A 57,671-nucleotide genomic window follows, 5' to 3' on the forward strand; every position below is an offset into this window, starting at 1 on the left:
ACCGAGGGTTCACCCGAACCATACCGAGGGTTCACCCGAACCATACCGAGGGTTCACCCGAACCATACCGAGGGTTAGCTCGAACCCTACGTTTTACCTACTGACGGCATAAAAGCCTATAGGATGAGGTTAAATAGGTACCCCGAGATTATAATGAAAAGACCAACTAGTCCAAAAAAGATTCCTATAAGCTTTAGCGTCATTACCTTCTTAAGCATGGTAGCTTCGGGCAGCGAGAGTCCAACGGTGGCCATCATAAAGGCAAGCGCAGTACCAATAGGAACACCTTTAGCCACGAGCACCTGCATTACAGGCACGATTCCGGTAGCCCCGGCGTATAGCGGAATGCCCACCAACACGGCAACAGGAACGGCAAATGGGTTATCGGGCGAGAGGTAGCTCTCGAAGAAGCCCTCAGGAACATAGCCATGCATGCCTGCACCAACGGCAATACCTACCAGCACGTAAATCCAAACCCCTTTTACAATTCCCCAAGCATCCTTGGCAATGGTAGGGAAACGCTTGGCAAAGGTGGTATGCTCGGCCTGCCACACCAAAGCCTCCTGCTGCGAGGTAGCTTGTACCTTACGCACCCACTCGCTTAGCATCGGCTCTAGCTTCAGCTTACCGAGAATAAAACCGCCAACCACACCCAGTATGATTCCGCTTAAGGCGTAAATAAGCGTCACCTTTAAACCAAAGGTTCCTAAAAACATGGCTACAGCCACCTCATTTACCAACGGCGAGGTTATCAGAAACGAGAAGGTTACCCCCAACGGAATACCTCCCTTTACAAAACCAATGAAAAGCGGAATGGAGGAGCAGGAGCAAAATGGGGTGATGGCGCCAAAAAAGGAGGCCAGCACGTACTGAAATCCGTACAGTTTACGAGTTGCCAAAAAGGTTCGTAGCCTATCTATAGGAAAGTAGGCATTTACCACCCCCATTACCAAGCTGATGGAGAATAGCAGCAGCATGATCTTGATGGTGTCGTACACAAAGAAGTTGAGCGCAGCCCCAAAATGGGTGTCGGCGGCTATTCCGAATATGCCGTAAACCAGCCAGTCGGCAAAATTTTGTATCATCAATCTAATTTAATTGTTGTGGAACAACGTCTATAAATAATATAAATCAATTTTTTATACTTTCAGGAAACCAAGAGCGCGTTCTGTTGGCAACCCGAACAAGCAGCAGCATAACGGGTACCTCTACCAGCACGCCAACCACGGTAGCTAAGGCAGCACCCGACTGCATACCAAAAAGCGATATAGCCACAGCCACAGCGAGCTCAAAAAAGTTACTTGCACCAATCATGCCGGCGGGAGCAGCAACATCGTGCGGCAGCTTCCATACCTTGGCCCAACCGTAGGCTACAAAGAAGATAAGCACCGTTTGGATAACCAGCGGGATGGCAATTAGCAGAATATGTAGCGGATTATTCAGAATCGTTTCGCCCTGAAAGGAGAAAAGTATGATAAGCGTAAGCAGCAATCCGAGTATGGTGTAGCTATCGAACTTCTTTACAAAAACGTTATTAAAGTATTCGATACCATGATGCTTAACCACATACCAGCGGGTTAATACTCCCGCTCCAAGAGGAATAACCACAAACAGAATAACCGAGAGCACAAGGGTATCCCAAGGAATGGCTACCCCACTAACCCCAAGCAGAAAGGCAACTATAGGAGCAAATGCTACCAGAATGATAAGATCGTTTACAGCAACCTGAACCAAGGTATAGGCGGCATCGCCTTTGGTAAGGTAGCTCCACACAAAAACCATTGCAGTACATGGCGCAGCGCCCAAAAGTACGGCACCTGCAAGGTACTCGTTGGCCAAGTTTTCTGGTATAAAAGCTTTAAACAATACGTAAAAGAAAAGCGACGCAATACCAAACATGGTAAATGGTTTAATCAGCCAGTTGGTAACGCAGGTAATTACGATACCTCGGGGTCGCTTTCCCACATTCACGATGCTATGAAAATCAACCTTCAGCATCATCGGGTATATCATCAGCCATATTAGTATGGCTACCGGAATCGAAACGTTGGCATACTCGAACTTACCTAAAAACTGTGGAACACTCGGTGCCAGCTGCCCAATACCAATACCAGCCAAAATGCAGAGGGCCACCCAAACTGTCAGATACTTCTCAAAGAAACCAATACCTTTTGTCTCCTCCATATGCGAGATTTTTAAGTTACGAATAGATTGGGGGATAGAAGCAGCCCCCTAACAGCAGCAGCTTCTACCCTACTATTACCTTTTGTCCACCCTGCTACTTACCCTTGCAGCTGCATTTAGGTATAGGACGAAAACCTTTAATCACCTTGGTGTAGAAGTCGTGGAACCTCTCCTTAATCTCGTCGCGCACTCGGATGTACTCTCCCCACACAAAATCGGGTTCGCCTGTAGCCTCCGAAGGATCGTCGAAACCGATATGAACACGATTTTTTACGTTACCCACAAATGCTGGGCAGCTCTCGTTGGCGCCACCGCAAACGGTAATCACGTAGTCCCACTCCTGATCGAGGTATAGTTCTACGCTTTTAGGAGTATGGGTGCTGATGTTGATACCAGCCTCGGCCATTGCCTTTACTGCGTTGGGATTTACCTGTGGTGCGGGAGCCGTACCTGCCGAGTAAACCTCCAGCGATGCATCAAACGACTGTAGCCATCCGTGAGCCATCTGGCTGCGGCAGCTATTTCCGGTACAAAGAATTAGAACCTTCATATAATCAGCTTAAAAAATAAACATGTAACCATAGTAGACGCCAACAAGGATAAAGAGTACGGCAACCACCTTACGAAACCACCTCTCGAATGTTTGCATCGTATTGTAAAACCGACCAATCCCCGAAATGCTATAGGCAACTATCCAGGCAACCACCATCACTGGTAGTCCGGTAGCAATAGCAAACACAACGGGTAGCCAGTAGCCTCCGCTTTCGGCGGCCGACATTGGTATCAGCATCCCAAAGTAGAACACTCCGCTGGTAGGACAAAAGGCCATTGAGAAGAGAATCCCCAACAAAAGAGCCCCCGTGAAACCTTTACTTTTCTCCTTTAGCTTATCGCCACCAACACTAAAAGCGGGTAGCTTCAGCTTTATCAGATCGAGCATAAAAATACCCACGAGAATTAGTAGCGGCGCAATAAACATCTCGCCATACTTGCTTATAGCCTTTTGTATGGCAAACATGCTGGCTCCCTGCCTTAGTATCGGAATAAGAATAAACCCCAACGCGGTATAGGTAACTACACGTCCTAAGGTGTAAACTATACCGTTCCAAAATATCCGGTGCCTACTCTCTATGTCTTTGCTTATATACCCAATGGCGGTGATGTTGGTAGCCAACGGACAGGGACTAACAGCTGTAAGCAGTCCCAGCAGGAAAGCCGTAACCACGGGTGTGGTGCTATTATCCAGTAACGTTTGTAGGTATTCCATCTACTTTAGCTGCTCCTTTAGTGCCTTAACTAAGCCTGCCTTAAATACATCGGGCGAATTTTTTGCGTACGAAAAGGCGTACTCCGTCATATTCTTACGCGACTCCTTACCTCCTCGCCAGCTGTTTACGAACAACGAAGACCACGTTACCTCGTAGCTATCAGCTAGCTTTTCATTTTCGGGCTTAGATATATCTACCACCTTAAAAACCAACGTTCCCTTCTTAACCTCATTGGCAAAGCTGGTTTGGACCACCTCGCGGGAGAGCTTCTCTATAGCATTACAGGTCATACAACGCTGCTTACCATGAAAGTACAACACTTCTACCCTGTTACTTTGGGCCGATTTTCCCTTAGGTTGCGCCCATAGGCTGGTATTCATCCCTGCAACCATCACAACCACTACCATCAAAATTCCCCTAAACGTACTCATAGCTTTTTATTTAGATAGAATTTCTTTTACCTCTGCTACGGTAAGGCGCTTGCCTGTTGTAACCACCTTTTCGTCTACAACCAACGCCGGAAGGCTCATCACGTTGTAGTCCATAATCTTCATGATATCCTCCTCCTTAACAAGGGTGATGTCAGCACCCAGCTCGGCAATAGCCTGCTTGGCATTTTCGTAAAGCGCCTTACATCCAGCGCAACCTGTACCTAGTACTTTTACAACCATAAGTGATAGTATTTATTAATACGTAATTCGCAAAACAACGAACATCAATCTCAAAAAAATGTACGCTAGTCACAGCATACATTACACTGCTCGCGCTGTCCAAAAAACTTGTCGAACAGGCGCTGAGCCTCAGCCCAATTAGGCTTATTAATGCAGTAGCGAACCTTGGGAGCCTCAATTTCTCCCTGTATCAGGCCCGCCTCCTTAAGCTCCTTAAGGTGCTGCGACACCGTAGCCTTTGCAATGGGGAGTACCTCAAAGATATCTCCAAAGAAGCAGCTATCCTGCGCAGCAAGAAATTGGAGGATGGCCATGCGGGTAGGATGCCCCATCGCCTTAGCATATCGAGCTACCGCTTCCAGCTCATTCACCTCAATTTTTGTACAACTATTACCCATACTGTATGTATTGTTCGCAAACCTACGAACAATATTTGAATTATGCATAGCTTCGCCTGAGATTTATACTTTATTCAGAATAAAAGCTAGAATGTGTTTTAATAGAAAGCTGATGGCAATACCTGAGCGGTCGCATTCCCCCAGAAATTCTATCTTTGAGCTAACAACCAACAAAGCCATGATAAAACGAATCTACTTTGCTCGCCACGGCGAGACCGATTGCAACAAGCAAAACCTAATACAGGGCAAGGGTATTGATGCTCCCTTAAACCAGCTGGGGCACCGTCAGGCACAAGCTTTCTACGATCACTACCACCATATTCCCTTCGATAGGGTTTACACAACCTCCCTACAGCGCACCCGTCAATCCATGGCTCCCCTAATTGCAAGTGGGGTTCCACATGAAACAAACCCAGGATTCGATGAGATGAACTTCGGAATTATGGAGGGGCAACCCATGTTTGATGAGCAGGGACAGTTTGCCCTAGAGTGGCTACTGACCCAATGGCGTAACGGCGACGGCGACGCGAAGGTAGAAAAGGGCGAAAGTCCTAACGAGGTAATGGATCGTATCGCCAAAGCGCTAGATCAGGTGATAGCCCGTACCGATGAAACCAACGTGGTGGTATGCATGCATGGTAGAGCCATACGTGTGCTGCTCTGCTACCTGCTGGACGAACCGATATCGCAGATGGAGCATCACCCCCACAATAACCTAGGCGTTTCGCTCTTCGAGTACAGCTACGATACGGAAAAATATACTCCCATCTTTCTGGCAAGCTACGAACACCTCGAAAAGTTGTCGATGTAGCTGCTACCGTAAGGTGTAAGTAGGGTTAAGCTAAAAGCGTGGAACAGCTCGCGAAAAAACAGATAACTTTTACACCAACAGGTTGGGAAAACCAACAAAAAGTTATATTTGAAAGTAAATACACTCAAAAGTAGATGCCAATTATCAACTCAATAGTAAGCCTGCTCAGTTCGAAGCGACTGAAAAGCATTGACGATTTCCGAAAGCGACCTTTCGAAACCCAAGAGTGCATACTCAAACGGCTTATCGAAACCGCCAAATCGACAGAATGGGGTAAAATGCATGACTTTGCATCGATAGGCAGCATCGAAACTTTTCAGCAACGCACACCTATACAGGACTACAACCAGGTTAAGCCATTCATCGAGCGGATACGCTCGGGCGAGCAGAATGTGCTATGGCCAACAGAAATTCGTTGGTTTGCCAAATCGTCGGGAACTACCGAAGATAAGAGCAAGTTTATTCCTGTAAGCAACGAATCGCTGGAAGAGATACACTTCCAGGGTGGTAAGGATACGCTTACGGTGTATACCAACAACTATCCCGAAACTGGCATCTACAGCGGTAAAGGGTTAACCTTAGGTGGCAGCCACCAAATCGACAAGCTAAACGACAAGGCCTTTACGGGCGACCTATCGGCCATTCTAATAGAAAATATACCTTTTTGGGCCGACCTAATGCGTACGCCCAGCCAAAAGGTAGCGCTTATCCCCGATTTCGAGGAAAAGATGCGCCGCATTGCCGAGGAGGCCATCCCACTAAACGTTACATACTTTGCAGGGGTACCATCGTGGAACCTTGTGCTTATGAAGTATATACTGGAGCACACCGGAAAGAAAAATCTGTTTGAGGTATGGCCCAACATGGAGCTCTTTATACATGGAGGGGTTAGCTTTACTCCCTACCGCGAGCAGTACCGAAAGCTACTTCCATCGGACTACATGAACTACATGGAAACCTACAACGCTTCGGAAGGATTCTTTGCGCTGCAGGACGACCCATCGTCGAGCGACATGCTACTAATGCTGGACTATAGCATCTTCTACGAGTTTATCCCAATGGACCGCTTCTTCGACGACAATGTAACCCCACTTACCATTGCCGACGTGCAAACAGGCGTTAACTACGCCATAGTGATAACCACCAACGGAGGCCTATGGCGGTATGTGATTGGTGATACGGTGGAGTTCACCTCGCTATATCCCCATAAAATTAAAATTACCGGAAGAACTAAGCACTACATAAACACCTTTGGAGAAGAGGTGATTATAGATAACGCCGAACAGGCCGTAAAGGCTGCCTGCAATGCAACAGGTGCCATCATCAACGAGTATACCGCAGCCCCTATATACATGGGGAACAATGGAACGGGTGGTCACGAGTGGCTTTTCGAGTTCCAAAAGATGCCGGCAAACATGGATGCTTTTATCGACACACTCGATCAGAAGCTTATCTCCATCAACTCCGACTACGAAGCTAAGCGATACAAAAACATAACGCTACAGCGTCCGGTGGTTCATGCGCTAAAGCAGGGAGTGTTCTACCAGTGGCTCAAAGAGTCGGGTAAGCTAGGTGGGCAAAATAAGGTTCCACGACTTTTCAATGCAAGAGACTACGTCGAGAAGCTTTTGACGATAAACGAAAAACTATAGAGTAGCATCAGCGACCTCAAAATTCAAAAAAAACGCAGTCAGCAAAATCAAATAACCATATTTTGATATCTTGCTGCCTCGTTATCACATAAAAAAACAAGGCCTCAAATTAAGGTTAGAAATGATTCAAATTGCAGTAGCAGGTAACATTGGAAGCGGTAAAACAACACTCACCAAAATGCTTTCTAAGAGTCTAGGTTGGGATGCTATGTACGAAGATCTAGAACAAAATCCCTACATCAACGACTTCTATGGGGATATGCCCCGGTGGTCGTTTAACCTACAAATCTACTTTTTGCACTCGCGACTAAAGCAAATAGTAGACGTAAGAAGGAAGGAACGAAACGTAATACAAGACCGAACCGTTTATGAGGATGCCTACATCTTTGCCCCCAACCTTCACCAAATGGGATTAATGACCGAAAGAGACTTCAACACCTACACCAAGCTTTTCAATCTTACCACCTCGCTAGTTCATCCTCCAGAGCTGCTAATCTACATCAAATCATCTTCCAAAACCTTAGTACGCCAAATTGCTAGTCGTGGTCGCGATTACGAAAAGAACATAAGCCCTGAATATCTTGATAACCTTAACGAGCTTTACAACAAGTGGATCCAAAGCTACAATCAAGGTAAGCTTCTAATCATCGACATTGATGAGCATAACTTCTTAGATCACAAGGAGGAATACGTAAAGGTACTGGAAATGGTTAGAGAAAAGATAGCTTCCGAATCGTAAACCCAAATAAATGGCACGTAAGATAAAGGGTTTAGATCAACTGTATCTAAACTTTTTTAGATTTGCCAAGCTTAAATCATAACATAAAACGCCTTATGAAAAAATTAGCATTAGGACTTACCCTTGTGTTAGCCGCAGGGAGTCTGTTTGCCCAGAATCGTAGCGTAGACTTCCAGCACGCTACCTTTGCAGAAGTAAAAGCAAAAGCAAAAGCCGCCAACAAACCCATCTTTTTTGATGGTTTCACCACTTGGTGTGGCCCCTGCAAGTACATGGCCAATACCGTATTTACCCAAGATAAGGTAGCCGACTTCTTTAACGATAAGTTCATCAACACCAAGTTTGATATGGAAAAAGGCGAAGGTGTTGAGCTTGCCAAGAAGTTTGAGGTAAAAGCATTCCCAACTTTTCTTATACTAGATACTGCCGGCAATGTCATTCACCGAATTGTAGGTGGCGCCGAGGCCGATGAGTTTATGGAAAAAGTAAAGGTTGGATTAAATCCGGAGACCTCTTTAGCTGGACAAAAGGCAAAATATGATAATGGTAACCGCGATGCTAAATTCATACTAGGCTACCTAAAGACTCTACAAGATGCCTACATGCAGCAGGAGTCGGAAACCATTGCTCAAGGTTACCTCAAATCGCTAAAAGAAAACGAAAGAGTAACCAAGGATAATTGGGAAGTTTATAACGACTTTGTAAATGATCTTTTCAGCAAAGACTTCATTTTTATCCTAACCAACCGTCTTAAGTTTACCGAGGTTGCAGGAGATTCTGCCGTAACCGCCAAAATAGGCTCTGTTTTCTCATCAAAAGCAATGTCCCTACTAGTTAACCGTCGTGGAACGGTTTATAGCAAGGAAGAGTCTAAAAAGGTGCGCGATTTCATCGGAACATGCGGAGTTAAGGATAGCCAAACCTACCTCGCTCTTCTAGACATGGCAGACGCTAAGGCAGCCAAGAATGGTACAGCAATTGCCGCCTTGGCCGAAAAAGCAGTTAAAAACACCAACATTTCGGATAGAGATAGCTACAACATCCTTTCGCAAGCAGTTCCTGTTGTAACCGACTACGGAACAAAAAACGATTTCCAGGTGCTGTCAAACGCTATTGATGCTAGAATTTCAACCTTAAAGGAGGAAAAGGCAAAGCCTTACTTTGAGCAGTTTAAAAAGCAGCTTACCGATAAAATGAACGAAGTAAAGAAGTAAGCTTCAATCATAAAAGAAAAGGGCAACCGTAATGGTTGCCCTTTTTTATTTTGCGACAAGCTACTTCCTTGCCAATATCTCCATGCTTTTTTGTGTATTCTCAGCAGCCTTTAGTGCTTCCTTAACCTGAGGGTCTGTCATTAACGATCGCTCAATCTTGCCTCTTTGATAGTGATATCTACCAATAAGCTCATCTTCCAAGTAGGACTTCAGCTCATCTTTAAAGAGCATCAAATCTTTTTGTTTGTCGTGTGTTAGCTGCTTCTTTAGGGCAGCGAGCTCCTTTTGCGAATGATCGTAGTACTTGTCCTTCTTTACCGCCTCTTCGAGCTGCTTTACCAACACCTCGGTTTGGGTCGTATAATCGTAATTTTTATTGGACAAGAAGCTAACAAAATCGCTATAGTCCCTATCCGAAAAGCTGAACTTACGAACATCTGGCACCTCCGAATGCTTAACGTAGTACTCGTTAATGTAGTCGGATATTAACCCCTTACTCAAAAGGCTGATAGCGATCTTGCTCATATTCTCCGCATCAACCTTAATATCGGGCATAATGCCACCACCATCAAAAACGATTCTACCATTCTTGGTCTTAAACTTCGATATCAACGAGTCTGGCACAGTACCCACGCTTCCATCCGGATTTCTATGCGAATAATCCAACGCTTGGATACATCTACCGGAAGGTATGTAGTATTTCGCCGTCGTAATTTTAAGCTGAGAGTTATAACCTAATGGTCGGGTGGTTTGCACCAACCCCTTACCAAATGTTCGATTACCAACCACTACAGCCCTATCCAAATCTTGTAAAGCTCCCGAAACAATTTCTGAAGCAGAAGCAGAACCGCTATTTACCAGAACAACCAAAGGTATTTTGGTGTCAACTGGCTCTGTTTCGGTTTTGTAGGTAGCATCAAATTCCTTAACCTTACCTTTGGTGCTCACCACAAGTTGTCCGCGTGGAACAAAAAGGCCTACAACCTTCACCGCCTCATTAAGCAAACCACCTGGGTTCCCTCTCAGATCAAGCACAATAGAAGATGCCCCCTGCTTCTTTAGGTTGATCACGGCATCTTTAACCTCCTTGCTACAATCGGTAGTAAAGTTGGTAAAACGGATATACCCAACCTTATCCTTTACAATTCCGTAGTAAGGAACTGATGGTATTTTAATGATCTCGCGGGTTACAACAACATCCGCTGTATCTTTACCCTTAAGTTTCAAAACCTTCAAGTACATCTTAGAGCCAGCCTTACCCTTAAGCATTGCGCTAACAGCAGAAACATCTAACCCTTTTATCGACTTATTGTCAATGCTCAAAAGCAAATCTCCAGCAACAAGTCCAGCTTTTGCGGCGGGAAATGCTTCGTAAGGTTCTGATATCTCAATGTAATCGCCCTGCTTACGAATCAACGCCCCCATACCTCCATACTGCCCGGTTGTCATAAATTCAAAATCCTCCATCTCATCAGCGGGAATGTAGGTGGTGTATGGATCCAGAGTTGACAGCATTTCGGTAATGGCCTTGTTTACCAAATCTTCAGTCTTTACCTCGTCAACATAAAAAATATTCAACTCTCGAAGTACGTTGAAGAAAAGATCTAAGCTCTTTGCAAAATTGTAGTTTGGACTAGTAAACGAAAACATCACAAAAAGAGCCATCCCTGATAACCCAATTGCAATATACCTCTTCGTTCCTTTCAGTTTTTCTTTTAAGCTATTCATAAACAACCATTGATATGGTAAAACGTTAATTATATTCTTAGGGAACAGGATCGTACCCGCTCCCACCCCAAGGGTTACAGCGCAATATACGCCAAATAGCCAACCATAAACCCTTTATAGGTCCGTGCTTTCTCAGCGCCTGCACTGCATAAGCAGAGCAAGTTGGAGTGAACCTACATGAGGGAGGCTTTAGCGGAGATATAGCGTGCTGATAAAATCTAATCGGGACTATCAGCAGCCACACCAGCAGGTTTCGACAATATTTTAGCAACCTTTTCAAGTACTATCCTAATTTTTGGTTCAATATCACTAAACTCCATCGTTTCTTTCGACACATAAACTAACATCAAATGCAAGCCAATGTTGTGCTCTCTCAAAACATCCTTCAAAGGTTGCTTATTTAGCCTAAAACCTTCGCGTATTCGCCGCTTAATGTAGTTTCGCTTAACTGCTCGCTTAAAGTTACGTTTAGATACGCTTATACCCAACTTTAAGCCCTCCTTTTCAGAAAAAGCAGTAGTTCTAAAGACAACCTTGAAGGGATACACAAAAATAGATTCAGAGTCGCTAAAAAGCAGCTCAAAATCCTTTTTACTACATAATCGCTCGGTTTTATAAAACCTATTTTCCTTCATGGATTGCTATTTCTCAAATTTATTAATTAAAAAGCTAAGCTACACAAAAGTAGAGAACAGACTCCGTTAATCAACCTTTATAAATCTACAACAGGTTGTTAAGACGTAAATATAAAACCAACACGTCTTCCTCTCAACAAGGTTCAAATAAAAATCGCCTTAAACAATTCCTAGCGAAATTAATTTAAGGCGATGTATTTTGATAGTCTTAAGACTACTTATTTTCTTTATGGTTCTTCTTTATAAACAACTCTAGCGCTTTAGCCATAGAGGGAGCCTCTGGTGTTGGGGCTTCTAAATCTAATCGTAAGCTATTATCTTTTACGGCTTTTGCTGTCGCAGGACCAAATGCTCCAATCTTTTTATCCCCCTGAACGTAATTAGGGAAATTTTCGGATAAAGATGCAATTCCAGTAGGACTGTAGAAAATTACAAGATCGTAATTATCTATTTTCATATCGCTAAGGTCGCTGCTAACAGTCTTAAAAAGAATAGACTTAGTATAGTTAATCTTAGCTTTATCTAGAGCCTTAGGGATTTCTGGCTTATGTACATCAGAAAGCGGAAGAAGGAACTTTTCATCCTTATGCTTAACAATGGAATCCATTAGATCTTCGAACTTTCCGTTACCAAAAAAGATTTTACGCTTGCGGTATACGATATATTTTTGCAGGTATAGTGCAATCGACTCCGAAATACAAAAGTACTTCATCGTTTCAGGAACCGTAATGCGAAGCTCCTCACAAATACGGAAAAAATGATCAATTGCAGTTCGTGCAGTAAAAATCACAGCCGTATGTGCAAGAATATCAACTTTTTGTTGTCTGAACTCTTTCGAATTTACGCCCTCTACTTTGATAAAAGGACGAAAATCAATCTTGAGCCCGTACTTTTCCGCGGTTTCTTGGTACGGCGATTTTTCGGTACCTGGATCGGGTTGCGAAATTAGAACTCTCTTGACTTTCAAGGCTGTAAGTTTTAAAATTGTGACTAAATGCTCTTTGCCACCTACTGCAGCAGATACAATGCAACAGCTATAGGTAGCATTTCAAGGGTGCAAAAGTATAAAAACCAAAAGAAAAATGAAACTCTATAGCTAAGAAATAGTCTTAACGACCTAATAATATACTGTACTAATAAAATGATAACTAAATAAATGGATAGGTATATAAATACTTTAGAAACTACCGCATCTGCATAAGAGGCAACAACGAGTAAAGGAAAAATTGCCAAAGCAAAAGATGTATAAAAAATAAGGTGATTATACTTCAACTCACTAAACAGCTCGCTATTTCTAGAAATATTTCCGAGCACATTCCAAGAGAAAACTTTGGCAAAAAACAGGGAAAGAATAGCCAGAAAGAAAACAAAGTAGCTAAGTAAAATACCAAACTCTCTCACAAAATTTCCAGCAAATCGCTGCGCAATAAGGATCGAAAAGACGGTAAATGTAAGAACGTAAAAAATAGTAGAAAACAGAGCAAATCGCTTAAAAGATAGAGATCTGCTTTGATAGCTTTTACGAGCCTCCCTAATGCTTATAAAACTCTGAATTATAGACAGCGCATTCTTAAACTGGAATTTAAGGCTTGTAATAAAAAGTATTATGCCGATAGTAAGCACAACAAAACTAACAAATCCTAAGTTTTGAGTTTCTCTAGGCTTCGCCTCCCCTACCCGTGCAGGATTAACAAGCTGAACCTTCGCACTAAATCTCCCATAAACCAACTCGGGGTGACTTTCGAGCAAAACGTACGAATCACGTGAAACATACTCCTGCAATCCAAAACGATCAAGTAACGACGAATCTATATCACCAAAATTAAAGTCGGCCGAAGCAAAATTAATTTTAGGGAGAGAGTCTATTGCAGGCCGCAAAGCTAAACTATCAATCTTGGCAGCAGGCAAAGAATCGGAAGATTGAACTTTTACCGAATCGGCAGCTGTAAGAGGGGGTAAATTTACAGTTAACTGCTCAGAAGGTAGAACAATTCCTTGATGCTCGTAAAAACGGAAATTAGCCACATTTTTGTTGTTCTCAAACGCTGCTTTCCGCATGATATTAGATGGCAAAATACTTTGGCATGCTTCCATGGTAATGTCGTAAGAACCATGGTCGACATTAGTCGCCAACAACGTTGGATAGAAAGTTGATCCGTAAGTTTTCGTATTTACAAGTTGATTAAAAACTTTTGTATCAGTCTTTTGCTGTTGAACCTTTAAACTATCCTTGCGTACTTTTAGTGAATCACCAGATTTCATATCATCCTTTTACTCCGACAAATATAGCTCTTAATGTTTTGAATGCTGCAACATTTCAATTATCAACCGAACCCTTTTAAGGTGTTGAAATAAAATAATCGGTAATAATTTTAGCCCGACGTTGACCAACTACGGCACTCAACTCCTCAATAGTGGCCTCTCTCATTTTTTTTACCGTTTTAAATTTCGAGTACAAATCCATAGCCGTTTTTTCACCAATCCCTGGTATCGATTTTATTTCTGATTTAATAAAACTATCAGAACGCTTATTGCGGTGAAATGTAATACCAAAACGGTGAGCCTCATCCCTAATATGCATCAACACCTTCAAACTTTCCGAATTTTTATCCAAGTATAATGGCACAGAATCATTCGGAAAATAGATTTCTTCCATCCTCTTAGCCAAGCCAACCACAGGTATTTTATCCAAAAGATTCAGTTCCTTTAAAGAACTTACAGCTGCGGAAAGCTGCCCTTTACCACCATCTATAACGATTAAATTAGGAAGACCCGCACCCTCGTCCAAAAGCCGCTTGTAACGCCTAAAGACGATCTCCCTCATCGAAGCAAAGTCATCGGGTCCAACAACCGTTTTAACATTAAAATGCCGATAATCCTTTTTTGATGGCTTTGCATTTTTAAAAACGACACAAGCAGCAACCGGATTAGTTCCTTGGATATTTGAGTTATCAAAGCACTCGATATGTACTGGCAAATCATCCAAGTAAAGATCCTTCTTTAGCGTCGTTAGAATTCGTTCTGTATGCCTTTCAGGATCGACCTTTTCTAGCTGCTTCATTTTTTCCAAACGAAACATTTTGGCATTTTTCTCAGACAACTCCAAAAGTTTCAGTTTATCGCCTCGCTGAGGAATTGTATACGTAGCATTAGGAAGTTCTTGATCAGGAAGAAAAGGGACAACCACCTCACGCGAAATAAAGCCAAGTCGCTGATACATCTCAGCAATAACAAAAGACAGAATGCTCTCCTGCTCTTCTTCTATTTGTAGCTTAATTTCAAAGTTGTGCGATTGAACTATCATACCTTTATTTACCCGCATAAAATTTGCAAATGCGACATTCGAATCGAAAACTAAAGAAAAAACATCCAGGTTAGAAATGCTAGTGCTAACAATGACTGACTTGCTTTGATACGTTTGCAAGAGTTCAATTTTTTGCTTTAAAGATTGAGCGTCTTCAAAACGATACTCCTCCGAAGCTTTTAGCATACTTTCCTTCAAAAGCGCAACAACTTCCACTAAATTCCCTCTAAGTATCTCTATAATTTCTTTAATTGAACTATCGTAATAATCTATTAAACTATAATTTACACATGGAGCTTTACAGTTTCCTATGTGATATTCAAGACAAGGCTTATACTTCCCCTTAGATATGCTAACCTCATCAAGCAATAAATTACATGTTCGAAGAGGATATATTTGCTTTATGAGATCCAACAAAATCCGAAGCAATGTTACCGAAGTATAGGGTCCAAAATATTTTGTACCATCTTTAACATACCTTCGAGTCGAAAAGACTCTAGGAAAAAATTCATTTTTAATTGCAATCCAAGGATAGGTTTTATCATCCTTCAAATTTATATTATATCGGGGTTGCAGTTTCTTTATCAAATTATTTTCCAGCAGCAATGCATCAGATTCTGTTGGGACAACAATATGCTTTATATCTCTAATTTTCTTAACCAAGACTAACAGTTTCTTGCTTTCGAAACGGCGCGATGTAAAGTATGAAGCGACCCTTTTTTTGAGATCTTTTGCTTTACCAACATAAATAACAACTCCTTCCTCATTCAAATACTGGTAAACACCAGGCTGATTGGGAAGGAGATTTACAAGACTCTTTAAATATTCAGAATGCTTACTTTCGCTCATTTTCAAAAAGAGAAGTTGGTTTAAATGCAACAACATCAAACAAACCCTGATCTGATATTTTTAATTCAGGTATTACCACCAAAGACATAAAAGCCATCGTCATAAATGGTGCTTTCATTTTAGACCCGCTCCTTTGTGCCACCTCCAACAAATGCCGGTATTTCGATGCAACAACTTCAGCGCTACTATCAGACATAATCCCAGCAACAGGCAATTCCAAAATTTCAAAAATATCATCATCTGCATACGCCAAACCTCCCTTCGCGTTTACCACGCCATTTACAACCTTTACAATAGACTCGTCATCAACACCTACAGCTACAATATTATGAGAATCATGAGAAACACTACTACAAATAGCCCCCTTCTTTAATCCAAAACCTTTAATAAAACCAACACTTGGTTTTGCTTTCATATACCTATTTAAAACAACAATCTTCAAAACATCCTTATCAGGTGACGCCAAAACAGTATTACCAACAACATCTAAAGAACAAATATCCTTTTTCGTATAAAGTTCACCTTCAATAGTTGAGATAACTTTTACATCAACAGATGAATGGCCTTCATAAAAAACTGAGATATCGTTCAAATCTATATAATTCTCACAAAAATTATTCACCACTTCAACAGCAACATCATTACATTTAGACGTCCCTTTTTCATAAACGACAATCCCATTAATGACGGTTTTCAGAACATTCAAATCCGTCAAATTATCCACAACAATAAAATCAGCAGGATCACCCTTTTGCAACAACCCAACAGGTAAGCCATAATGCTTAACCGCATTATAGTTTGATATCTTCATCGTATCAAAAAAATCGACACCCGCAAGAATCGCGCGCTTAACCTGTTTCAAAAAATACTCATCCAGCAAATCATCTGGATGACAATCGTCAGAACAAAGCATCACCATATCGGGATACTTTTTGGCAACACCAATCAAAGAATCAAAATTTTTCGCAGCGCTACCTTCACGAATTTGAATTTTCATCCCCAATTTCACCTTCAATTCTGCCTCATCAACAGACATACATTCATGATCAGATGTAATTCCAGACTTAACATACTTCAAAAGATCATCACCAATCAAACCGGGAGCATGACCATCCACCTTCAACCCTCTTCCCAAAGCAGATTCTATTTTCGTCAGCACATCTTCATCTCCACTTACCACTCCAGGGAAATTCATCATTTCCGCCAAGTAATAATAATTCCCAGAAGCAAGCAATTCATCTACAATTTTCGAATCCAAAACAAACCCAGACCTATCAAAACTAACAGCAGGAACACAAGAAGGAACACCAAAGAAAAACTTAAAACCAGAATCCAAACCATTTTTCCTCATATATTCCATCCCAGAAACACCCAACACATTCGCAATCTCATGAGGATCACTCACAGTTGCAACCACACCAAACTGAACAGAAACCTTTGCAAACTCAGACGGAACAAGCATTGAACTCTCTATATGAACATGAGAATCAACAAAACCTGGCATAACAAACAACTCACCTTCAACCTTAGAGGATATTTCCAAAACAGAAACAACACCTTTTAAATCATAACATATCTCGCCAAAATAAACCCTTTGCTGTTCTAAATCAACTATATTACCTCTCTGTACCAACATAATAAATATTTTTTTTACAGTTCCACGTGAAACATATTTTTAAATCAAAATACAAAAAAGTTCCACGTGAAACATTATCGACCAAGAAAAACCAAAAGCACATTTATATCAGAAGGAGAAACTCCAGGAATTCTAGAAGCTTGTCCTATTGTCTTGGGCTTGATTTTATTTAATTTTTGTCTTGCTTCTGTTGATAGAGATTGAAGTTTGCTATATTCAAAATCATCAGAGATACGAACATTTTCTAAACGTTCAATTTTATCTACCACTAATCTTTCTCTATCTATATAACCTTTGTATTTTATCTTGATATCTGCTTGGGAAAATATCTCCTCTTTTGAAAATTCAAGAGAATTATAAAAATTATCAATAACTCCAAATTTAGAAAAATCAAAAAGACTAATCTGTGGTCTAAGTAATAAATCACCCAATTTTCTAGTTTGATTAATTACCGCAGTCTGCTTTGAAATTAAAATATCGTTAGCATCTTCTTGTTTGATGCTAGTTTTTTCAATCAAATTAATTAATTCATCTACCTTTTCTTTTTTATACTTATAAGCAAACTCTCTTTCTTTTGATACTAAACCCAGTTTAATTCCAATTGGAGTTAATCGTTCGTCAGCATTATCCTGCCTTAAAAGCACTCTATACTCGGCTCTTGATGTAAACATACGGTAAGGCTCATCGACTCCTTTAGTTACCAAATCATCAATAAGTACTCCAATATAGGAACTATCTCTCGTTAATACGAATTCAGGTTGATTAGCAACTTTTAAAGATGCATTTATTCCGGCAACTAACCCTTGTCCTGCAGCCTCTTCGTAACCTGTTGTTCCGTTTATTTGTCCTGCACAGAATAAATTACCAACAAATTTTGATTCTAAAGAATGTTTAAGCTGTGTTGGCTGAAAAAAATCATATTCAATTGCATAACCAGGTCGAAAAATCTTTACATTTTCAAACCCTGGGATTTTTAGCAATGCTTTTACTTGTACATCTAAAGGTAGCGAGGATGAAAAACCATTCAAATAATACTCATTAGTATTCCATCCCTCTGGTTCTAAAAAAAGTTGATGCTGATTTTTATCAGCAAAAGTTCTTACTTTATCTTCAATACTTGGACAATACCTAGGTCCTATTGATTTTATGGTACCGTTAAATAGAGGAGATTCTAAAAAGCCATCCTTTAGTATATCGTGTACCGTGCTATTGGTATAAGTTATAAAGCAAGGAAGTTGCTTTACTACGGCAGGAGAAGAATTCAAAAAAGAAAATTTCTGTGGATTTTCATCACCATGCTGAACTCCCATGACGCTAAAATCAACACTTCTCCCGTCAATTCGAGCTGGTGTACCTGTTTTCATTCTTCCAACTTCCATACCCAACTCACGAAGTTGCTCTGTGATCCCATACGAGGCCATATCACCTGAACGGCCACCAACCTGCTGGTGTCGCCCAACATGCATCAGCCCATTCATAAAAGTTCCTGTAGTTAAAACAACAGATTTCGCATTAAACTCCACTCCTAATGCAGTTCTAACTCCTGTAACTAAGCCGTTTTTCAACAATAAACTAACAACAGAATCTTGCCAAAAAGAGATATTGGCCGTATTTTCTAGCATTTCTCTCCATTTTAAGGAGAACAAAACACGATCACATTGTGCTCTAGGGCTCCACATAGCAGGACCCTTACTTTTATTTAGCATTCTAAACTGAATAGTACTATAGTCAGTTACAATCCCAGAATATCCTCCAAGAGCATCAATTTCGCGAACAATCTGTCCTTTAGCAATACCTCCCATTGCAGGATTACAGGACATTTGCCCCATTTTAGTCATATCCAGCGTTATCAACAGCACGGTAGAACCAAGATTTGCTGCTGCTGCTGCTGCTTCACAACCAGCATGTCCTGCTCCAACCACAATAACGTCGTAATCAAACATCATAGTTAGACAATCGTAAAATTAAACTTTAATAGATGATGATCTTCCAATGCTCTCATCTGTTTCTCTTCCTCTTCTGTTTTGTCCTTATATCCGCACAAATGAAGTACTCCATGTATAATTACACGGCATAGTTCATTATTAAAATCAACGCCTATTTTTTCGGCATTAGAGCGAACAGTATCCAGACTAACTACCAAATCACCTGATATTTTATCCTTTTCGGTATAATCGAACGTAATAATGTCGGTATAATAATCGTGCTGCAAATACTGTCGGTTAGTTTCTATAATATAGTCATCATCGCAAAAAACGTAATTAAGGGTACCAACCTGATACCCTTCCTCGCTTGCGACACTTTTTATCCAAGTTTTTAGTTTAAGAGACTGCTTTGGTTTAAAAGCGATTTTCTCTGAAAAAAAATTTACTGCCAAAACTTATATATTAAAAAAAAGTTCAACTTTATTTCCACTTTCATTAAATTTAATGTCGTCAGACAACATTCTCATCAAAAAAACGCCTCTACCATCGGTTTTCAGAATATTATCAGGAAGGGTGGGATAGGGTAATCGCTCATAATCAAAACCGATACCTTCATCTTCAACAACAATTACAATTTTTCCAGACCTTACTTCTAAAGTAAAATTTACTTTTTTAGCAACATCCCTCCCATTACCATGGTTGATGGAGTTAGAAATAGCCTCCAATGAGGATACAATTATCCGCTCACGAAGAGGTTGTTTTACTTCATACTTATGAGTAAACGACAATACTAACTCTTCGACATTACGTAAAACTTCTGGATCGGACAAAAAACAGTATGATGCCATATAAGTTTATACGATATAGAGATAAAATGTTTCCTATCTAGCAAGCCAATTTTCGGGATTTTGAGGTGTTGTTTCCTTCCAAACCTGAAATTTCAACGTTGGCTTCTCTCCACCTGTATCGCTATTAGCCAAAATTCCTATAGACTGTTTTGCTCTTATCGATTGCCCCTCCTTTACACTAACCCTAGAAAGATTAGAATAAACGGTAATGTAATAGCCATGACGTACCAAAACAGATATATTAGCCCCAGGAAGTGTAAATATTTTACTCACCTCACCATCAAAAACAGCAGTTACATCTGAACCAGCGACTGAAGCAATATCAACACCGTCATTTTTGACCTTTACACCCTTTAAAAGGGGATGCTGATGCTCTCCAAAGGTTTCAACAATCTGACCTTGACGAACAGGCCATGGAAGCCTTCCTCTATTAGCCTCAAATTTACCTGCAATTGTTCTATCTTCAGGTGTAAATGGCAAATCTTTAGGTACCGTAACAGCAGGCTGCTTAGCTACCACATTCTTTTTCTCAGCGGCAGCCTTACGTCTTGCCGCTTCTTCAGCGGCCGCTTTACGTCGTGCAGCCTCTGCTGCCTTTCTGGCTTCCTCTGCTATCAAAAAGTTAATTTCACGAGCAAGTCTTTCTCTCAACAGTCGCTTCTTTTGTACCTCTGCTAGCAAATCCTTTTCTTTACTTTTAAGCTGATCCAACATTGCCTGATAAGTTTTCTCATCATCAGCCAACTTCTTTACTTCGTTTGTTTTATTTGCTAACAATACCTCCAAATTCCGTTTCTTAGCATTTAGATCAACAATTTCAGCATTCAATTTTCGCTGCTTTAGTTCTATGGTATTGGCTTGCTCCATCCTGTAATCGCTATAAGATCGCAAATACTTCATTCTCTTTATAGCCTGCTGCAGATCGGTGGATGCCAAAACTAGAGCAATCGCAGATGTTGAATTTCTCAACTTATACGCCTGCTGCAATGTCTTTGCATACTGCTTTTTTAAAACGAATATATCATTTTTCAGTTTTAGAATGGTATCTGTCTTAATACCTATATTTTTTACAACAAGTATAACCTGGCGATCTATATTTTCTATAATTTTCTTACGTTTCTCAATCATAGAATGCACCAAAGCAACCTGCTTCATTGTTGAATTTTTCTCCTTCTTGGTAGAATTCAGCTGATCATTTATCTGAATTAACTCTCTATCAGCCGCCTTCTTTTGCTCCTGCAGATCTTTCAATGATTGTCCAGCAGCAACACCAACAGTAAACAATAAAAAAATTAGTATAACCAGTCGCTGCATTCTATTCTAAGTTAAGTTTTTTAAGCAATTCTTTTGATCTATTTCCTTTATCGTAAGCCATTCTCCAGTACATACTAGCAGAATCTTTATCATTCAACTTATCCAAAATATCTCCGTAATGCTCAAGAATGGTAGAGCTATCATTTCCTCCATATATCAGCGCCTTTCGCATCACCTCTTTAGCCTCCTCATACTTCTCTTGCTTATACAAAATCCAAGCTTTCGTATCCAAATAAGTACCGTTATTAGGATCCTTTTCCAATACAACATTAATCATTTTTAATGCCTTAGAAAGATTTTTGTCTGTCAAGGAAAGATAGTAACTATAGTTATTCAAAACTTGAATATTCTTAGGATTGATTTTTAGAGCTTGATCGTAGTACTCAAAAGCAGTCTCCAACTTTCCCATTGAATGGTAAGAATCGCCAATCATGGATAGCATATCTACCTTCATTGAATCCGTTTTTGCGTAAGGCAAAGCTGTTTTTAGTACAGCAATTGTAGAATCGTACTCCTTTAACTGAAAATGAGAATAGGAGTTATACAAATACATTTTCACCAAATTCGGATAAATAGCAATTGCCCGCTTCGAGTAAACCTTGGTGGTATCGAATCTCTTAAAATAAAAATTGAGTTCTATAAAACGATAATATAGTGTTGTATCCTTTGAACCAGAATCAATTTTAACATGTAAAAAATTATTCAACTCATTCAATTTGCCCATCTTAGTTAAATGCTCGGCATAAATAGGATAAATAGAAGTATCCTTCGGATAGGTAGATATGAAATTGTTTATCAGCGTATCAATATTGGGATAAAAAACTTGATAGAACTGCTTATTTTCCAAAAACTGATTGAAATAGTTAACCTTATCTTTGTTCAAAACATCATCGTTCCTGAAAATAGCATTCAAAACTCTAAAATAATCTGGATACTTTGCCTCTCGCCTATAAGCATCAGACAATCCAATTTGTGCCAACGGAAAATTTGGAACCAGCTCCAATGCTTTCTTATTATAGAGTATTGCCAAAGAATCGTTCCCCATGGAACCATAGATTTCTCCTAAAATAGTGAAATGCCGCGGATCATCAGGATATAACTCGACCAAACGCTGACCAATACTTAACGCAGAATCAACCTGATTAAGCTGCAGGTAAAGCTTTTGCTTGTTAGCCAAAATCAGCTCACTATTACCAAACTTCGCAGAAAATTCGTCAAAAAGTTGAATACTTTTTTTCAAATTGCCCTTATAGCCATATATCAAAGACATATTAAGCAACAAGTCGGTGTCGGTAGAATCGAGTTCAACTAACTTTGAATAAATGGCCAAAGCAGAATCTAACTTATTGGATCGTTGCAGTATCTGCGCATAATTCAACCCGTAATACTTATTGGTAGAATCGTGCTTAAATGCCAACTCTGCATTCTTCAATGCCAAATCTCTCTTATTCTGTGCTGCATATACCTGAGATAACATATAATATGCCGCATCGTTCTCCTTATTTAGGCTTATAGACTTGGTAAATAAGACCACAGCATTACCTGTTGCACCCCCATAGTACTGCTTTAGTCCTTCATAGTAGTTTAAATCAGACATCAACTTGCCGTTATTCCTAATCGATCTGTAGGAATTTTTCGTTGATGTACATGCTGCTATGCTTACAATTATAGCCGCTATAAAGAGAGTATACCTCATTTACTTATTTTTTACCTGTACTACCAAAACCACCTTCTCCCCTATCCGTTTCATTCAATAACTCTACCGAATTCCACGTAATAGATTCATGTTTAGCAAATACCATTTGGGCAATTCGATCTCCTGGTTTGATAACATAAGTTTCACTCGAAAGGTTTACCAAACCAACTTTTACTTCACCCCTATAATCAGCATCAATGGTTCCTGGCGAATTAACAACTGTTATACCACTTTTTATGGCAAGTCCACTACGAGGTCTAACCTGAGCTTCAAAACCAACAGGAATTTCTAAAAATAAACCTGTAGGAATAACAACCCTCTCCAAAGGGCCAACGCTAACCTCTACATCCACATTCGCTTTCAAATCTAAACCAGCAGAATGAGCAGTTGCGTACTGGGGCAAATCATACCTACTTTTATTGATTACCTTGACTTCCATTTCAAAACAGATTTAACAATTGCTAAAGGATTAATTCGCTCATGGTACATAAAAATAAAAATGTACCCTCCGAAAAGAAGGCTATTAATCGTAAGTCGTAAAAATATACTATCCTGACGTATAACCACACTTAAAAAGTATATTCCTAATCCTAATAAAAAGTAAAAGGCTATGTTTTTAAAATCGTATGGAATACTAATAATTTTCTTACCAAACCAGTAACTTACCACGCACATAAATATGAATGAAACCAACCTACCCCAAGCAGCAGCTTGATATCCAAAACGTGGAACCATAAAAATATTGAAAATAATGAGTAATACCAATCCTGCCACAGTTACATCAACTGTTCTTCGAGTTTTATCGTGTAGCTTAAATATAATTTGCAGATTATATAACAACCCAACAAAATAGTAGGATAGCAACAGTACAGGCACTATAAATAAACCTTCCCGATAGTTAGATCCTTCGAGATATTGAAAAATATCTATGTAAAGAGTTACTAACAAGAATATTATCATTCCAAAAACAGAAAAGTACTTAAAAACATCCGCATACGTTTTCCCTGAATCTTCCTTCTTAACATTATTAAAAAAGAAAGGCTCAGCAGCATACCTAAACATCTGAGTAAAAAGAGTCAATACAATTGCCAACTTCAAGTTTGAAGTATAAATTCCCAACTGAAACATAGGTTTACTCGATTCTGGCAAAAGATACTTTATGCTATAACGATCAAGTAAATCGTTAATTTGACCAGCCAAACCAGAAATAACAAGTGGAATCGAATATATTGCCAGCTCCTTCATTAAAGGTTTAGATATTCGAAGCCGTGGAAATCCAGCATAACGAATTACCAAGAATAATGTAGCTACAGAAGCAATTAAGTTTGCGATAAAAATTACAAGTATTCCCATTCGAGGAAGAGATGGAAACAGCTTAGGTACTACAAAAAGAAGTATTAAGTTAAATAATACGTTGATAAGAATATTTACTGTCTTTAAAATAACAAAGGTTGATGCCTTATTTTCGTTTCTCAACCTAACAAATGGAATGGCACAAAGCACATCAAAAAAGACAATCCAACCAGTTAAAATAACGTACCACCTATTTGGTGATAAGTCTAAACCATTTATAATACCCTCATAACCAAATGTAGTATAGAGCACAAATAAACTTGAAGTTATTAGCAAAAAGGTAAAAGTTGTAGAATAAACCTTCTCCTTTTCTTCGGTATACTTATTTGAAAAGCGAAAATATCCCGTTTCCAAACCCAAAGTTAGGATTGTTAGCAAAATGGGTATATAAATATAGAATTCGCTATAAATGGCATATTCGCTGGGATTCTTAAAATAGTTGGTATAAATAGGATTCATCAAATAGTTAATAAATCTAGCCAACAGGCTACTCAAGCCATAAATAAGAGTATGACCAGCAAGTTTTTTTAGGTTTCCCACAATGCTAATATTCTAGTGAACGACGATTAAATAAAACAAAGCCAAAGTTAGCAACGAAATAGAATTTTGTATTCTCTTTATCATAGTAATTAACTGAAAGACTTAACGGACCAACAACTGTTTGATATACCATTGATAATGAGCCCATATAAAATCTTTCCTTCAAAAGTTTTCCATAGGTAACAAAGTAATCATTCGTTTTTTCAATCTGATAGAAAGGCATAAAAGCGTAGGCTTCTGCACGTAAATAGATACGCGGCGAAAAAAGAATATTTGGCATAATACCTACCGCAAAATAAGAATCGGATCTAAAGTTGGGCAAAAATATCGTCTGACTTTGAGGGTATGGAGTAAAGGAAGGAGCACTAAGCACAGAGGAGGTGTAGTTCGAAAAAGCCTTCTTGTCGGTTACAATTGCATCAAGAAGCAGTCCTGTCCACAATTTATCCGAAATTCGATGGTAGCTTTGATTGTAAAGCCTTATCCCCATCCAGTTTTGCCACTTAGAAGTAACCAAATGAGTTGGCCCTGTCGTTCCCGGTTTATTAACTTCCTTACCTGTTATGTATGAAAAACCAACGTATTGTCTCCTACCCTTATAAGGAAATAGGGTATAGTTCAACGTATTTTTCTCATACGATATGGAAACTTTATGAAAAGTAAATTCAGTCTTATCTGGTTCATCGCCCTTTAAAAAGTTATTAACCTGATAGTACTGATCATTGTTACGCCCAAAATTATATCCAAATTTGAAAAAGGAGGAAGAACTAACAGGAAACCCGTAATTAACCCGCCCAAAGTACTCGTATTGCTTGATGTAACTTGGACGCAAATCTTCAAAAAATGGCTCAGGATTGCTATTAAAAAAATCTAAGCGCTGCAAGGTAAAAACTACATCGTAGAAGAATGGCTTTCCATAGGCAAAATCCTGACGCATTCCCATTTGAAAAGAGCTATACAATTTTCCAAAGTAAATATTGCTAAAAAGACGAGTGTAATTTTTAGCGAAATGCTTATAAGTCAACCCCAAATATCCCTGATTCATGGAACTCGATGAAATATTTCCACCAAAATCCAAATCTAAATCATTATTTGCCTTTATTTTCAACCTCAAATCGTACAATCTTAACGTATCGTTGTAGGTTGCTATCGGATATATAGACGTTATCGTATTATCACTTAGCAACTTAAAATACTCATTTTTAAACTTTTTAAAATCAAAAGTTGACTTTTTCCTAGATTGAAATACATTTGTTACATAGTCACGTTGGCTACTACTCAAACCATCTATTGCTATAGATCTAAACTGCAAATTTGGTAGTTCCCGCTTATACAAACCTCGCTTTATACTTAAATCTAAGGGTGTTACGCGCCTATCCACTCGTTGCTTAATTGAATCTAACTTAGCTAAAGTTGCCCTATACGCCTTATCAATAATTTCTTCCGCTTTCGAAAAATCCAAAAGAGATACATCTCCGTAAATATTCTCAATGGTAATTCCCTTCTCCCGAGGTATTTTGTAATTCGTTTTAGAAACAATCATAGTTTCGATCTGTTTCAGAATATTTTCCTCATCAGGTTTTTCTGGATTACTAGCACAATTTGAACCAATTATAAAATCAGGATTGAAATCGTTTTCCAAAACATCCCAAGGAAAGTTATTGTAGATACCACCATCGAAAAGTAAAGATGAATCAATAGAAATTGCCTTAAAGAAGAAAGGAAAAGTCATAGAAGCACGAATAGCTGACCCTACATCACCTTTTCTAGCAACGTACTGCTTAGAGTTATAAACATCGGAAGCCACGCATCGAAACGGTATAAATAAGCTGTCAAAGTTACTTTTAGCTCTGGCTGTAGGTCCGGCAAAATGCTGAAGAATGGCAAGATCCATTTGGTGAGTAGGAACTAAATTGGTTGGAAGCTTAGCTGATGAAATGGAATCCTTTAAGCTAAATTTGAAAGAAAACATGGAAGCTCCAGGATCCAACTTTTTATACAGATACAGGTATTCATCTTCTATCTGCCCTGTAGACCAACGCAAAAACTCTGGAGAGGTAACCATTTTTATCATCTCTTCAGGAGACATACCAATAGCATACATTCCCCCAACCAATGCTCCCATCGAGGTTCCCGAAATATAGTCTATAGGTATATTATTCTCCTCTAAAGCTTTTATTACCCCAATATGCGATAATCCTTTAGCGCCTCCACCACTTAACACCAACCCCACACTTTGCGACTGACCGAAGTAATAAGTAAAAAGAAGAATGACTAAAAGTAAAGTCCTTTTCATTCTTAAGTTAATATATTTGCATACAGTGATAAAATTAATTCTAAAAGTTAACACCCAGCATGAAACTAAAAAAATTAGCTTTTTTATGTACAATAATGGTAGGAGTAGGTATAAATGCTATCGCTCAAAAAGAACCCATTGTAACCATAAAAACGTCGGAAGGCACCATTAAGCTGAAGTTGTACAATGATACCCCACTTCATCGGGACAACTTTATTAAGCTAGCAAAAGATAATTTTTATAGTGGAATTATATTCCATAGGGTTATCAAAAATTTTATGATACAAGGCGGTGATCCTGATTCAAGAAATCCGAAAGCCGATTCTACTTACGGAGAAGGTGGCCCAGGCTACGACATACCTGCTGAAATAGTGAAGACCCACTTTCACAAAAAAGGCGTACTAGCCGCTGCTCGTGAGGGTGATAAGGAAAATCCAGAACGTAAATCATCAGGTTCACAGTTCTATATAGTTCAAGGCAAAAAATTTACAGATGACGAGCTCGATAAAATTGAAAAACGGGTAAACGAAAGGCTGAAAGCATCCTTATCCCAAAAGATTTTTACTGAGGAGATACCCAAAACCGAAAATAAAGATCTTTCGCCTGAAGAACTTAAAAATAACATCAACATTAAAGTTGAAGCACTACTGAACGCAACTGCACCCTTTAAAATTTCTGAAGAAAGACGAGAAGTTTACAAAAAAGTAGGTGGCTCGCCTCATTTAGACGAATCATACACTATCTTTGGCGAAGTTATTGAGGGATTGGATGTAGTTGACAAAATAGCGGCAACGCCAACCAACAAAAAAGATCGTCCATTAAAGGATATCTTCATCGAAAGTATCAAAGTAAAAAGATAAGAAACTATGCTCGAGCAAATACAGCAGCTTTTAGCAGAGGTTGAAGCATTCAAAGCAGAAAATCTTCAACAGGTAGAAGAATTTAGAATCAAGATGTTAGGCAAAAAAGGCTCCATCACCCTCCTATTTGCCGAGTTTAAAAATGTACCTGTTGAGCAAAAAAAGGAAATAGGTCAAAAAATCAACGTGCTCAAGGATGCTGTTCAAGATAAAATTAACGAGCTAAAGGAAATTCTAGAAAATAAGGAAGACGATGGCGAAAAAGTTGATCTTTCGCGTCCTGGCTCTCAAGATGAAATTGGCTCAAGACACCCCATTTCGTTGGTTAAAAACGAAATGATTGGAATCTTCAAAAAGTTAGGCTTTTCAGTTGCTGAAGGTCCTGAAATAGAAGATGACTGGCACGTATTTGGTGCGCTAAATTTTCCACCAGAACATCCTGCCAGAGACATGCAGGATACCTTCTTCATTGAAAAAGATCCCGATATTTTGCTTCGTACTCATACAAGTTCCATACAGGTACGCACTATGCAAACGCAAAAACCACCTATCCGAGTTGTTTGCCCAGGTAGAGTTTTTCGTAACGAAGCAATTTCTGCACGTGCACACTGCATTTTCCACCAAATAGAAGGACTTTACATAGACGAAAATGTTTCGTTTGCAGATCTTAAACAAACACTGCTCTACTTTGCTAAAGAGCTATTCGGAGAAAACGTAAAAATACGCCTTCGCCCATCCTACTTCCCATTTACAGAACCTTCTGCAGAAATGGACGTATCGTGCACAATTTGCGGTGGTAAAGGTTGTAACGTTTGCAAGCATACCGGATGGCTAGAAATTATGGGCTGCGGGATGGTAGATCCAAACGTGCTCGAAGCTTGTGGCATTGATAGCAAAAAATACAGCGGATATGCGTTTGGAATGGGACTAGAACGTATAGCAATGCTCAAATACGAAATTAGAGATCTTCGTCTTTACTTCGAAAACGATGTTAGATTCTTAAAACAATTCAAATCATCATTATAAATCAAAAAGGCTTCCAAGTTGGAAGCCTTTTTCTATACTAATCTTCAAGAACAATCTCATACGAAACAGTACCAATACTTTTATACATAGCAGAAACACCGCAATACCTATCCTGAGAAAGACTAACTGCCTTTTCTATTTTTTCTCTGTCTAACGCACTACCTCTAAACCTATAGACTATTTTAAAGTCAGTGTAAACAACAGGATGCTCTTCTGTCTTATTAGCCTCCACATTAACATTAAAATCATCGTAGGGCATTCTCATTTTATTAAGTATCGAAACAACATCCATAGCAGTACACCCTGCTAGTGCAATTAGCATTAAAGCTTTAGGACGAGGACCTGTATCTTTACCTCCTACCGATTCATTTGCATCTATGCGCAAAGTATGGCCATTCACCTCTCCATCAAAAGCCATACCTTCGATCCATTTCAACGAAATTTTATCCGCCATAATTGTAATTTTTATATAGATATTACAAATCTATTCTTTGAATGTTTAATTGAAGGTGACAATAGTTACACAAAACAAAAAACAGCCAAGATTTTATTGGCTGCCTTTTATTTTTCCTTTAAAATAACTTTAGATTTTCATCTATTCTACTTACACCCAAATGTTTGTAAGCCAAGTCGGTTACCTCCCTTCCTCTTGGAGTTCTTTTTATAAACCCTTCTTTTATCAAAAACGGCTCGTAAACCTCCTCCACCGTACCAGGATCTTCACCTACTGCAGTGGCAATAGTATTCAACCCAACTGGACCACCCTTAAATTTATGGATTATAGTAGTCAAAATTTTATTATCCATATGATCGAGGCCATACTTATCAATATTGAGAGCTTCGAGGCAAATTCGGGCTATTTCTACGTCAATAAAGCCACTACCTTTTACCTGAGCAAAGTCCCTAACACGTCTAAGTAGCGCATTGGCGATACGCGGAGTCCCCCTGCTCCGAAAAGCAATCTCGTAAGCGGCATCATCAGAAATCCCTATACTCAAAATTGCAGAAGCTCGTTTTACAATTCGCTGTAATACAGATGAATCGTAAAATTCCAAATGAGCCTGAATACCAAATCTTGCTCGCAAAGGACTAGTTAGTAACCCACTACGAGTGGTAGCACCAATTAAAGTAAACGGATTCAATGAAATTTGAATAGAGCGAGCACTAGGTCCCTTATCTAGCATTATATCAATCGTATAATCCTCCATAGCAGAATACAAGTATTCTTCTACTACCGGAGAAAGACGATGAATTTCATCAATAAAAAGGACATCTCCTGTTTCCAAATTGGTAAGCAATCCGGCCAAATCGCCAGGCTTATCCAATACAGGACCAGATGTAATCTTCAGATTTACATTTAGTTCTCGGCTTATAATATGCGCTAAAGTTGTTTTACCCAAGCCAGGAGGACCATGCAGAAGCACATGATCTAGTGCCTCTCCACGCATAGAAGCCGCCTGAACAAATATTTTAAGATTTTCGACAACCTTCTCCTGCCCGCTAAAGTCTTCAAACTCCCGCGGACGAATTTCAGTTTCTACGTCCTTATCAAATTCAGACTTACTCCCCTCTCTAGGATCAAAATTATCTGTCATACTACAAACCTAACTTGGCAGAAATATCTAACATAGCCCGGATTGAACGTTCTGCCTTTATGCTAACCTGTTCATCAACAAAAACTTCAGGTTGCTCATATAAAAGCGTATTATACAACTTTTTTAAAGTAATGAGCTTCATGTAGCTACAATCATTGCAACCACAGGTAGAATCTAAAGGAGGTGCAGGTATGAACGTTTTGTTAGGACTAGCTTTTCTCATCTGATGAATAATACCAGTCTCGGTGGCAACTATATACTCGCTTGCTTGATCCTTTGTCGAATATTTGAGCAAGTCGGCAGTAGAACCAATATGATCAGCAACCAGCAGTATGGGCTTTTTACATTCAGGATGCGCTAGTATCTTCGAATTAGGATGCTCCTTCTTCAATTCAAGTATACGCTCTAGGCTAAACTCCTCGTGAACATGGCAAGCACCATCCCATATAACCATCTCTCTTCCAGTCGTATTCTTGATATAGTTACCTAAGTTTCTATCGGGTCCAAACACTATTTTAGCATCGGCAGGAAGGCTTTCAACTATTTGTACAGCATTGCTTGAGGTACAAACGATATCTGTTAAAGCCTTAACGTCCGCAGTTGTATTAACATACGAAATAACGGTATGGTCGGGATACAGCTTTAAAAATTCAGCAAAATCTTCGGCTTTGCACGAATCGGCTAAAGAGCAACCCGCTTTTAAGTCAGGAATTAGCACCTTCTTAGAAGGAGACAATATTTTGGCCGTCTCTGCCATAAAATGTACCCCTGCAAATACAATGATGTCAGCCTCCGTTTTGGCGGCTTGCTGCGAAAGCGCTAGGCTATCACCTACAAAATCGGCTATATCCTGTATATCGCCTGTTTGGTAGTAGTGAGCCAAGATAACGGCATTCTTTTCCTTTTTTAGCCTATCTATCTCGGCAACCAAATCGACATCGCTACCAACGGGTGCATTTACGTACCCATCCTTCAACATATCATCTCTAATAATCATTATTATCTTTTCTTTTTTAAAAAAATAGATGATGTAAATATTATCCTGTTAGCTCTGTGGAAAACTTGGATAGCATCCTTTTGCAAAAATCAGAATTAAAACTCTAAAAACAATAAGCTAACAGCTAAATGGAGTAATTCGTATTTGAAAAACAGAAGTTTCCAAACTTTATTAACAGCTGTTGATAGCGGCAGCTGGTGATAAAAAAATGGATGCTAACACTCTAAAATAGCTAGCTGTGGCTGTTGAAACCAGCTAGCTGTTTCTAAAAACTTTTGCTTTGAATTAACATACTCGATTCTTCTTAGAACTTTTTGGTAAACGAGCAAGGCTAAGTTTTGAAAAAGAGCTCACCTCAGCTCAATAGTTATTCACAAAAATAGTGTTAGCTGTTTGGCATGTTAATAACTATGAATACCAAGTTGTTTGAATAAAGCAAGAAAAAAATATCAACACATGGAAAAATGTGCATTTAGATAATTCTATTTTAAATTTTGTATATATAAAATAAAGATAATCAGTATATTATATGTAAATGTAATTAATTTTGGTAGTAGAATATGGAGCGAGTAGTAAGTCAACTGCTCGCTTGTGATTAGTAAAAATTAGAAAAACCATTTAATGTTGTTGATAAGTATATAATATTTTATTAATCAAACATATAAAGAATAATTTTTATAATGTTTTGGGATGTAAAGCTGCAATTATTCTATTTATATTGTGTTGTTGCTGCTGCTTGTCTATCCTTATGTTGTAACTTTGGAGAAATTGAAAAATTTGAACCTTATGAAAAGCCGTAAGTTGGGAATGGCATGCGATCATGCTGGTTTTCAGATGAAAGAATTGGTAAAGGTATACCTCCAGTCCATAGGTTATGAAGTTGTTGATTTTGGAACACACTCTGAAGCAAGCGTAGATTATGCTGATTTTGCTCATCCGCTAGCTTCGGCTGTTGAAAATGGAGAATTGGATTTTGGTGTGGCCATGTGCGGAAGTGGTAATGGAATTAATATGACTTTAAACCATCACAAGGGCATACGCTCGGCACTTTGTTGGAATGCGGAGATAGCAGCCCTTGCTAAGCAGCACAATAATGCCAATATATGTACGCTGCCTGCACGCTTTGTAACCTTTGAGGAGGCTAAAGCAATTGTTGATGCCTACTTGAATGCCGAATTTGAGGGAGGAAGGCACGAAGGCAGAATAAATAAAATACCTTGCTAGCAGGTAGTATTATAAAAAAATTAGGCGCGTAAGCGCCTTTTTTATTATATACCAATGATTTATAAAAATTTATATAATAAAATTAGGAAAAACTGTTGACATTAGGGTAACTTGTCTCTTCTGAAAATTTAAAGATTGAAACAATGATAGTGTCTTTTAAAAACCGGAGTACTGAGATGATTTGGATGGGGGTTTGGAAAGATTTTTTACCCGAGGATATTCAAATAAAAAGCAGAGAAAATATGGACAAACTTGATAAAATAAGTAGTATAGAAGATTTACAAGATGATAAAGTAAAAATTATGGAGGATGAATCTGGTTACTATAGCCTAGATGTTAATGATAGGTGGAGAATTATATTTCTTTGGGATGGAAGAAACGCTCAAAGAGTTCAGCTTATATGGCATAAGTAGATGTAAAATGGGGATATATTTTTATTCATATTATGATGTTATTGTGTTAAAAACAATATACACCATATATTGTAGTTGTACTTTCCTGTATAAAACTGAAGTATAGATGTTAATAGATTTCCTTGTAGTCTTCTTTTTAATTTTATCAGTCTTTTCCCCATACTTGTAGCCACATTCCTAAAAAACGGTCGTATATAAAGTACTCTCCTTCCTCTTCCAAAACCAGCTCTTTTTCTATAAGTGCTGCTAATGCAGATTGTACTGTACTTGCTGCTCCTAAATTGTATCGGCTTATAAATTGCTGAGAATTTGGTTTTAAAACTACTCCTTCTTGGGCTATAGCCTCCATAAGGCTCTACTGTCGAGAGGTTACTAGCTTAGTATATCCCTTATAAAAAGGTTCATTTTCCATCAGTACTTGTTTTACTACCTCATCCAGCTCCTTTGTTGAGTAGTAACTTACCGGTAGCGAGTATAGACGATTCAGCATATACAGTACATACCAGGTATGGACTAATACCTTTTTGTATAGCTGCACTATAAGTTCTTCTGATATCTTCTTTTCGGCTAGAGTAAACTTTTCTATGGCAAACTTTACATATTCCTCTACGGGGATTTTATCTAAAAACATCAGCTCGGTGCTCCGATAAAATGGCCGTGCAGGGCTTCTAAACATCCCTTCCATTACGTGCCGTTGACTTCCAGAAAATATAAAATGTACGTTGGATAGCTGCTGGCTGTAGCTTCTAAAGAGGGCTTCTACGTTTTGCTCGGGATAGACAAGAATTTGTTGAAACTCATCAATGGCTACAATAAATTGGTCATCATGTTTTTTCAAATATTCGAAAATTTCATCTAACGACTCCTTTGGTTGATCGTCATTGGCTAGAGTTATCTCTACCTCGGGTTGTACTGTTATTAGATCGAAAGAAAGGAGTGGCCTTAAGCTTTTAAACATGCCTAATGTTTGGTTAATAACCCGCACAGGCAAAGTATCAAGAGAGCCTAAAACCGCTTTGCCTAGCTTAATGGTAAAGTCTCTAAGATTTTTGGTAGGATAAAGGTCTATGTAGTATCCTTTAAAATCTCTTTTTCGAAAATATGCTGTATTAAGCCCGTTTTTCCCATACGCCTTGGGCTTATTAGGGTTAGGTTTCTTCCATTTAGTAGGGCGTTTACTATTCTTTCGGCCTCTGCCCTCCTATCGCAAAAGTAGGCTGGCGAGTGGTATCCAGTAACTAAAAATGGATTAGAGGGGATGCTTTTTTTCATTTCAACAGGATAAAACGAAAAATTCGTTAGGAACTTTTCGTTACGTAACGAACGTAATTGATTTTATTTAATGCAAATTTTTATGTCAGTTTTAAATAGCTATGGACTCTTTCGTCCTTTTTTATGCTGATGCTTTTATATTATTAACCATTATGTATAACCTCCAAATATGAGATAGTCGGCGTATAAGTGGCGCTGTTTTTAAATTTTTGTAGGTAAACTGGCGAATGTGCTATCTACCAGTTAATTCATTTAGTATTTTTATCTTCTTACTTTCGTTTTTATGTAAATAAAAACATTCACATACTACTATAGTTAGCTAATAAATAAATTTAAGTTAACTTTTACATTCATCTTTCGTAAAAGATGAAAGAATTCAATGTTAAAACGACTGAAGGGGATGGTTTTATAAAAGAATGCTGTAGCAATCAATCATTCTTTAAGGCATCCAAGATACGCAATAAAGGCCTTTTGCTGCAAACATTCTAATGCACGCACGGATGTGCTTCTTCAGAATATCCCTCACAAGTAACCAGTAGCAATGTAAAGCATTGCATGGCAAGAGCTGCCATGTTGAGATTGTAGCCATTTAACTGCGTGGTACCAGGTGCTGCGTAGCAAATAGGCCACTGCAGATGATGCGCTAACATCATTTACAAGTGGCCGTATAAGATCAGCTGAAATAAAAAGCTTCGCACGTTTAGGAGCTGCCGCGTCTAACTGCTGCTCCTATCCTAGCACTACTGCTAACCTTATGGTATAACGGTAAAAATACCAAAAGGTTCGAATATCCCATTCATAAGTTGTTGTAATGCCAAAAAATCAAAAAAATGGCTACACAAAAAACTAAAGGGACTTTATGGTACTATCTTCTGCTAAATCCTTTAATTAAGAATGCAGAAGAGTACAGGCCAGAGTAAGCGCAACAGATGTTTACGATGTAAACCGTATTGCAGCCGAAATGCAGAAATACAATAGCACGGCTACCATTGCCGATATTAAAGCGGTAATGGAAATTCTCTTCTTTGTGGTGTTCGATAAGGTGGCCAACGGATGTAATGTACGTTTGCCTATTGTTAACATTCGGCCTTCTATTACTGGACGTTTCACTAGTCCTGTCGACTCGTTTGATTCTAACCGTCATGCTATTAACGTAAAAGTTACTGCAGGCGAGATGCTCAACAGCAGCATCACCAATCTTCAAGTTTCCAGGTACGATTCGGTAGAAAGAGCACCTATTCTTAAGCAATTTATTAACTGTTTTACCGACAGTTCGGCTGGGTACAATGCCGGATTTATCGGTAAGGTGATGGGGAGTGAGCTTAAGTTTGATACAACCAATTCCGACGAAGGACTTTTCTTTGTAAACATTGAGAGTGGAGCAGAGGTGAAGGTTCAGCATTTTGGTAAAATAACCAACGCTGAACTTATGTTTACCCTTCCTGTTTTAACTCAGGGCGAATTCGTTATGGAGGTACGTAAAGCTTACTGTTCCGATAAGGAGATCCGAAAGGGTGCCCTAAAAAAGACAATCACCATTGAGTAACCTTCCTTTTTTGTTGACGAATGCCCTGACCTCGGTTGGGGCATTCTCTATTTTGCAATACGAAGAGGCTGAGTGAGATGTAGTGAGTAGTGAGTAGGGAATAGTGAAGGGTGACAAGAATTTTCCATTATTCATCCTTTCATTTTTCACCTTCCTTCAGCCACAAAGCGTTATTAGTGAAATTCGTGAAAATTTGTGGAATGAAAAAATTTCATTCTTTCATATTTTCATTTTTCATTAAACTAAAAGGTAGTATTTGCTTATGCTGAATTTCTCTCTTAAACCATAACCCAAAAACAGGATCTACAAGGGTTACCTTTTGAGAACTTACATCAACAATCTCTTTATCTGCTAACGCCTTCTTAATTCGGGTAACATTGGGCGATGTACCAAAGTTATACTTTGCTATTACATCCTTTTTGGTGAACTCCGAGCTTAAGCCATCGCATACCGCTCTTAGGAAGTTTAGCTGATAGCCTGTTAGGTATTCCACATCGCGCTGAAAGAGCATCGAATTTTGATTTAGCAAATCGTCTAAACCTAAGCAGAAGCTCTCGTTGTCAACCCTATTTTCGGATCTCAGCCAGATTAACCAGGAGAGCTGCTGAACGTACGAGGAGTGGTTATCTACCATTTCGCAGATCAACCGAGCGTAGCTCTCGTCTATTTCTTTTCCGCTACTCGAAAATCTACCTACGATATAATCTACCCAGCTATCTGTGCTAATCTTTGGCAGGTACAGCACATCTCCGAATTTGTAGAATGGTAAGCTTCTTTTCTCGAAAAGCAAGCTCATAAGGTGCTTTTTGCTCCCAAACAGGCAGTAGGAAACCGCAGTCTGATGTTGCCAAACGCTTCGTAGCCTTTTCTGAAAAGTTACAGGTTCTTCGAAATCCATCACCTGCTGAAACTCGTCAATACAAACAACTACCCGAACCCCCTTCTTTAGCGCAATTTTCTCCGGTAACGATAGAATCTCATCTACCGCTTCACGCTTTTCATCGAGCTCTAGCCCTACCGAAAAGTCAACGTTTGGATCGGTTCCCATCGAAATAGTAGGACGTACGCGCGATAGGAAACTTTTGGTGTTTTCTACCCATTCCTCCCATTTCGATGAGGTTTGCTTTATTACCGCGGTTGCAAAGCCATTGTAGAATTCTGCCTCGGTACGATGCGAAAAGACATCTAGAAACACCACTTTTACACCTCGTTCCTCTGCCATCTTACCCACCTTTCGAACCAACGAGGTTTTACCCCAACGACGGGGGGATATCAGCACCGTATTTACGCCGCTCAAAAAGTTGGCCAACAATCTTTTCGCTTCGTCCTGTCGATCCGTAAAGTTACCGCCAGCAGCAGCAACTCCAAACACAAACGGCTTATCCATAAACTTCGGAATTAAGGTATCTACTACAAATATACATATTTTACTAACAATAATGTTTGTAACAATAATGTTTGTAACAATAATGTTTGTAACAAGAATGTTTGTAAAATTTTATAATGCATATACGTTTATTTACAGGTAGTTAGCAAGGAATTGGGACCAGTTACGGGTGACAAGAATCGTGAAGTGTGACGCGTGACAAGAATTTTTTCATTTTTCATTCTCTCATTTTTTCCAGAACACGTTGCATTTTCAACTCGCTATTACGGTAATGTAAGGGAGATATTCTAGCGATTTTGTCGTTTACATTACGGCTATACTAGCCTCAAAATTGTACGAGTTACGGCTTGTCATTCGGGGAGTAAGGCCTAGTGATACGGACTATTATTGCCTAGCATTTATGGTGTATTCAATGGATAAAATAAAAAAGGGTGCCTCCAACGAAGCACCCTAGACTATATGCTGAAAATATTTTATAAGCTCCAGTAGTTAAATTTATCCTTTAAGGTAGGATAAATACCTTTTTTACCATAATAAGTAAGGGACTTACTTTAAAATCCAAAATTAATACCTCCAAAAATTGTGGTCGTTTTTCCCTGCATAAATTTTGGAGTGTACAGGTTTACATCAGCCCCTTTTATATCACTTCTTTCAGCACCAAGGTTGATGTAAAGATCGTTAATAGGCTGATAGGTAATACTGCCTACCACTGCTTTGCGTTGCCAGCGAACTTCGGATATAAACTCCTTACCCCAAGCACCTGCTTTTTTCAGTATGTAATTTGGTCCTTTTCGTACATTAACGAGTTCCATGCTAATTTGAAGGTTGTACAACGGTTTATAGAAAATTTTACCGTATAGTTCATCAGCATTATCTCTTAAATAGTGTCCGAAATTTGAATTGTTGGTTGCAAATGTTTGTTCATCAACCCAGTGATTGTAGGCATAAGGATTAGTTCGGGTATATTCTGATACGAAACCAATGTTATTTATGGGCCAGTTGGTTAAAGAAAAACCGCCTTTTAAGCTAACTTGATTTGATTGTTCCGATTTATTGAACATTCTGGATAAGCCTATTTCATCGATAAAAAGAGTGCTGTATATGCTAAGCCCTTTTATTGGTCGTAACTTTATATCTAAGAACATTTGCGAGTTCTGATCGGTATTATCAGTAAGATTACTATACCAGTGATCTACTGCCTTAAAAAACATTATTGGAATAAAATAGGGTAATTGGGGTGTTCTGTAGCTGTAAATAACTGAGCTACCTATCGAAAAATCTATCCATTTAGTAGGACGTATTGTAGCCATATTGGCAGCCACATATTTACCGCAATATTCCCATCTAGGTTTATAGTTGCTTTTTGATATAGTAGATGAGTCTATTACATTAGAAACCAACCATCCATGAAAGTAGCTGAAATCAAGCCATTTTGTAGGTGATACTCTTAACTTAATCATGGCAAAAGAAGGGCTATGACCCGAGAAAATATTGGTACCGTTGTAGCCGCTACCCCACTCTACATTCTCTTTGACTAGAGAAATAGAGCCCCATTTCCAGCTATAGGATATGCCTCCATTTATTTCGTTGAATTCTATGGAACTATCAGCTTTGTTATACTTTACTACTGCTCCTCTTTGTTGAGTAAGGTAGCTACTTTTTCGTAATGCGCTACTTTCGTAGCTATCCCTAAGGTTTACATAGTAGCTCCAACCTTTACCAATGGTTCCATAAACTTCAGCACCCGAATAGCGTCCATAAACCCTATCGTTGCTATTTTTATATCCATATACGCCTAGAATGGGGTTTATGGTTACAGAAAAGTTAGTATCGCGATAGTAGAATACATCAAATCTTTTTTTCTTTGGCTTATAACCATCAATATCCTTATAGTAATCATTAAGATAAAATTCTAACTCCTTTATTTGACGGTTTGTTAAGCTGCTTTTTTTGTTATTTGCCTGTAAAAGCCACTCTCCTACTTGTTTGCGTGAGTATGGTTTTATTATGGTATTTGCATCAATAATACGGGAAATAGTAAGCTCATCAATAAAATCATATATACCTTTATTTTCGATACTTATAGCTATATCTTGACCGTAGGATGCTGATAAGGAAAAGAGTGATACTATAAAAGCAAGTAAAAGTCGATTCATTAAATTGCTGCTTTTTATTGGATATTATTTTGCTAATCTAGCTGATTAATTTGTATTTATATATGAATTAGTGAATTGTTTAAGTGTATGCGTTAACTTAGAAGTACAGATTCAAGTTGCTCCTGTTTTACCTCTATATCGAGGGATTCATATATGGAGTTATTGCTTTTATACTCAGGGACAATCTCCTTCATTAGCCGTACCACCTCTATTTTATTACCATTGTTGGCTTCTGCTATTAGGTTGCTTACTAAATGGCTAACTTTTTCGTATGGCATGGTATTTACCTTGGCAATCATTATTTTTTCGTTGTAGGTTGGTTGCGTATTTTCGCTTGAGGTAAGTAGCTCCTCGTAAAGCTTTTCGCCTGGACGCAACCCTGTTTCTACAATTTTAATGTCAGTATCAGGCTTTAATCCCGATAGCTTAACCATTCTAACCGCTAAATCATAAATTTTTACCGGTCTACCCATATCAAAAACAAATACCTCTCCTCCATTACCCATACTTCCCGCCTCTAGCACAAGGCTACATGCTTCTGGGATGGTCATAAAGTAGCGGATAATATCGCGATGGGTTATGGTTATGGGGCCACCTTTGGCTATTTGTTTCTTAAAAATGGGGACTACCGACCCATTAGATCCAAGAACGTTGCCAAAACGGGTGGTAACCATTTTAGTATTACCTCCTTGTTGGAGGTGATTTGTGAATAGCGCATTAACATACTGTTCGGCAATGCGTTTGGATGCTCCCATAACGTTGGTTGGATTCACAGCCTTATCGGTTGACACCATTACCATTTTTTTTACCGAATGCTTTACACACAAATCGGCTACATTTTTCGATCCTAAGACGTTGGCAAGTATAGCTTCTTCGGGATAATCTTCCATTAGAGGAACATGCTTATAGGCAGCAGCATGGAATACTATATCTGGTTGGTATTCTTCAAAAGCTCTTTCTAACTTTTTGATATTGCGTACGTCACCAATTATACAAGTCAGGTTGGTGTTTGGATATTTTTCTGCAATCTCGAGACTTATGCTGTGTAAAGGAGATTCTGCCGAATCGAAAATTACGACATCGCACTTATACTTACAAAGCTGGCGTACAATTTCACTTCCAATAGAACCTGCGCCACCCGTAACCATCACTGTACGATGGTAGAAGAGCGTTTCTAATGGTTTGGTGTCTCGTTCTATCACATCCCTATTTAAAAGATCTTCTATTTGAATGCGATGTACGTTGCTGCTAAAGTTTACATTTCCGTCAAACGAAGATATTTCGGATACCATCATATCAACGTCGTTGTTAAGGCAATCTTCGCTTAGGCCATTTAACGTTGCCAGATCATTTCGGAGTATGAGTAGGGTTTTTGTCTTGTACTTACTTGCAATATAACCGATATTGTTGTTGTAGGAAATTACAGGAACGTTAGAAATTCTCATCCCATTCATTTTGCCTGTTTTATCTAGCAGCACTACAGGTATGTAGCTGCTTCGGCTATCAGCAAGCATAAGCTTTACAAAATCAGCATGTCCTTCGTTATTGAAAAGTATAATTGTACGTTTTTGGGTATCCTTTTTATTTTGCCAGTAGCTGTAGGTAAATCTGACTGCCTTACGAAAAGTAAAAAGTAGCGTAAAGGTACAGAAGACCCAAAAAACGATTACCCCTTCGTTTGATTGGAAATTCTCTTCTACAAGCTTTAGCTTGATGTTGAAAAGGTAGAAGGTTACTCCTCCAAAAATAACCATTACAACAAGGCGCAGAGTGTCGTAAACGCCAGAAAAGCGAATTATACCAGAAAATGTTTGGAATAGTAAAGTTGCAAGAATAAATATTCCAATGTAAAGTAGTGATAGGTACTGAAACGTTGGGTTAGTATTAAAATCGAGCATTATACTCTGCCATAAAAAAGTAGCCGTGAAAAAAGAGGCTGCAATTAATGTGCAATCTACTATAAATACAGCCCATTTGGGCATGTAATTATTGCTAATAACCCTAGTAAGCCATTTGGCTACTTTTTGATTTAAACTTTCATCCATAATATTCCCTTAGTTAAATATCCAACAGCAGCAGAATCTTACTATTTTATGCTAAATTCCCTATATAAATACAAGCGACATGTAGCTACAATTTATTCAAAATGATGCTAATAACCCTATTTTGCTCCTCGTTAGTCATGTTGCTACCTGATGGTAGGCACAGGCCGTTTTCAAATAGTTTTTCTGATGTGCCGTTACCATAAAAAGGACAATCGGCAAATACAGGTTGCATGTGCATAGGTTTCCAGAGTGGGCGGCTCTCTATATTTTCTTCTTGAAGTGCAAGTCTGATATCTTCTCGTGTGACACCACATTTTTCAGCGTCAATTTGTATGGCTGTAAGCCAGTGATTTGAAAAGAATTTCTCGTTTGGCTCGCTAAGAAACTCGATAGCAGTGTCCTTAAAAGCTTCCCTATAGATAGCATTAATTTTCCTACGTAGAGCAACTCTATCATTTAGAACCAGCATTTGTCCTCTTCCAATACCAGCAACAATATTACTCATGCGGTAGTTGTAGCCAATTTGGGTATGCTCGTAATGAGGAGCATTGTCGCGCGCTTGCGTAGATAGGAAACGCGCTTGCTTAATATATGACTCTGAATTTGATACGAGCGCTCCTCCTCCTGATGTGGTGATTATTTTGTTGCCATTAAATGAAAGTACTCCCATTACTCCAAATGTGCCACAGCCCTCTCCTTTGTATGTGGATCCCAAAGCTTCTGCGGCATCTTCAATAACTGGAATTTGGTACCTATTGGCAACAGCCATCACTTCGTCAACTTTGTAGGGCATACCGTAGAGATGTACGGCTATTATAGCTTTTGGTTTTTTGCCGGTAACTTTGATTCTATCTTCGATGGCTCTCTCTAGCTGGACTGGACAAATATTCCAAGTCTCCCGATCACTATCTACAAATATGGGTTTTGCGCCCAAGTAGGTAATTGGATTTGCAGAAGCAGAAAAGGTCATGCTTTGGCAGATTACCTCGTCACCTGTTTTTACGTTTAACATAATCATTGCAAGATGAAGCGCAGCTGTACCTGCGCTCAATGCTGCTACATGAATAGTTTGCTTATTGTCACTATTATTTGAGGCAATATTGCTATTGGATAGATATTTAGATAGGTCTTCCTCAAAGCCATCAACATTGGCACCTAGCGGAGCTACCCAGTTGGTGTCAAAAGCCTCCTTTACAAATTCCATTTCCCTTCCTCCCATATGGGGAGATGACAGCCAAATCTTACTCTTCATTGTTTATATTTTTTAGCCACGATTTTAAGGATTTTGGATATCCATAACTTTACAAGTCTCTTAAAAGTTATTGTAGATATATGTAAATCCGTAGCCTATGCGTGGACTACTATTTTAGAATCTTAATAACACGTGCTGGGTTTCCAATAACTAGCGCATAGTCTGGTACATCTCTAACAACAACAGCTCCGGCAGCAACTAGCGCCCATTTACCTATTCTTTTACCAGGTACTACTACAGCACCTGCTCCCACCTGAGCACCTTCGCATACGGTTACGTTGCCACAAAGTGTAGCGTTGGGCGAAATATGTACGTAGTTTTCGATGGTACAGTCGTGATCGATAGATGCAGAGGTATTTATGATGCAATGATTACCAACTAAAACAGATGACTGTACAATGGCACCATGCATTATAACAGTACCATTTCCGATATTTGCATCATCGGATAGTATAGCAGATGGATGAATAGCAGTTCCGTAGTCAATATTCTGAAAATCTTCTGCAATACGCTTTCGTATCGAATTATTGCCAATAGATATTATAAGAGAATCAATCGCTTTTTTGTAATCTTTTAAAGCACCTAAAAAAGGATAACCTTTTAAATCAGTACAGTTCGGATTGTCGTCAAATAATCCATCAATAGTTACACCTTGAGCTTTCAGTATATCAATAATTACTTTAGCATGACCACTTGCTCCTAGTAGAAACATATATTTATTTTTTTGTAATCTGTAAATCAAATCGCTCCATAGTTGCTGATGTAGCGGAGCTAATCCCTTCCCGTTTGAATATCTTAATGATGGTAAGCCAAAATATTTTAACGTCTAAAGCAAAAGAGAGGTTATCTACATACCAAACATCGTACTCGAACTTCTTTTCCCACGAGATTGTATTTCTACCATTTACCTGAGCCCATCCTGTAATACCAGGTCGAACATCATGTCTACGAGCTTGTTCAGGGGTGTAATGGGCTAAATACTCTGGAAGTAAAGGGCGTGGCCCTATGAGGCTCATATCCCCTTTTAGGACGTTGATAAGCTGAGGTAACTCATCTATTGATAGCTTTCTAACAAAGAGTCCAACTTTCGTTAATCTTTTTTCATCAGATAGTAACTGACCATCGGCATTTTGTTTGTCGTTCATGGTTTTGAATTTGATGATACGAAATAGTTTGCCGTTTTTTCCCGACCGTTGCTGTATAAATAGTAGCTCTCCCCTGTTTGTAATAAGCAGGGCTAGTACTGTCGATATTGTAATGGGTAACGATAGGAGAATGCCTGTTAGTGATACTAGAAGGTCTATTAACCTTTTTGAGGTATGGTTGTACATTTTTTTTCTAAAGTTTGGTACTCCCTTAAAAGTGCTTCCCAAAGAAGTTTTTGATCAAATCGTGTCTCTATCATATTGCGTGCGACTTTAGACATTCTGCTCCTCTTGTCGCTGTTTTCGAGCAATTCTATCATTGCTAAGTACAGGGTTTCTGTGTTTTTTGAAGGGATTATTATCCCATTTATGCCGTTGTTTATAATTTCGTTACAGCCGTTTATATCTGTTACTATGCAGGGTAGCTCCATTGCTCCAGCCTGTAGGACTACGTTGGGGAATCCTTCCCGGTAGCTAGGAAAAACAAAAATGTCAGAAGAATTCAGATATGGCCTAATATCTTCTTGAAAACCAACTTGTAGTATAGATTTATTAAAATTCAATAATTGGTAGCTTTCTTGTTGGAGTGGATCTAGGTCGTTTTCAAAAGATCCAACTAAAAGAAGTTTTGAGTTGGGATGATTGTTGTTTAGAATGTGGAAAGCTTGAATGAGTTCGTTTATACCTTTATCTCCAACTAATCTTCCAACGAAGCAGAATACCACGTCGTTATCATTAATATTTAATTTTTTACGGTAATTTTCACTATATTCTTTTTTTGAAAAATATTCTAAATCAATACCATTTATACTTCCGTTTAGTATAGTATGGAGAGGTTTTTTGGTAATAGCATTATGAATAAGTTTCTCTTTTACGCCGTTGCCTTCTGGAATTACTTTTGTTGCAAAGTAGCAGCTTAGTCTCTCCATATTCACAAGAACCCATCGCAGCATTCCAGTACAGCCTTCAAATCTTAGACCTGTTACCGAATAGTAGCGGTGAGGTACGTTTGCCAACCAAGCAGCAAGCATTGATAACATGCTCGATTTAGGTGTAAAACTATGAACTAAATCAGGCTTTTCTTTTTTAAAAAAAAGATATAATTTGTAGAGGGAAAAAAGATCATTTAAAATGCTAATTTCTCTCTTTATTTCAATTCCAACAACTCTGATATTTTCCCTTTCAGCAACTTTGTCGAGTAACTCTCCGGGAGAAGAAATAGCTGTGATATTGAAATGTTTAGAAAGATACTTCAACTGCCCTTTGAGGAGTAAGTAGAGAGAAATAGGAACGGTTGTTATTCTTATTATTTTCATTTTATATTAAATCGAAAATTTTTTTGCAAGTTTGATCCCAAGTGTATTCATTTTTGCAAATTTCAAAGTTTACCGCGCCACTTTCAAGTATTTTGCTTGGATTTGATCTCCATTTTTTAAATACCTCCTCAATGCTATTTGAGTCATTGTATGATATGTAGTAAAAGTTTGATGATATTTTTTCTAAGTTTCCAATACCATCGACATTTGTTGCTAAAATAGCTTTCCCTAGACCTATGAATTCAAATAACTTAAGAGGAGAACCTAGTGGCATGTTTTCATCACCAGGTCTGCACAAAAATCCAACGTGGCTATTTTTTATTATTTCAATACTTTCTGCATGGGAAACCCATCCCATAATTTTTATATTGTTAATAGAGTTATTTTTAATAAATAATTCTATATTATGCTGTTGATCGCCATTTCCAACAACATAAAAATCAATATTATACTTTTTGAGCAGCGAATGAGATGCAACTATAAATTCATATACACCTTGCCATTTGGCAAGATGCCCAACAAAAACAAGTTTGATAGTATCATTCTTACATAAATTGGATTTAGAAGTATTTTGAATAATATTTTTATCTATACCATTAGGAATTACAACTAATTTATTTCGATTTATATTGTATTTGTTAACGTAGTAGTCAGCAATTCCTTTTGAAACAGCAATATTTTTATCTGCGATTTTTGAATAAAATTTTTCTAAGTATCTAGAAATGTATTTTAGTAGTTTGATATTTGTTTCTAGTTCAGAAATTCCATTAATTTCTTTTATGACTTTAATGCGTAGAATTCGGGCTATAATAGGCTGCAATAAAGTTGTATAATGAGGTCTATAGTAGAGTATAGTTGTATTTTTATAATAAAATTTTTCTTTAAATAGTTGAAAAGATGCAAACAATTCAAAAAGTAGTAAGTTTAAAATCCAAATTCCTGTATTTGGTCCAATTAAGATACGATTATTATCTTTATAAAAGGTATTAATATTATTATTGCCAGGAATAATAAGTTTAAGAAAAGGTTTTAGAACTTCTGAATTGTAAATACCTTGAACATGTGTATGAGGACCTCCGCCTCGTTTTGTATTAAATGCACATGAATATAAAACTACCATAAAAGAATAAAGCAAAAATAGTAAACAAATGGAGAAAGAAGTAGCGGGTTTCCAAAACTACTTAGCATGATTATTAAAAAGCATAATTTTCTAATTTTACTAAAATTATTAGCATATTTATTTTCATAAAACATAAAAAATATAGATATTGAAAATAGGAGAAATATTATTCCATATTGTGCAAAAAAATCGAACCAAAATGAATGACCTCCCACTAAATCATACTTTCTGTAGTCTTGTGGTCCAACCCCCATTATCGGATTTTTTTTAAATGTGTTTATGCTATTTATTGTAAGCTTTCCTCTTTCTGTTTCATCCCCTTCAATTAGCCCTTTATTTGAGACGCCATTAGTCATTCGTTCAAATTTTTCGATCACATACATAAATGTTTCATTTTTACTTATGCTATTAAAAGAAGTAACAGTAGCAATTGAGATAATTGTTATTATTGTTAGTATTTTTAGTCCATTTTTTTTAATGTTATATGTTGCATAAATTAGCATTATAAGAAGTAGGTTGAGAAAAGCAGCAAAGTAGGTACTCATAAGAACAACAATCAAAATGACCACTACTGATGAAAATATAATTAATTTTTTAAAAAGAGAATTTTCTCTGATTTTTATAAATTCGAGTATAAATGGCACTAAAACAGCTTGCAGCATATAATAAGAGTAGTTACAGATACCAGATAACCTTGCAAATGTTATTTCCTCATCAGTTGCTTCTCCAGACGTAATTCGTCGGCTAATCCATACATTATCATCAAAAAGATTTGGGAGAGAAATTATGCAGTTTGCTAGATTTATTATAATAAAAAACCAAGTTATATTTTTTTTTAAGTTTGGGGTTAGTTGTGATGTTATTCCTATAAAATACATTCCTATAAAACTGCAGAAAAAAAAGATATGGCCTAATTTGACATTTGTATCACTAAATATTATATTTATTAAAGCAATTATAAAAAATATAAGATATAAAAATATTGATTTTGAATGTTTTTTTAAAATTATTAATAATGCATTAGGGTGCTTTATAGAGGTCAATAATGTTATAAAAACAATTATTGCTGCAACTATGTAGCCAATGTAAGTTGATAGTAAAAAATAGGGTGTACAGCAAACAATAGCAAGTAGTAAGTGGGAAAATAAAATAACCCTATTAGTCATTGTAGCAGTAAAGATTTTTCCAACTGTGAATACTTACATTCCAATGACAGAGCTCAAATACTGCTTTGTGGTTGATTTTTTGTTGTTCAGAAGATAGTGTACAACTACTCAAGGTGTGTTCCAGTTCATTTGAGAGTTTATCTAATGAGTTTATTTCGAAGTAGGTAGCACCCTTATCTTTTAATATATTGTAGTTTAACCAAGCACCTGTTATGACAGAGTTTCCACAGTATATATGTTCTGTCATAGTTGCGCTGAATTGATCTGTGTTTTGCAGTTGAATGAAAATGTCGGTAGCAATTGTGTATTTGCTGAATTCGATCATAGAGAGTAAGTTTGGTAGTATTAAGTAATTCAACTGTGTACATTGCAGAATGGAGGATATTTTACTTATTCGTTCAGTTGGTCCATAAGTTAGGGGGAATATAAAGATGTAGCGACTAATCACAGTACTATCAATTTTTTGAAGAGCATTTATTATTGCCTCATGGTTTTGGTTAGCACTTCTGTTGTATCCTACCATAATAGTTTTTTTATCTAACGGAATTTCGAGTAATTTTTTGTAATTATTTTTATCTCCTTTTTTAAGGAGTGTATCTATATTGTCTATATTTCTTAAACCAAATCTTGTAATTCTAATTTTATGACTATTAAGCCCTTTTTCTACAAGAACATTTTTTAAATTATCATTGGTAATTGACACAATATCAACTTTTTTCCAAAATAATATTTTGAGATATATCTCAATTTTTTTAGCATGGTAAAAATCACTACCCCAAATGGTACTTACTATTTTAATCTTATATAGTCGGCAGAAGGGTATAAGAAAGATATAAAAACTGTATGTAAAATGGAAGTGAATAATATTATATTTTCTTCCTTTTAAAATAATAAGTAGCAGTATATATATATAGTAAGTAAAAAAGGGATGGATTATTTTTTTTATCCATTTAGGAAAGTAAGTAGATATATTATAGGATCTACTTATGCTATTGTAACTTTTTTCTACCGATGTGTAGGAGCAGTAGTCTATATTAATATTATTAAATTCTTTATTAGAATATAAGTCCTTTAATAATATATGATTACAATCACCTATTACTAAAACATTCATCTTTATTTTATTTTTTTTAGTAGATAAAAACTACTAATTATACCACTAGACCAAACTATGATACTGCTTGAAATTGCCGCACCTTTAATTCCATAATAATAGGTAAATAATACGCTAGATATAATATTTATAATTAAAAATATATAACTCATATTTGCATTAAATCTTGCGAATCCAATGGCGCTTAGTATATTACCAGCTGGTATTCGAAGTAAAAAAGAACCAATCATTCCAACAGTATATATGTTTAGTATTGCTACAGAATTATTGTATATAGAGCCAAATAGTAGTTGAATAATATCGTTGCTAAAAATGAATATCAGTAAACCCAGAACTAGGGATATTGGTACAAAAATTGTTAGATATCGTTTTATATATAATCTAGTAAATCCTTTTTTATTTCCATTTTCGCTTATATGTACAAAATCTGCTAAAAAATAAGTAGATGGTATAAAAAGTAAATTAGTAGGAATTAATGTTCCTATAGTATATATTGCTATTAATGCTGTGTTTTTAACAAAATATCCTACAATAATTATATCTATTACAAGACTAAGTTGGTTAGCAACACTTCCAAAACTAAGATGTCTTCCAAATTTTTCTAATTCTTTTGTTGTACTAGTTTCTATTGTCTTATTTGGTATTCTTCTTATTATTGATGGATCAAATAGCAATAAGGTGATTAATGGTGCAATTACAATTCCTATAATGTATCCAATTCCATTCCAAATATATCCGCATAAAAGTGATAGTATTAAACTTACAATACTAAAAATTACAAGCAGTTTTGCATATCTTTGGTTATTATTGGAAACGCGTATATATGACGAATATACTTCGAAAAAAAAGTACGTTATTATGTAAAAAGCATAAGCTAAAAAGTAATATAAACTTGATTTAACTTCCGAAGAAAAAAATACACTTAATATTGCAAATGTTATAGTTATAAATATAGAAAATTTGAAACCCTTTTTAATTGAAAAAAGATATAGCTTCTTTTTATAGTGTCCATTTTTTTTGTAACTACCATATCTTAAAAGTGCTTGTCCAATACCTAAGCCTACTAATGGCATAAATACTAATATATGGCTTCGCACAAAGTTAATGATGCCGACAACGTTTTGATCTAAAATTCTTACAATTAGGATGGAACCAATAAACGCAAATATTTTAGACAAAAGTGTTGATAGGAATACAGAAAAACCTCCTCTTTTTATAAAATTATTAGAGAGTAACCTTTTTAATAAGATACTCATTTTAATTATTAAAATGTTTATTTATAATTGTTTGTACTATTATAGTGGATGCATCTCCATTACCAAATGGATTTTTTTTACCACTCATACTCGTGTATAGTTCTTTGTAATTTAGCAACTCCGATGTTTCTTTAATAATTGAATTGGTACAGGAGCCAACTAGTTTTACTACGCCGGCTTCGAGTGCTTCTGGTCTTTCGGTGGTGTCACGCATCACTAAAACGGGTTTGCCTAAACCAGGAGCTTCTTCTTGAATACCACCACTATCTGTTAATATTAAGTAGGATAAGTTCATGAGATACACGAAGGGTAAGTATTCAAGCGGATCTATAAAAAAGATGTTTGAATATTCATGTTGTTTTTCTCCAAATATTTCGGCAATTGGTTTTCTTACGTTTGGATTTAGGTGCATCGGGTAAACAAAATCTACTTTTGGGAATATTTCTGCTAATTTTTTTATAGCTTCACATATACTCAAAAATCCTGTTCCAAAATTTTCTCTTCTATGACCAGTAATGAGTACCATTTTGCGATTTCCGTTAATCCATTTGGTAAATTTTGATTCGTTTATTCCTGACTTAATCAGTTGTAATTCAATATTTTTTTCTAGGGAACTATTTCTATTAATTTTATCAAGAACATATATAAGAGCATCAATAACTGTATTTCCAGTTACAGATATTTTTGAAGGGTCTATCCCTTCGTTTATAAGATTTTGCTTGGATTTTTCGGTTGGGGCAAAGTGGAAAGTTGCTATTCTACTAGTTATTTGTCGGTTAACCTCTTCCGGCCAAGGGCTATAGATGTTGTGAGTCCTTAGACCTGCTTCTATATGACCAACAGGTATTTGCTGGTAGAATGCCGCAAGTGCAGCAGCGGTAGAAGAGGAGGTGTCTCCGTGTACTAGAACTAGATTTGGTTTAGCATCATTTAAAACATCTCGCATTCCAGTAAGCACTAGGCTTGTAACATCATACAAATCTTGCCCTTGCTTCATTATATTTAAGTCGTAATCGGGCTTGATTTCGAATAGGTTAAGAACCTGATCGAGCATTTCTCGGTGTTGCCCTGTTACGCAAACTATGGTTTTTAATTCACTGCTTTTTTGTAGTTCCTTAATAAGCGGAGCCATTTTTATTGCTTCGGGTCTAGTTCCGAAAACAAGCATAACTTTTTTCATTACATTAGTTGTTAAAAACTCCACAGAAATCAATAATTAAGGTGTCTGCTTTAGGTTTAAGAGTTTTGAATTGGTTGTGAGCAACAAGAAATACAACTATATCTGCTGTTTCGTAAGCTGTCTGATAGTTAGTTAGTTTGAACACCTTGTGTTCTTTCACGTTAGGTTCTACAATCATAATTTCGTCATTGTTGAACCTTTGCATTATTTTTTGAGCAATATACTTTGCAGGACTTTCTCTAAGATCGTCGATATTGGGTTTAAACGCAAGTCCCATTATAGCGACTTTAGGTTCTCTACCATGCTGCAGTTTATATTCTAGCATAGAAGAGCATACTTTTTCTGCACACCAAAATGCTTTATAGTTGTTTATTTCTCTAGCAGTACTTATCAGCCTAGATTCCAATGGATAATCAGACGTAATAAAGTATGGGTCAACAGCAATGCAATGTCCACCAACACCAGATCCTGGTTGCAATATATTTACTCGTGGGTGCTTATTTGCCAACTTTATCAGCTCCCAAACGTCTATGCCAGCCTTGCTACAGATAAGTGATAATTCGTTGGCAAAGGCAATTTGTACATCCCTGGATGAATTTTCCGTTAGTTTGCACATTTCGGCTGTTTTGGCGTTAGTTTTATGTAGGTTCCCTTCTACAAACTTTGCATAAAATTCAACAGCCTTATTAGTAGATTCTTCATTGATACCACCAATAACACGATCGTTATTAACTAGTTCATGCAGGATATTGCCAGGAAGAACACGCTCGGGACAGTAGGCTATGAATAGTTTATCATTAAGTTCAGGGCGTTCGCTAAATATTAAATTAGCCACCTTTTCGGTTGTTCCGACTGGTGATGTTGATTCTATGATGAAGAGGTTTCCTTCCTTTAATAAAGGTAAAACAGATCTTGTGGCTGCTTCTATAAAGGATGTATCGGGTTCATGGTTTCCCTTAAAAGGAGTAGGGACTACTACCACAAAAGTATCGCTCTCTTCTGGTTTTGTGGAGGCTCTAAGGAATCCATTTTTTACGACATCTTTAACCAATAGGTCTAAATCTGGCTCTATAATGTGGATTAGTCCTTTGTTAATAGTTTGAACAACGTCTGGGTTTATGTCTACGCCAACAACGTGATGTCCCTTGCCTGCAAGAGTTGCAGCAGTTGGTAGCCCTATATACCCAAGGCCTAAGAATAACGATTTCATTTGTAAACTGTAAAAGTGTTCGATAATAGGATAGAGATTAAGAAGTAGTAAATAAAATTACAATCTCTTACCTGTGCCCATGTCTAAGTTTTTTATGGTTGATTGGCTGGTTAATGCACTAATTTTAAAATCATTACTTGAAATAGGAATACGAGCAGGTGTTAAAGGAAAGTTCAAGGTGGTTTTGAAACCGGATCCTGAGTTTACAATCAAAACAGAGCGTAAATCGTACGTCCATAAATCTATAGTTGAGTACAGTTCTGGTTGTGTTACTAAATTATAGGGTGTAACAATCTTAACTGTAGGCCTTATCATATAGCCATATCCTTTGTCAGTAACAATGAGTTGTGTTAGTTGGTTTTTTTCCAATACAGGGGTAATTTGTGCAGTTCTTTTAGATGTAACTAGCGCAGCTTTGATATAAGAAGTGGTTGTACTGTAGCCTTTCCCTTTGTTGATAATCGTTACGCCCTCTACTTCTCCTGTTGTAGCGTTCCAAACCGCATCTAAAATGGCACCTTCGCCAGTATTTCTAATGTTTACAAATGGCTTGTGCGTATATTTTCCTTTTTTTGTCACGTTAATGGAGGTAACTCCTCCTTCAGCATCGGTTTCAAAGCTAAAGGAAGCCTCACTTAAAATGTAACCAACTAGCGCTGTAGGCTCATCAACTTTCACATATATAGGTTTAACGTCGGGTATTGGACTAGGCTCTGTATTGCTACTAAATATAATGGGTACCGTATATTCTCCAGGTTTAAAAGAACCGTCAACGGGGTCGTTTTCCAAATATAACTTTTGGTTAGTTTGGTAGTCGGCAACGCTTAGCTTAATGGGTAACCCATTAAGCGCTGCTGGTACTTGCAGCGTATAGTTTCCTTGCGCATCTGTTTGAGTCGATATTGTTGCATCTTGGAAAGCAAATTTTATTATTCTACCGGCATTGGAGTTGGTTGTTCCCTGTGTTGGGGTGATATATCTGCTTACGAAATCAGGGTCATCTACATCCACTTTGGCGGTAACTGTAACGTTTGGTGCAGGTTCTGGAACTGTGTTGGTGAGATCTAGTTCGGCTGTAACTTTTCCGGTGATGGTGGCTGCTCCTGGTGCCGCTATTGGGAACATGGGTACCATCGTGCTAGCATATCTAACGGTATTCACCATTTGTCCTTGGGATAGGTTTATTAGGTTGTCTGCCGGTGTTAAATCAGCAACGTAGTCAACCTCAGCATGATCTTTTAACTTTACATTTACTGCGGCGGTTCCTATTCTCATATCAGGGAAGATGGCAAAACCATTGGCATCGGTAATGGCGGTGTATACCTTGTTGTTTTGGTATATGGTTACATTAGCATTTTCTATGCTCATCTTCGATTTTAGTATAGATGAGTTAGCTGTAGAAACAATTTTAACGGTATACTTGATTACTCCTCCTCTTTTAAGTAGAGAATCAGCAGTTGCTAGCTGATTTTTTAAAATTTCTTCTTCTGTAGTATCTTTATTGCAAGATGCTAGTCCAAATCCAACGCTGAGTAAGGTAACGATAACAAAGATTATTCTATTCATAAACAGCTTTTTGATGGTTTTCATGGTAGTTAAAAGCTTTTTTGGGTAATAAGCTACTAAAATATAAAATTAACACACAGTATTAAAATAAATTTAGTGATTGTACTTGTTGGCACTCTTTTTTGATTTTTTCAAACAGCGATTATGCGTTTTATATTTTTTTGTAGGTATAATTGAGGATAATTGTTAGACCTGTTTTATCAGGTATGCTTTATTGCTTGCAACACTAAATTTATAAAATTTAACAAAAGCAAAGCCACATCAATCACAAGTATTCCATTTTAAATGGTTGATTGATAGTGTTTAGTATTAAAAATATAAAAGGGGGATTTTTCGCAACAGCCAGATGCGGTCTAAAATGTCCCTTCCAACCGTGCAAAAGTAAAGGTCTATTTTTAAATTACAAGTTGGTTTAGCTTAATAACTTGATTATAAGTGTTAAAATTAACTTGTTAGGTTTAATGTGGTATTATTTTTTGCTTTAAATTTGCTGTAAAATGCTGTAAGTAGTATTGAGGGGGCCTTTTTTCTAAATTTATTTGTATGGCTATAGTATTTAGTCCACAACTTTGGCTTGTGTTTTGAAAACTTCTGCTTTTACTACCCACCCAAACTGCTCTATTTTAAGCTGAAGCTTGTCTTTACCGAGTTTGGTAACCACTCCTCTTCTACCCTTTAGCACACCGTCCTTTATTTCAACGGTTTGGTTTTCTTCAAAGGAGAATTGATAGCCTTCAGTTTTAGAAAGGAACTTCTTTATATTATCTATTTCCTTATCAGACACCTCTGCAAACTTCCCTTCTATATAAAGATATCTGATAAGTCCTGGTGTATTACGTAGTGATTCGTAGATTTCGTGGGAGTTGGCTTTTACAAATATGTACGAAGTAAAAAGAGGTATTTCTACGATTTTTATTCGATCGCTCCACCTACGAGAAGCCTTGGCAAGGGGTAAAAACACTGTATAACCTTGCTTTAGCAGCTTCTCATAAACCTGTTTTTCTGCTCTTGGGGTGGTGTAGCCAACAAGCCAGCGCTTTGTTAGATCTTTTTGGTCGCTATTTGGTGTCAATACTCTGTTTTTAGTGATGGGACAAAATTAGTTGATTGTTTGCTATTTCTTCTGGAGAAGAATATATTTTGTTGTTAAATGGTGTAGTCCGATTTAAAGGTATTTATATGTTTTTATTGTGACTTTACTACTCTGTAGGATATCATGATGTGCTACTTAATTCATTTTGCTACTTTTGCTTGTTAAATACACTACAAAAATGGCTTTAAAGAAGAAGACGCTGCATGGGTTTGGGTGGAGTTTTGCGGATAATATAGGTAACCAAGGTATTACATTTCTGGTTACGCTCGTTTTAGCAAGGTTGCTTACGCCTGCAGATTTTGGTCTTGTGGCCATGATTGCTGTTTTTACGGCTATTTCTAACACGTTTATAGATAGCGGGTTTACCACTGCGTTAATACGCAAGATGGATTGTACGCAGAAGGATTATAGTACCGTCTTTTATTTTAATTTGGCGGTTGGCTTTATTCTGTTCATAGCGCTCTACTTTGCCGCACCAGCGTTAAGTATTTTTTACAAGCAACCAGAGCTAACAGATATAACTCGAGTTTTGGCTTTTGGCATAATTCTTAGCTCCTTATCCGTAATTCAGCGAACTATACTTACTAAAAGAATAGATTTTAAGCTACAAACGAAAGTTTCCTTGATCTCTTCGGTGCTAAGTGGAGGCGTTGGTGTCGGCATGGCGTTTGGCGGTTTTGGGGTTTGGAGTCTGGTTGGACAGCAGCTTGGGCGACAGCTTTTTCAAAGCTTGCTACTTTGGGTTATGAATCGTTGGCGTCCTTCTTTGGTGTTCAGCGTGGACTCGTTCCGAGAGCTTTTTGGCTTTGGATCAAAAATTCTTGCCTCTTCGCTGCTTGATACTATCTATAAAAATATCAATACGTTGATTATTGGTAAATTCTTTTCGTCGGCCACGTTGGGATACTATGCAAATGCCGATAAGTTTCAGGCTGTTTTTTCTGCAAATCTGACGCAAACAATACAGCGCGTAAGCTATCCAGTCTTATCCTCCATTCAGGACGAATCAGCAAAGTTGAAGCAGGCTTACAGAAAGCTGATTATTAATACGATGATGGGTACATTTGCTTTGATGCTAGGTTTGGCAGCATGCGCAAAATCTGTCATTTTAATATCCATAGGGTATCAATGGGAGCCTGTAGTTCCCTACCTACAGCTTCTTTGCCTATCGGGCATGCTATACCCTCTGCACGCCATCAACCTAAATATTATAAATGTGAAAGGTCGTTCTGATCTCTTTTTGAAGTTAGAAGTTCTTAAGAAGATAATCGCAGTGCCAGTTCTTGTTGTTGGTGTGTTTTGGGGGGTTTATGCGCTTTTAGTAGGCATGGTGGTAACATCTGTAGTATCTTACTTCTTAAATAGCTACTATTCGGCACGCTTGATAGACTATCCTACGCGCGAGCAGCTAGCTGATATTGCTCCGTTGTTGGGTATTTCGACGCTTGTTGGTTTGGTGATGTGGAGCGTTACCTTTCTAAATTGGAATCTTTTTGCAACCTTAGCGGTTCAATTGCTAGTTGGGTTAACTCTCTCATATGTAATATACGACAGACTTAAAGTTACAGAGTTTTTAGAGTTAAAAGCTGTGATTGTTGGTTCTATAAAAAGAATAAGAAATGAACGACGCTAAAAAGAATATAACGGTAACCTCTCCCCTACTTCCTCCTTTAGAGGAGTTTATGCCTTACCTTCAGGATATATGGGAGCGTCATTGGTTGACAAATAATGGGCATTACCACCAGGAGTTAGAACGAGAGCTCTGTGAATATTTGGGGGTTAAGTATATTTCTGTTTTTTCTAATGGAACATTGGCTCTGATTACCGCTTTGCAGGCGCTACGAATTACAGGCGAAGTAATCACAACACCATACAGCTTTGTGGCAACTACACATTCGCTTTGGTGGAATGGTATAAAGCCTGTTTTTGTGGATGTTGAGCCAAAAACATTTAATATCGATCCTGAAAAAATAGAGGCAGCCATAACGCCAAAAACAACGGCCATTATGCCGGTGCACGTGTATGGAAATCCCTGTAATATAGATAAAATTCAGCAGATTGCAGATACCTATGGTTTGAAGGTTATTTACGATGCTGCTCATGCTTTTGGTGTAAAGGAAGGCGGTAAATCGGTTTTAAATTTTGGTGATTTATCGATTTTGAGCTTCCATGCTACTAAGGTTTTTTCTACTATTGAAGGAGGCGCTATCGTATGTCATGACGAAAAGATGAAGCAGCGCATAGACTACCTAAAAAACTTTGGTTTTGCTGATGAGGTAACTGTGGTTGCTCCAGGTATAAATGCAAAGCTAAACGAGGTTCAATCTGCCTTTGGTTTAATGTCTTTAAAGCATGTTGATGCAGCTATCGCAAAGCGTAAAATAATATCAGAGGAATATAGGGCCGGTTTAGCAGGTATCGCTGGCTTATCTTTTATTTCGGAAGTAGATAATGTTCAGCACAACTACTCCTACTTCCCTATTTTTATTGATGCCGAAAAATTTGGAATGGAGCGTGATGAACTTTACTCCGCTCTACAGAAGGATGGAATTTATGGGCGTCGATATTTTTACCCGTTGATTAGTAGTTTTTCCACTTACCGAGGACTTCCTTCTGCTTCTGTTGACAACCTTCCTGTTGCTAACCGTGCAGCAAATCAGGTTATCTGCTT

The 57,671-nt window shown here is 37.9% G+C and carries 54 protein-coding genes (1 of these 54 running past the window's edge); 11 read left to right on the forward strand and 43 right to left on the reverse strand.

Features of this window, described 5'->3' with window-relative positions:
* Positions 1-116: 116 nt before the first annotated feature.
* The 7 genes from L990_RS05700 to L990_RS05730 form a co-directional block, all read right to left on the reverse strand.
* Positions 117-1,085, reverse strand: a complete 969-nt coding sequence (locus tag L990_RS05700; protein WP_047446393.1) for a permease — start codon at positions 1,083-1,085, stop codon at positions 117-119.
* A 46-nt stretch (positions 1,086-1,131) separates the two neighbouring features.
* Positions 1,132-2,184: an ACR3 family arsenite efflux transporter gene (arsB, locus tag L990_RS05705; protein WP_047446395.1), complete on the reverse strand. Its 1,053-nt coding sequence runs from the start codon at positions 2,182-2,184 to the stop codon at positions 1,132-1,134.
* A 94-nt stretch (positions 2,185-2,278) separates the two neighbouring features.
* Positions 2,279-2,734: an arsenate reductase ArsC gene (locus L990_RS05710; RefSeq protein ID WP_052180770.1), complete on the reverse strand. Its 456-nt coding sequence runs from the start codon at positions 2,732-2,734 to the stop codon at positions 2,279-2,281.
* 9 nt (positions 2,735-2,743) lie between these two features.
* Positions 2,744-3,451, reverse strand: a complete 708-nt coding sequence (locus L990_RS05715) for an aromatic aminobenezylarsenical efflux permease ArsG family transporter (protein ID WP_047446397.1) — start codon at positions 3,449-3,451, stop codon at positions 2,744-2,746.
* Complete coding sequence (locus L990_RS05720; protein ID WP_047446399.1) at positions 3,452-3,883, reverse strand: nitrophenyl compound nitroreductase subunit ArsF family protein; 432 nt, start codon at positions 3,881-3,883, stop codon at positions 3,452-3,454.
* Positions 3,884-3,889: 6 nt separating this feature from the next.
* A complete protein-coding gene (locus tag L990_RS05725) occupies positions 3,890-4,123 on the reverse strand; it encodes a thioredoxin family protein (protein ID WP_047446401.1) in 234 nt (77 codons plus the stop codon).
* Positions 4,124-4,188: 65 nt separating this feature from the next.
* Entirely contained in the window at positions 4,189-4,521 is a 333-nt protein-coding gene (locus L990_RS05730; protein ID WP_231562250.1) for an ArsR/SmtB family transcription factor, read from the reverse strand.
* A 178-nt stretch (positions 4,522-4,699) separates the two neighbouring features.
* Here L990_RS05730 and L990_RS05735 point away from each other — a divergent pair, with 178 nt between their 5' ends.
* The 4 genes from L990_RS05735 to L990_RS19130 all read left to right on the forward strand — a co-directional run bounded on the left by L990_RS05735 (position 4,700) and on the right by L990_RS19130 (position 8,937).
* A complete protein-coding gene (locus L990_RS05735) occupies positions 4,700-5,332 on the forward strand; it encodes a histidine phosphatase family protein (protein ID WP_047446548.1) in 633 nt (210 codons plus the stop codon).
* A gap of 134 nt (positions 5,333-5,466) precedes the next feature.
* Entirely contained in the window at positions 5,467-6,984 is a 1,518-nt protein-coding gene (locus L990_RS05740) for a GH3 auxin-responsive promoter family protein (RefSeq protein WP_047446405.1), read from the forward strand.
* 124 nt (positions 6,985-7,108) lie between these two features.
* A complete protein-coding gene (locus L990_RS05745; protein WP_197057244.1) occupies positions 7,109-7,723 on the forward strand; it encodes a deoxynucleoside kinase in 615 nt (204 codons plus the stop codon).
* A 95-nt stretch (positions 7,724-7,818) separates the two neighbouring features.
* Positions 7,819-8,937, forward strand: coding sequence for a thioredoxin family protein (locus L990_RS19130; RefSeq protein WP_052180771.1), 1,119 nt, complete (start codon positions 7,819-7,821; stop codon positions 8,935-8,937).
* Positions 8,938-8,997: 60 nt separating this feature from the next.
* Here L990_RS19130 and L990_RS05755 read toward each other — a convergent pair whose 3' ends face one another.
* From L990_RS05755 to L990_RS05820, 15 genes are all read right to left on the reverse strand, one after another.
* Positions 8,998-10,665 carry a S41 family peptidase gene (locus tag L990_RS05755; protein WP_047446409.1) on the reverse strand — a complete coding sequence of 556 codons (1,668 nt, stop codon included), beginning with the start codon at positions 10,663-10,665 and terminating at the stop codon, positions 8,998-9,000.
* 37 nt (positions 10,666-10,702) lie between these two features.
* Positions 10,703-10,936 carry a membrane protein insertion efficiency factor YidD gene (gene yidD, locus L990_RS19650; RefSeq protein WP_081981610.1) on the reverse strand — a complete coding sequence of 78 codons (234 nt, stop codon included), beginning with the start codon at positions 10,934-10,936 and terminating at the stop codon, positions 10,703-10,705.
* The gene (gene rnpA / locus L990_RS05760; RefSeq protein ID WP_047446411.1) at positions 10,884-11,300 is read right to left on the reverse strand and encodes a ribonuclease P protein component; all 417 of its coding nucleotides are present in this window, start codon (positions 11,298-11,300) and stop codon (positions 10,884-10,886) included. The genes yidD and rnpA overlap by 53 nt, the downstream gene beginning before the upstream one ends.
* 214 nt (positions 11,301-11,514) lie before the next feature.
* Complete coding sequence (locus L990_RS05765; protein ID WP_047446413.1) at positions 11,515-12,267, reverse strand: uroporphyrinogen-III synthase; 753 nt, start codon at positions 12,265-12,267, stop codon at positions 11,515-11,517.
* A gap of 41 nt (positions 12,268-12,308) precedes the next feature.
* A complete protein-coding gene (locus L990_RS05770; protein WP_047446415.1) occupies positions 12,309-13,562 on the reverse strand; it encodes a DUF4271 domain-containing protein in 1,254 nt (417 codons plus the stop codon).
* A gap of 76 nt (positions 13,563-13,638) precedes the next feature.
* A complete protein-coding gene (uvrC, locus tag L990_RS05775) occupies positions 13,639-15,453 on the reverse strand; it encodes an excinuclease ABC subunit UvrC (RefSeq protein ID WP_047446417.1) in 1,815 nt (604 codons plus the stop codon).
* The gene (gene ade, locus L990_RS05780; RefSeq protein ID WP_047446419.1) at positions 15,440-17,089 is read right to left on the reverse strand and encodes an adenine deaminase; all 1,650 of its coding nucleotides are present in this window, start codon (positions 17,087-17,089) and stop codon (positions 15,440-15,442) included. Before ade ends, uvrC begins: the two co-directional genes overlap by 14 nt.
* A 74-nt stretch (positions 17,090-17,163) precedes the next feature.
* Positions 17,164-19,035 (reverse strand): tRNA uridine-5-carboxymethylaminomethyl(34) synthesis enzyme MnmG, encoded by a 1,872-nt coding sequence (gene mnmG / locus L990_RS05785; protein WP_047446421.1) that lies wholly within the window; start codon positions 19,033-19,035, stop codon positions 17,164-17,166.
* 2 nt (positions 19,036-19,037) lie between these two features.
* Positions 19,038-19,466: an rRNA maturation RNase YbeY gene (gene ybeY / locus L990_RS05790; protein ID WP_047446422.1), complete on the reverse strand. Its 429-nt coding sequence runs from the start codon at positions 19,464-19,466 to the stop codon at positions 19,038-19,040.
* Positions 19,467-19,469: 3 nt separating this feature from the next.
* Positions 19,470-19,862 (reverse strand): ATP-binding protein, encoded by a 393-nt coding sequence (locus tag L990_RS05795; RefSeq protein WP_047446424.1) that lies wholly within the window; start codon positions 19,860-19,862, stop codon positions 19,470-19,472.
* 33 nt (positions 19,863-19,895) lie between these two features.
* Positions 19,896-21,176 (reverse strand): murein hydrolase activator EnvC family protein, encoded by a 1,281-nt coding sequence (locus tag L990_RS05800; protein WP_047446425.1) that lies wholly within the window; start codon positions 21,174-21,176, stop codon positions 19,896-19,898.
* 1 nt (position 21,177) lies between these two features.
* Positions 21,178-22,872, reverse strand: coding sequence for a tetratricopeptide repeat protein (locus L990_RS05805; protein ID WP_047446427.1), 1,695 nt, complete (start codon positions 22,870-22,872; stop codon positions 21,178-21,180).
* 4 nt (positions 22,873-22,876) lie between these two features.
* Positions 22,877-23,311, reverse strand: a complete 435-nt coding sequence (gene dut, locus L990_RS05810) for a dUTP diphosphatase (protein ID WP_047446429.1) — start codon at positions 23,309-23,311, stop codon at positions 22,877-22,879.
* Complete coding sequence (locus L990_RS05815; protein WP_081981611.1) at positions 23,296-24,765, reverse strand: lipopolysaccharide biosynthesis protein; 1,470 nt, start codon at positions 24,763-24,765, stop codon at positions 23,296-23,298. Before L990_RS05815 ends, dut begins: the two co-directional genes overlap by 16 nt.
* A gap of 4 nt (positions 24,766-24,769) precedes the next feature.
* A complete protein-coding gene (locus L990_RS05820; protein WP_047446431.1) occupies positions 24,770-27,061 on the reverse strand; it encodes a patatin-like phospholipase family protein in 2,292 nt (763 codons plus the stop codon).
* A gap of 59 nt (positions 27,062-27,120) precedes the next feature.
* Between L990_RS05820 and L990_RS05825 the strand changes: the two genes are divergently transcribed.
* Positions 27,121-27,921, forward strand: a complete 801-nt coding sequence (locus tag L990_RS05825) for a peptidylprolyl isomerase (RefSeq protein ID WP_081981612.1) — start codon at positions 27,121-27,123, stop codon at positions 27,919-27,921.
* Positions 27,922-27,927: 6 nt separating this feature from the next.
* Entirely contained in the window at positions 27,928-28,947 is a 1,020-nt protein-coding gene (pheS, locus tag L990_RS05830; protein WP_047446432.1) for a phenylalanine--tRNA ligase subunit alpha, read from the forward strand.
* 37 nt (positions 28,948-28,984) lie between these two features.
* On the opposite strand, the gene L990_RS05835 is transcribed toward pheS, so the two are convergent.
* The 3 genes from L990_RS05835 to nadA form a co-directional block, all read right to left on the reverse strand.
* On the reverse strand, positions 28,985-29,401 hold the full coding sequence (locus L990_RS05835; RefSeq protein WP_047446435.1) for an OsmC family protein: 417 nt from the start codon (positions 29,399-29,401) through the stop codon (positions 28,985-28,987).
* 118 nt (positions 29,402-29,519) lie between these two features.
* On the reverse strand, positions 29,520-30,542 hold the full coding sequence (gene ruvB / locus L990_RS05840; protein WP_047446437.1) for a Holliday junction branch migration DNA helicase RuvB: 1,023 nt from the start codon (positions 30,540-30,542) through the stop codon (positions 29,520-29,522).
* A 1-nt stretch (position 30,543) separates the two neighbouring features.
* Entirely contained in the window at positions 30,544-31,521 is a 978-nt protein-coding gene (gene nadA, locus L990_RS05845; protein WP_047446556.1) for a quinolinate synthase NadA, read from the reverse strand.
* 804 nt (positions 31,522-32,325) lie between these two features.
* On the opposite strand from nadA, the gene rpiB reads away from it, so the two are divergent.
* Entirely contained in the window at positions 32,326-32,763 is a 438-nt protein-coding gene (gene rpiB / locus L990_RS05850; RefSeq protein ID WP_047446438.1) for a ribose 5-phosphate isomerase B, read from the forward strand.
* A 143-nt stretch (positions 32,764-32,906) separates the two neighbouring features.
* Positions 32,907-33,176 (forward strand): type II toxin-antitoxin system RelE/ParE family toxin, encoded by a 270-nt coding sequence (locus tag L990_RS05855; RefSeq protein WP_047446440.1) that lies wholly within the window; start codon positions 32,907-32,909, stop codon positions 33,174-33,176.
* A 145-nt stretch (positions 33,177-33,321) separates the two neighbouring features.
* Here L990_RS05855 and L990_RS20335 read toward each other — a convergent pair whose 3' ends face one another.
* The 3 genes from L990_RS20335 to L990_RS19145 form a co-directional block, all read right to left on the reverse strand.
* Entirely contained in the window at positions 33,322-33,525 is a 204-nt protein-coding gene (locus L990_RS20335) for a hypothetical protein (RefSeq protein ID WP_052180775.1), read from the reverse strand.
* 6 nt (positions 33,526-33,531) lie between these two features.
* Complete coding sequence (locus L990_RS19140) at positions 33,532-34,134, reverse strand: ATP-binding protein (RefSeq protein WP_052180776.1); 603 nt, start codon at positions 34,132-34,134, stop codon at positions 33,532-33,534.
* A gap of 107 nt (positions 34,135-34,241) precedes the next feature.
* Positions 34,242-34,448, reverse strand: coding sequence for a hypothetical protein (locus L990_RS19145; protein ID WP_052180777.1), 207 nt, complete (start codon positions 34,446-34,448; stop codon positions 34,242-34,244).
* Between the two features lie 961 nt (positions 34,449-35,409).
* On the opposite strand from L990_RS19145, the gene L990_RS05865 reads away from it, so the two are divergent.
* On the forward strand, positions 35,410-35,994 hold the full coding sequence (locus L990_RS05865; RefSeq protein ID WP_047446442.1) for a DNA-binding domain-containing protein: 585 nt from the start codon (positions 35,410-35,412) through the stop codon (positions 35,992-35,994).
* A gap of 211 nt (positions 35,995-36,205) precedes the next feature.
* Here L990_RS05865 and L990_RS05870 read toward each other — a convergent pair whose 3' ends face one another.
* From L990_RS05870 to L990_RS05945, 15 genes are all read right to left on the reverse strand, one after another.
* Positions 36,206-37,381, reverse strand: a complete 1,176-nt coding sequence (locus L990_RS05870) for an AAA family ATPase (protein ID WP_052180778.1) — start codon at positions 37,379-37,381, stop codon at positions 36,206-36,208.
* Between the two features lie 551 nt (positions 37,382-37,932).
* The gene (locus L990_RS05875; RefSeq protein WP_052180779.1) at positions 37,933-39,537 is read right to left on the reverse strand and encodes a hypothetical protein; all 1,605 of its coding nucleotides are present in this window, start codon (positions 39,535-39,537) and stop codon (positions 37,933-37,935) included.
* Positions 39,538-39,629: 92 nt separating this feature from the next.
* Positions 39,630-41,582: a polysaccharide biosynthesis protein gene (locus L990_RS05880; RefSeq protein ID WP_047446444.1), complete on the reverse strand. Its 1,953-nt coding sequence runs from the start codon at positions 41,580-41,582 to the stop codon at positions 39,630-39,632.
* Positions 41,583-41,667: 85 nt separating this feature from the next.
* Entirely contained in the window at positions 41,668-42,834 is a 1,167-nt protein-coding gene (locus tag L990_RS05885; protein WP_047446446.1) for an aminotransferase class I/II-fold pyridoxal phosphate-dependent enzyme, read from the reverse strand.
* 109 nt (positions 42,835-42,943) lie between these two features.
* The gene (locus tag L990_RS05890) at positions 42,944-43,546 is read right to left on the reverse strand and encodes an acetyltransferase (protein ID WP_047446448.1); all 603 of its coding nucleotides are present in this window, start codon (positions 43,544-43,546) and stop codon (positions 42,944-42,946) included.
* Between the two features lie 4 nt (positions 43,547-43,550).
* A complete protein-coding gene (locus L990_RS05895; RefSeq protein WP_047446450.1) occupies positions 43,551-44,165 on the reverse strand; it encodes a sugar transferase in 615 nt (204 codons plus the stop codon).
* Positions 44,138-45,295 carry a glycosyltransferase family 4 protein gene (locus L990_RS05900; RefSeq protein ID WP_047446452.1) on the reverse strand — a complete coding sequence of 386 codons (1,158 nt, stop codon included), beginning with the start codon at positions 45,293-45,295 and terminating at the stop codon, positions 44,138-44,140. Before L990_RS05900 ends, L990_RS05895 begins: the two co-directional genes overlap by 28 nt.
* Position 45,296: 1 nt before the next feature.
* Positions 45,297-46,415, reverse strand: coding sequence for a glycosyltransferase (locus L990_RS05905; RefSeq protein ID WP_047446455.1), 1,119 nt, complete (start codon positions 46,413-46,415; stop codon positions 45,297-45,299).
* Positions 46,409-47,581: an O-antigen ligase family protein gene (locus tag L990_RS19875; RefSeq protein WP_156121368.1), complete on the reverse strand. Its 1,173-nt coding sequence runs from the start codon at positions 47,579-47,581 to the stop codon at positions 46,409-46,411. Before L990_RS19875 ends, L990_RS05905 begins: the two co-directional genes overlap by 7 nt.
* Complete coding sequence (locus L990_RS19880; protein WP_156121370.1) at positions 47,574-48,284, reverse strand: hypothetical protein; 711 nt, start codon at positions 48,282-48,284, stop codon at positions 47,574-47,576. The genes L990_RS19875 and L990_RS19880 overlap by 8 nt, the downstream gene beginning before the upstream one ends.
* 413 nt (positions 48,285-48,697) lie before the next feature.
* Positions 48,698-49,951 (reverse strand): oligosaccharide flippase family protein, encoded by a 1,254-nt coding sequence (locus L990_RS05925; protein ID WP_047446463.1) that lies wholly within the window; start codon positions 49,949-49,951, stop codon positions 48,698-48,700.
* A 1-nt stretch (position 49,952) separates the two neighbouring features.
* Positions 49,953-51,131, reverse strand: a complete 1,179-nt coding sequence (wecB, locus tag L990_RS05930; RefSeq protein ID WP_047446466.1) for a non-hydrolyzing UDP-N-acetylglucosamine 2-epimerase — start codon at positions 51,129-51,131, stop codon at positions 49,953-49,955.
* Positions 51,132-51,135: 4 nt separating this feature from the next.
* Positions 51,136-52,341, reverse strand: coding sequence for a UDP-N-acetyl-D-mannosamine dehydrogenase (gene wecC, locus L990_RS05935; protein ID WP_047446467.1), 1,206 nt, complete (start codon positions 52,339-52,341; stop codon positions 51,136-51,138).
* A gap of 57 nt (positions 52,342-52,398) precedes the next feature.
* A complete protein-coding gene (locus L990_RS05940) occupies positions 52,399-53,907 on the reverse strand; it encodes a hypothetical protein (protein WP_156121372.1) in 1,509 nt (502 codons plus the stop codon).
* A gap of 556 nt (positions 53,908-54,463) precedes the next feature.
* Entirely contained in the window at positions 54,464-54,979 is a 516-nt protein-coding gene (locus L990_RS05945) for a UpxY family transcription antiterminator (RefSeq protein WP_052180780.1), read from the reverse strand.
* A gap of 199 nt (positions 54,980-55,178) precedes the next feature.
* Here L990_RS05945 and L990_RS05950 point away from each other — a divergent pair, with 199 nt between their 5' ends.
* The gene (locus L990_RS05950) at positions 55,179-56,633 is read left to right on the forward strand and encodes a lipopolysaccharide biosynthesis protein (RefSeq protein WP_047446472.1); all 1,455 of its coding nucleotides are present in this window, start codon (positions 55,179-55,181) and stop codon (positions 56,631-56,633) included.
* A protein-coding gene (locus L990_RS05955) for a DegT/DnrJ/EryC1/StrS family aminotransferase (RefSeq protein ID WP_047446474.1) crosses the window boundary here: on the forward strand, positions 56,620-57,671 show its 5' portion. It continues 67 nt past the right edge of the window; 1,052 of the gene's 1,119 nt are visible here — the first part of the coding sequence; it begins with the start codon at positions 56,620-56,622; the stop codon falls past the right edge of the window. The genes L990_RS05950 and L990_RS05955 overlap by 14 nt, the downstream gene beginning before the upstream one ends.

This window comes from Alistipes sp. ZOR0009 (assembly GCF_000798815.1).
In the GTDB taxonomy this organism is placed as follows: domain Bacteria; phylum Bacteroidota; class Bacteroidia; order Bacteroidales; family ZOR0009; genus Acetobacteroides.

Bases quoted from the DNA above. Each gene is read 5' to 3' on its own strand.
- L990_RS05865 (WP_047446442.1), top strand. From the start codon at position 35,410: ATGCAGAAATACAATAGCACGGCTACCATTGCCGATATTAAAGCGGTA.
- L990_RS05895 (WP_047446450.1), bottom strand. From the start codon at position 44,165: ATGTACAACCATACCTCAAAAAGGTTAATAGACCTTCTAGTATCACTA.
- L990_RS05900 (WP_047446452.1), bottom strand. From the start codon at position 45,295: ATGAAAATAATAAGAATAACAACCGTTCCTATTTCTCTCTACTTACTC.
- L990_RS05940 (WP_156121372.1), bottom strand. From the start codon at position 53,907: ATGAATAGAATAATCTTTGTTATCGTTACCTTACTCAGCGTTGGATTT.
- L990_RS05825 (WP_081981612.1), top strand. From the start codon at position 27,121: ATGAAACTAAAAAAATTAGCTTTTTTATGTACAATAATGGTAGGAGTA.
- L990_RS05950 (WP_047446472.1), top strand. From the start codon at position 55,179: ATGGCTTTAAAGAAGAAGACGCTGCATGGGTTTGGGTGGAGTTTTGCG.
- arsB (WP_047446395.1), bottom strand. From the start codon at position 2,184: ATGGAGGAGACAAAAGGTATTGGTTTCTTTGAGAAGTATCTGACAGTT.
- L990_RS05870 (WP_052180778.1), bottom strand. From the start codon at position 37,381: ATGGATAAGCCGTTTGTGTTTGGAGTTGCTGCTGCTGGCGGTAACTTT.
- ruvB (WP_047446437.1), bottom strand. From the start codon at position 30,542: ATGACAGATAATTTTGATCCTAGAGAGGGGAGTAAGTCTGAATTTGAT.
- L990_RS05725 (WP_047446401.1), bottom strand. From the start codon at position 4,123: ATGGTTGTAAAAGTACTAGGTACAGGTTGCGCTGGATGTAAGGCGCTT.
- L990_RS05735 (WP_047446548.1), top strand. From the start codon at position 4,700: ATGATAAAACGAATCTACTTTGCTCGCCACGGCGAGACCGATTGCAAC.
- L990_RS05755 (WP_047446409.1), bottom strand. From the start codon at position 10,665: ATGAATAGCTTAAAAGAAAAACTGAAAGGAACGAAGAGGTATATTGCA.
- pheS (WP_047446432.1), top strand. From the start codon at position 27,928: ATGCTCGAGCAAATACAGCAGCTTTTAGCAGAGGTTGAAGCATTCAAA.
- L990_RS20335 (WP_052180775.1), bottom strand. From the start codon at position 33,525: ATGGAGGCTATAGCCCAAGAAGGAGTAGTTTTAAAACCAAATTCTCAG.
- L990_RS05710 (WP_052180770.1), bottom strand. From the start codon at position 2,734: ATGAAGGTTCTAATTCTTTGTACCGGAAATAGCTGCCGCAGCCAGATG.
- L990_RS05770 (WP_047446415.1), bottom strand. From the start codon at position 13,562: ATGAAATCTGGTGATTCACTAAAAGTACGCAAGGATAGTTTAAAGGTT.
- L990_RS05800 (WP_047446425.1), bottom strand. From the start codon at position 21,176: ATGCAGCGACTGGTTATACTAATTTTTTTATTGTTTACTGTTGGTGTT.
- mnmG (WP_047446421.1), bottom strand. From the start codon at position 19,035: ATGATGTTTGATTACGACGTTATTGTGGTTGGAGCAGGACATGCTGGT.
- L990_RS19875 (WP_156121368.1), bottom strand. From the start codon at position 47,581: ATGACTAATAGGGTTATTTTATTTTCCCACTTACTACTTGCTATTGTT.
- L990_RS05905 (WP_047446455.1), bottom strand. From the start codon at position 46,415: ATGGTAGTTTTATATTCATGTGCATTTAATACAAAACGAGGCGGAGGT.
- L990_RS05890 (WP_047446448.1), bottom strand. From the start codon at position 43,546: ATGTTTCTACTAGGAGCAAGTGGTCATGCTAAAGTAATTATTGATATA.
- L990_RS19145 (WP_052180777.1), bottom strand. From the start codon at position 34,448: ATGAAAAAAAGCATCCCCTCTAATCCATTTTTAGTTACTGGATACCAC.
- L990_RS05885 (WP_047446446.1), bottom strand. From the start codon at position 42,834: ATGAAGAGTAAGATTTGGCTGTCATCTCCCCATATGGGAGGAAGGGAA.
- wecB (WP_047446466.1), bottom strand. From the start codon at position 51,131: ATGAAAAAAGTTATGCTTGTTTTCGGAACTAGACCCGAAGCAATAAAA.
- L990_RS05855 (WP_047446440.1), top strand. From the start codon at position 32,907: ATGATAGTGTCTTTTAAAAACCGGAGTACTGAGATGATTTGGATGGGG.
- L990_RS05880 (WP_047446444.1), bottom strand. From the start codon at position 41,582: ATGGATGAAAGTTTAAATCAAAAAGTAGCCAAATGGCTTACTAGGGTT.
- wecC (WP_047446467.1), bottom strand. From the start codon at position 52,341: ATGAAATCGTTATTCTTAGGCCTTGGGTATATAGGGCTACCAACTGCT.
- L990_RS05730 (WP_231562250.1), bottom strand. From the start codon at position 4,521: ATGGGTAATAGTTGTACAAAAATTGAGGTGAATGAGCTGGAAGCGGTA.
- L990_RS19130 (WP_052180771.1), top strand. From the start codon at position 7,819: ATGAAAAAATTAGCATTAGGACTTACCCTTGTGTTAGCCGCAGGGAGT.
- ade (WP_047446419.1), bottom strand. From the start codon at position 17,089: ATGTTGGTACAGAGAGGTAATATAGTTGATTTAGAACAGCAAAGGGTT.
- L990_RS05720 (WP_047446399.1), bottom strand. From the start codon at position 3,883: ATGAGTACGTTTAGGGGAATTTTGATGGTAGTGGTTGTGATGGTTGCA.
- L990_RS05700 (WP_047446393.1), bottom strand. From the start codon at position 1,085: ATGATACAAAATTTTGCCGACTGGCTGGTTTACGGCATATTCGGAATA.
- L990_RS05820 (WP_047446431.1), bottom strand. From the start codon at position 27,061: ATGAAAAGGACTTTACTTTTAGTCATTCTTCTTTTTACTTATTACTTC.
- L990_RS05795 (WP_047446424.1), bottom strand. From the start codon at position 19,862: ATGGCATCATACTGTTTTTTGTCCGATCCAGAAGTTTTACGTAATGTC.
- L990_RS19140 (WP_052180776.1), bottom strand. From the start codon at position 34,134: ATGTTTAAAAGCTTAAGGCCACTCCTTTCTTTCGATCTAATAACAGTA.
- rnpA (WP_047446411.1), bottom strand. From the start codon at position 11,300: ATGAAGGAAAATAGGTTTTATAAAACCGAGCGATTATGTAGTAAAAAG.
- L990_RS05875 (WP_052180779.1), bottom strand. From the start codon at position 39,537: ATGAATCGACTTTTACTTGCTTTTATAGTATCACTCTTTTCCTTATCA.
- L990_RS05715 (WP_047446397.1), bottom strand. From the start codon at position 3,451: ATGGAATACCTACAAACGTTACTGGATAATAGCACCACACCCGTGGTT.
- dut (WP_047446429.1), bottom strand. From the start codon at position 23,311: ATGGAAGTCAAGGTAATCAATAAAAGTAGGTATGATTTGCCCCAGTAC.
- L990_RS05805 (WP_047446427.1), bottom strand. From the start codon at position 22,872: ATGAGGTATACTCTCTTTATAGCGGCTATAATTGTAAGCATAGCAGCA.
- L990_RS05835 (WP_047446435.1), bottom strand. From the start codon at position 29,401: ATGGCGGATAAAATTTCGTTGAAATGGATCGAAGGTATGGCTTTTGAT.
- rpiB (WP_047446438.1), top strand. From the start codon at position 32,326: ATGAAAAGCCGTAAGTTGGGAATGGCATGCGATCATGCTGGTTTTCAG.
- L990_RS05925 (WP_047446463.1), bottom strand. From the start codon at position 49,951: ATGAGTATCTTATTAAAAAGGTTACTCTCTAATAATTTTATAAAAAGA.
- nadA (WP_047446556.1), bottom strand. From the start codon at position 31,521: ATGTTGAAGGATGGGTACGTAAATGCACCCGTTGGTAGCGATGTCGAT.
- uvrC (WP_047446417.1), bottom strand. From the start codon at position 15,453: ATGAGCGAAAGTAAGCATTCTGAATATTTAAAGAGTCTTGTAAATCTC.
- L990_RS05740 (WP_047446405.1), top strand. From the start codon at position 5,467: ATGCCAATTATCAACTCAATAGTAAGCCTGCTCAGTTCGAAGCGACTG.